Source organism: uncultured Maribacter sp. (assembly GCF_963977385.1).
Taxonomy (GTDB): Bacteria; Bacteroidota; Bacteroidia; order Flavobacteriales; family Flavobacteriaceae; genus Maribacter.
Genome location: NZ_CAXBOU010000011.1, coordinates 1 through 57671 on the forward strand (window position 1 = coordinate 1; position 57671 = coordinate 57671).

At 35.2% G+C, this 57671-nt stretch carries 46 protein-coding genes (1 of these 46 running past the window's edge); 22 read left to right on the forward strand and 24 right to left on the reverse strand.

The genetic code is table 11. The annotated features are described in order from the left end of the window. Positions 1-205 precede the first annotated feature (205 nt). From AAC084_RS12255 to AAC084_RS12270, 4 genes are all read left to right on the forward strand, one after another. Entirely contained in the window at positions 206-1036 is an 831-nt protein-coding gene (locus AAC084_RS12255) for a tyrosine-type recombinase/integrase (protein ID WP_339840494.1), read from the forward strand. Continuing rightward, positions 1036-2178, forward strand: a complete 1143-nt coding sequence (locus AAC084_RS12260) for an IS91 family transposase (RefSeq protein WP_339840495.1) — start codon at positions 1036-1038, stop codon at positions 2176-2178. Before AAC084_RS12255 ends, AAC084_RS12260 begins: the two co-directional genes overlap by 1 nt. A 416-nt stretch (positions 2179-2594) precedes the next feature. Continuing rightward, positions 2595-3425: a tyrosine-type recombinase/integrase gene (locus AAC084_RS12265; RefSeq protein WP_339840494.1), complete on the forward strand. Its 831-nt coding sequence runs from the start codon at positions 2595-2597 to the stop codon at positions 3423-3425. Then, the gene (locus AAC084_RS12270) at positions 3425-4567 is read left to right on the forward strand and encodes an IS91 family transposase (RefSeq protein WP_339840495.1); all 1143 of its coding nucleotides are present in this window, start codon (positions 3425-3427) and stop codon (positions 4565-4567) included. The genes AAC084_RS12265 and AAC084_RS12270 overlap by 1 nt, the downstream gene beginning before the upstream one ends. Before the next feature lie 278 nt (positions 4568-4845). On the opposite strand, the gene AAC084_RS12275 is transcribed toward AAC084_RS12270, so the two are convergent. The 6 genes from AAC084_RS12275 to AAC084_RS12300 all read right to left on the reverse strand — a co-directional run bounded on the left by AAC084_RS12275 (position 4846) and on the right by AAC084_RS12300 (position 10195). Next, positions 4846-5619 carry a DUF3800 domain-containing protein gene (locus AAC084_RS12275; protein ID WP_339840496.1) on the reverse strand — a complete coding sequence of 258 codons (774 nt, stop codon included), beginning with the start codon at positions 5617-5619 and terminating at the stop codon, positions 4846-4848. Positions 5620-6019: 400 nt separating this feature from the next. Beyond that, complete coding sequence (locus tag AAC084_RS12280) at positions 6020-6499, reverse strand: methylated-DNA--[protein]-cysteine S-methyltransferase (protein WP_339840497.1); 480 nt, start codon at positions 6497-6499, stop codon at positions 6020-6022. A 14-nt stretch (positions 6500-6513) separates the two neighbouring features. Continuing rightward, positions 6514-7638, reverse strand: coding sequence for a hemolysin family protein (locus tag AAC084_RS12285; protein ID WP_339840498.1), 1125 nt, complete (start codon positions 7636-7638; stop codon positions 6514-6516). A 37-nt stretch (positions 7639-7675) separates the two neighbouring features. After that, the gene (locus AAC084_RS12290; RefSeq protein ID WP_339840499.1) at positions 7676-9019 is read right to left on the reverse strand and encodes a serine hydrolase; all 1344 of its coding nucleotides are present in this window, start codon (positions 9017-9019) and stop codon (positions 7676-7678) included. 16 nt (positions 9020-9035) lie between these two features. Next, entirely contained in the window at positions 9036-10025 is a 990-nt protein-coding gene (gene hemB, locus AAC084_RS12295; RefSeq protein WP_339840500.1) for a porphobilinogen synthase, read from the reverse strand. Positions 10026-10045: 20 nt separating this feature from the next. Further along, positions 10046-10195 carry a hypothetical protein gene (locus AAC084_RS12300; RefSeq protein ID WP_339840501.1) on the reverse strand — a complete coding sequence of 50 codons (150 nt, stop codon included), beginning with the start codon at positions 10193-10195 and terminating at the stop codon, positions 10046-10048. Between the two features lie 667 nt (positions 10196-10862). Between AAC084_RS12300 and AAC084_RS12305 the strand changes: the two genes are divergently transcribed. Continuing rightward, positions 10863-11738 (forward strand): ABC transporter ATP-binding protein, encoded by an 876-nt coding sequence (locus AAC084_RS12305; RefSeq protein WP_339840502.1) that lies wholly within the window; start codon positions 10863-10865, stop codon positions 11736-11738. Position 11739: 1 nt separating this feature from the next. Further along, positions 11740-15342 carry a M1 family aminopeptidase gene (locus AAC084_RS12310; protein ID WP_339840503.1) on the forward strand — a complete coding sequence of 1201 codons (3603 nt, stop codon included), beginning with the start codon at positions 11740-11742 and terminating at the stop codon, positions 15340-15342. A 125-nt stretch (positions 15343-15467) separates the two neighbouring features. On the opposite strand, the gene AAC084_RS12315 is transcribed toward AAC084_RS12310, so the two are convergent. From AAC084_RS12315 to hemA, 7 genes are all read right to left on the reverse strand, one after another. Next, positions 15468-16256: a PhzF family phenazine biosynthesis protein gene (locus AAC084_RS12315; RefSeq protein WP_339840504.1), complete on the reverse strand. Its 789-nt coding sequence runs from the start codon at positions 16254-16256 to the stop codon at positions 15468-15470. A gap of 12 nt (positions 16257-16268) precedes the next feature. Next, a complete protein-coding gene (locus AAC084_RS12320; protein ID WP_339840505.1) occupies positions 16269-17213 on the reverse strand; it encodes a DUF4421 family protein in 945 nt (314 codons plus the stop codon). Then, entirely contained in the window at positions 17204-18106 is a 903-nt protein-coding gene (gene hemF, locus AAC084_RS12325) for an oxygen-dependent coproporphyrinogen oxidase (protein ID WP_339840506.1), read from the reverse strand. The genes AAC084_RS12320 and hemF overlap by 10 nt, the downstream gene beginning before the upstream one ends. Next, entirely contained in the window at positions 18096-18638 is a 543-nt protein-coding gene (locus tag AAC084_RS12330) for a GNAT family protein (RefSeq protein WP_339840507.1), read from the reverse strand. Before AAC084_RS12330 ends, hemF begins: the two co-directional genes overlap by 11 nt. A gap of 57 nt (positions 18639-18695) precedes the next feature. Continuing rightward, complete coding sequence (gene hemE, locus AAC084_RS12335; protein WP_339840508.1) at positions 18696-19727, reverse strand: uroporphyrinogen decarboxylase; 1032 nt, start codon at positions 19725-19727, stop codon at positions 18696-18698. A gap of 87 nt (positions 19728-19814) precedes the next feature. After that, complete coding sequence (gene hemC, locus AAC084_RS12340) at positions 19815-21395, reverse strand: hydroxymethylbilane synthase (RefSeq protein ID WP_339840510.1); 1581 nt, start codon at positions 21393-21395, stop codon at positions 19815-19817. Further along, positions 21392-22648, reverse strand: a complete 1257-nt coding sequence (gene hemA / locus AAC084_RS12345) for a glutamyl-tRNA reductase (RefSeq protein ID WP_339840511.1) — start codon at positions 22646-22648, stop codon at positions 21392-21394. Before hemA ends, hemC begins: the two co-directional genes overlap by 4 nt. Positions 22649-22839: 191 nt before the next feature. On the opposite strand from hemA, the gene AAC084_RS12350 reads away from it, so the two are divergent. After that, entirely contained in the window at positions 22840-23730 is an 891-nt protein-coding gene (locus AAC084_RS12350) for an AraC family transcriptional regulator (RefSeq protein ID WP_339840512.1), read from the forward strand. Positions 23731-23738: 8 nt separating this feature from the next. Here the strand turns inward: AAC084_RS12350 and AAC084_RS12355 are convergent, their stop codons facing one another. Both AAC084_RS12355 and AAC084_RS12360 read right to left on the reverse strand, forming a co-directional pair. Next, entirely contained in the window at positions 23739-24581 is an 843-nt protein-coding gene (locus AAC084_RS12355) for an N-acetylmuramoyl-L-alanine amidase-like domain-containing protein (protein WP_339840514.1), read from the reverse strand. Between the two features lie 9 nt (positions 24582-24590). Further along, positions 24591-25655 (reverse strand): mechanosensitive ion channel domain-containing protein, encoded by a 1065-nt coding sequence (locus AAC084_RS12360; RefSeq protein ID WP_339840515.1) that lies wholly within the window; start codon positions 25653-25655, stop codon positions 24591-24593. Positions 25656-25822: 167 nt separating this feature from the next. Between AAC084_RS12360 and hemH the strand changes: the two genes are divergently transcribed. Beyond that, positions 25823-26866 carry a ferrochelatase gene (gene hemH, locus AAC084_RS12365; RefSeq protein WP_339840516.1) on the forward strand — a complete coding sequence of 348 codons (1044 nt, stop codon included), beginning with the start codon at positions 25823-25825 and terminating at the stop codon, positions 26864-26866. 86 nt (positions 26867-26952) lie between these two features. Then, complete coding sequence (locus AAC084_RS12370; RefSeq protein WP_339840517.1) at positions 26953-28332, forward strand: MATE family efflux transporter; 1380 nt, start codon at positions 26953-26955, stop codon at positions 28330-28332. Between the two features lie 101 nt (positions 28333-28433). Here the strand turns inward: AAC084_RS12370 and AAC084_RS12375 are convergent, their stop codons facing one another. After that, positions 28434-29738, reverse strand: a complete 1305-nt coding sequence (locus AAC084_RS12375) for a dienelactone hydrolase (protein ID WP_339840518.1) — start codon at positions 29736-29738, stop codon at positions 28434-28436. 288 nt (positions 29739-30026) lie between these two features. Here AAC084_RS12375 and AAC084_RS12380 point away from each other — a divergent pair, with 288 nt between their 5' ends. The 4 genes from AAC084_RS12380 (at position 30027) to AAC084_RS12395 (ending at position 38956) form a co-directional block, all read left to right on the forward strand. Beyond that, entirely contained in the window at positions 30027-33170 is a 3144-nt protein-coding gene (locus AAC084_RS12380) for a glycosyl hydrolase (protein ID WP_339840519.1), read from the forward strand. Between the two features lie 310 nt (positions 33171-33480). Beyond that, complete coding sequence (locus AAC084_RS12385; protein WP_339840520.1) at positions 33481-36606, forward strand: glycosyl hydrolase; 3126 nt, start codon at positions 33481-33483, stop codon at positions 36604-36606. 49 nt (positions 36607-36655) lie between these two features. Then, a complete protein-coding gene (locus tag AAC084_RS12390; RefSeq protein ID WP_339840521.1) occupies positions 36656-37207 on the forward strand; it encodes a CopD family protein in 552 nt (183 codons plus the stop codon). Between the two features lie 135 nt (positions 37208-37342). Continuing rightward, on the forward strand, positions 37343-38956 hold the full coding sequence (locus AAC084_RS12395; protein WP_339840522.1) for a DNA mismatch repair protein MutS: 1614 nt from the start codon (positions 37343-37345) through the stop codon (positions 38954-38956). A gap of 148 nt (positions 38957-39104) precedes the next feature. On the opposite strand, the gene AAC084_RS12400 is transcribed toward AAC084_RS12395, so the two are convergent. After that, complete coding sequence (locus AAC084_RS12400; protein WP_339840523.1) at positions 39105-42248, reverse strand: two-component regulator propeller domain-containing protein; 3144 nt, start codon at positions 42246-42248, stop codon at positions 39105-39107. A 1464-nt stretch (positions 42249-43712) separates the two neighbouring features. Here AAC084_RS12400 and AAC084_RS12405 point away from each other — a divergent pair. The 3 genes from AAC084_RS12405 to AAC084_RS12415 are packed head-to-tail and all read left to right on the forward strand — an operon-like array spanning position 43713 to position 47508. Beyond that, a complete protein-coding gene (locus tag AAC084_RS12405) occupies positions 43713-45122 on the forward strand; it encodes an ATP-binding protein (protein WP_339840524.1) in 1410 nt (469 codons plus the stop codon). A 32-nt stretch (positions 45123-45154) separates the two neighbouring features. Then, a complete protein-coding gene (locus tag AAC084_RS12410; RefSeq protein WP_339840525.1) occupies positions 45155-45937 on the forward strand; it encodes an enoyl-CoA hydratase-related protein in 783 nt (260 codons plus the stop codon). Between the two features lie 17 nt (positions 45938-45954). Continuing rightward, positions 45955-47508 carry a hypothetical protein gene (locus AAC084_RS12415; RefSeq protein WP_339840526.1) on the forward strand — a complete coding sequence of 518 codons (1554 nt, stop codon included), beginning with the start codon at positions 45955-45957 and terminating at the stop codon, positions 47506-47508. Here AAC084_RS12415 and AAC084_RS12420 read toward each other — a convergent pair. Further along, positions 47501-48157 carry a hypothetical protein gene (locus AAC084_RS12420; RefSeq protein ID WP_339840528.1) on the reverse strand — a complete coding sequence of 219 codons (657 nt, stop codon included), beginning with the start codon at positions 48155-48157 and terminating at the stop codon, positions 47501-47503. The genes AAC084_RS12415 and AAC084_RS12420 overlap by 8 nt on opposite strands. A gap of 76 nt (positions 48158-48233) precedes the next feature. Here AAC084_RS12420 and AAC084_RS12425 point away from each other — a divergent pair, with 76 nt between their 5' ends. After that, positions 48234-49307 (forward strand): PA0069 family radical SAM protein, encoded by a 1074-nt coding sequence (locus AAC084_RS12425; protein WP_339840529.1) that lies wholly within the window; start codon positions 48234-48236, stop codon positions 49305-49307. Position 49308: 1 nt separating this feature from the next. On the opposite strand, the gene AAC084_RS12430 is transcribed toward AAC084_RS12425, so the two are convergent. After that, positions 49309-49743 (reverse strand): endo-arabinase, encoded by a 435-nt coding sequence (locus AAC084_RS12430; RefSeq protein ID WP_339840530.1) that lies wholly within the window; start codon positions 49741-49743, stop codon positions 49309-49311. 18 nt (positions 49744-49761) lie between these two features. Beyond that, positions 49762-50184 (reverse strand): VOC family protein, encoded by a 423-nt coding sequence (locus AAC084_RS12435; RefSeq protein WP_339840531.1) that lies wholly within the window; start codon positions 50182-50184, stop codon positions 49762-49764. A gap of 280 nt (positions 50185-50464) precedes the next feature. Between AAC084_RS12435 and AAC084_RS12440 the strand changes: the two genes are divergently transcribed. Continuing rightward, a complete protein-coding gene (locus AAC084_RS12440; RefSeq protein WP_339840532.1) occupies positions 50465-51901 on the forward strand; it encodes a glycosyltransferase family 2 protein in 1437 nt (478 codons plus the stop codon). Between the two features lie 97 nt (positions 51902-51998). Here AAC084_RS12440 and AAC084_RS12445 read toward each other — a convergent pair whose 3' ends face one another. The 3 genes from AAC084_RS12445 to AAC084_RS12455 all read right to left on the reverse strand — a co-directional run bounded on the left by AAC084_RS12445 (position 51999) and on the right by AAC084_RS12455 (position 53897). Beyond that, positions 51999-52682, reverse strand: coding sequence for an HD domain-containing protein (locus tag AAC084_RS12445; RefSeq protein ID WP_339840533.1), 684 nt, complete (start codon positions 52680-52682; stop codon positions 51999-52001). Beyond that, on the reverse strand, positions 52679-53416 hold the full coding sequence (locus AAC084_RS12450; RefSeq protein ID WP_339840534.1) for a lysophospholipid acyltransferase family protein: 738 nt from the start codon (positions 53414-53416) through the stop codon (positions 52679-52681). The genes AAC084_RS12445 and AAC084_RS12450 overlap by 4 nt, the downstream gene beginning before the upstream one ends. Before the next feature lie 70 nt (positions 53417-53486). Then, positions 53487-53897: a BrxA/BrxB family bacilliredoxin gene (locus tag AAC084_RS12455; RefSeq protein WP_339840535.1), complete on the reverse strand. Its 411-nt coding sequence runs from the start codon at positions 53895-53897 to the stop codon at positions 53487-53489. Between the two features lie 129 nt (positions 53898-54026). Here AAC084_RS12455 and AAC084_RS12460 point away from each other — a divergent pair, with 129 nt between their 5' ends. From AAC084_RS12460 to AAC084_RS12475, 4 genes are all read left to right on the forward strand, one after another. After that, positions 54027-54767, forward strand: a complete 741-nt coding sequence (locus tag AAC084_RS12460; protein ID WP_339840536.1) for a TerB family tellurite resistance protein — start codon at positions 54027-54029, stop codon at positions 54765-54767. Between the two features lie 25 nt (positions 54768-54792). After that, positions 54793-55377, forward strand: a complete 585-nt coding sequence (locus AAC084_RS12465; protein WP_339840537.1) for a HupE/UreJ family protein — start codon at positions 54793-54795, stop codon at positions 55375-55377. 84 nt (positions 55378-55461) lie between these two features. Beyond that, the gene (locus tag AAC084_RS12470) at positions 55462-55899 is read left to right on the forward strand and encodes a dCMP deaminase family protein (RefSeq protein ID WP_339840538.1); all 438 of its coding nucleotides are present in this window, start codon (positions 55462-55464) and stop codon (positions 55897-55899) included. Between the two features lie 14 nt (positions 55900-55913). Next, positions 55914-57539: a S41 family peptidase gene (locus AAC084_RS12475; protein WP_339840629.1), complete on the forward strand. Its 1626-nt coding sequence runs from the start codon at positions 55914-55916 to the stop codon at positions 57537-57539. Here the strand turns inward: AAC084_RS12475 and AAC084_RS12480 are convergent. After that, positions 57536-57671: the 3' portion of a hypothetical protein gene (locus AAC084_RS12480; protein ID WP_339840539.1), read on the reverse strand. Its footprint extends 68 nt past the window's final position; the window shows 136 of its 204 coding nt (coding positions 69-204); the start codon falls outside the window, past its right edge — the gene reads right to left on this strand; its stop codon occupies positions 57536-57538. The two genes, AAC084_RS12475 and AAC084_RS12480, sit on opposite strands and share 4 nt — an antisense overlap.

The window sequence follows — 57671 nt, forward strand, 5'->3', positions numbered from 1 at the left end:
AATATTGCCTCAGATTAAAGAAGAATTTGTTTGTTTTTTACCTCAGTTCTTTGTTGAACTAAACCTAAAGGTAGCTTCAAGAAAATACCCTTCACTACCTTTAAGTATTATTCAATCCTTAAAGTCTAAATTATGAAAAAAAAGTAGTACTCTGATTGAACGGGCCTGTAAAATGGTTCCTGGGTTCTCTATCAATTATCAAAAGTTGGAGCGCTCTGTTGAATTGTCGGGGAAGAGTAAAAGTACACTTACCAATTACGCTCGTTGTCTTTCACATATGGTTTTGTATTTTGGCTGTAGTCCTTTGGAATTGGACCGTGAGCAGGTTCTAGACTATTTACATTACCAAAAAAAGCAGCACAAAACCCCCTCAGATAGCTTCTTTAAGCATACCGTTTATGGCCTTCGGTATTTGTATCGAGTTTATGATCTGCCCGAGCATCGGGTAGCATTGCCCTCCATAGAACAGCCAAAGAAACTCCCCGTAGTACTGAGCAGGGAAGAAGTAAAGTTACTGTTAAAGACCCCCAAGTTACACAAGCACCGCTTGCTATTGGCGCTGCTCTATGGTTGCGGTCTTCGCAATGCAGAGCTTCGCGGACTACATATTAAAGATGTAGATACGGATAGGTTACAACTCCATATACGCCAGGGTAAAGGTCGTAAAGACCGCTATGTACCCTTATGTAGTTTACTGGTTCGGGGCATACGGATTTATCTTGCTGCAGAGCGTCCCAAGCAATGGCTTTTCAATGGGAATGATACATCCGGCAAGCCTGTAGGCCTGTCTCCCAACGGCGTACAATGGGTGGTAAAACAAGCTAGGCAACATAGCGGCATCTTAAAAGAAGTGACTACCCATAGCCTGCGCCATACCTATGCTACGCATTTATTGGAAATGGGAATGGATATTATGAGTCTAAAAGACCTTTTAGGTCATGTAGACATCCAGACCACCATGGTGTACCTGCACGTGTCACAACAGGCCAAGTGCGCTGTTTTTAGTCCCTTGGAGAAGTTATACAGTTCGCAGTAATGCAGCGGCCCTTATATCAAGTGGCCGATGTATTGGAGCGTAATGAAGAACTGTTAGCACAGTATACAAGCAATACGTGGCAATTACGAACCTTGCATGCCTTGCGTAAATGTAGAACGGCAGCACTTGGCGGTCATATAGACCGTTGCAATAATACTCAATGCAAGCAGCTGCATCTAAGCTATAATAGTTGTCGCAATCGGCATTGCCCTAAGTGTCAAGGCCACCAACGGGAACAATGGATACAGGCAAGAGAAGCGGAACTGCTCAACGTGCCTTATTTTCATATAGTGTTTACCTTGCCCGATACGCTGAACCGGTTATGCCTATATGCACCAAAAGCGGTATATACAATTTTGTTCAAGACCGCATGGGGTGTTGTTCAAGATTTCGGAGGCAACTCGAAGTTCCTTGGGGCCACTATGGGCATGGTATCCATACTACATACTTGGGGTCAGAACCTAAGTCTCCATCCGCATTTGCATTGTATTGTACCAGGAGGTGGTGTTAGTGCCAATGGAAAATGGAAATATGCCAAGAACAAGGGGAAATACCTGTTCCCGGTAAAGGCAATGAGTAAGGTGTTTAGAGCTCGTTTTATAGCCAACCTGAGAACTGAACTTGATGAGCCGCAGTCCTATTACGATACCCTCTTCGCCAAGGATTGGGTAGTGTATGCCAAACGTCCTTTTGCAAGTCCAAACTATGTTTTGGAATACTTAGGTAGGTATACCCATAAGATTGCCATTAGCAATCACAGAATACAATCCCTTGCTAATGGTCGGGTTGGTTTTACGGGTAAGGACTATAGAAAAGGGGGCGCTAAAACAACTCTTAGTCTAAGCGATGCAGAATTTATACGGCGTTTTGCCTTGCACATACTGCCCAAGGGTTTTGTGCGCATACGCCACTATGGTATTTTGAGCAGTACAAAAAAGAAAATAGTACTACCGCTACTTTTGGCAGAAATGGGTGCGCCACCCAAAAAACAAGAATCACGACCTATTTTACACCGCAGATGCCCTAGGTGCAAAGTAGGTACTTTGGTCACGGTGTTTATGTTCGACAGCAGAGGACCGCCCAAACATTGGATCAAGAAACTGAAACAACAACATAGAACACCAAAAATTAAAACAGCGTAATGGCTGTACAGGACACCTAGTGACTAAAGTGAACGTTTTTATCAAAAAAGAAGGTTATTGCTAGCAACTAAAGACTCTGGAGCGCAAAAATTACCTATAATGTGTAAAAGGATGCGAAAATTGCACCGCTGCCAAAGCAGAAGCGACTTTAGATTACACACCTAATTCATATCAATCACCATAGGAATCTATGAGACCAAGCAACCGGTGTAGTTCAACACCACATTCATGCTGGGTCGTACCGACCGCACGAATGCTTAGTTATTGAACTAAACCTAAAGGTAGCTTCAAGAAAATACCCTTCACTACCTTTAAGTATTATTCAATCCTTAAAGTCTAAATTATGAAAAAAAAGTAGTACTCTGATTGAACGGGCCTGTAAAATGGTTCCTGGGTTCTCTATCAATTATCAAAAGTTGGAGCGCTCTGTTGAATTGTCGGGGAAGAGTAAAAGTACACTTACCAATTACGCTCGTTGTCTTTCACATATGGTTTTGTATTTTGGCTGTAGTCCTTTGGAATTGGACCGTGAGCAGGTTCTAGACTATTTACATTACCAAAAAAAGCAGCACAAAACCCCCTCAGATAGCTTCTTTAAGCATACCGTTTATGGCCTTCGGTATTTGTATCGAGTTTATGATCTGCCCGAGCATCGGGTAGCATTGCCCTCCATAGAACAGCCAAAGAAACTCCCCGTAGTACTGAGCAGGGAAGAAGTAAAGTTACTGTTAAAGACCCCCAAGTTACACAAGCACCGCTTGCTATTGGCGCTGCTCTATGGTTGCGGTCTTCGCAATGCAGAGCTTCGCGGACTACATATTAAAGATGTAGATACGGATAGGTTACAACTCCATATACGCCAGGGTAAAGGTCGTAAAGACCGCTATGTACCCTTATGTAGTTTACTGGTTCGGGGCATACGGATTTATCTTGCTGCAGAGCGTCCCAAGCAATGGCTTTTCAATGGGAATGATACATCCGGCAAGCCTGTAGGCCTGTCTCCCAACGGCGTACAATGGGTGGTAAAACAAGCTAGGCAACATAGCGGCATCTTAAAAGAAGTGACTACCCATAGCCTGCGCCATACCTATGCTACGCATTTATTGGAAATGGGAATGGATATTATGAGTCTAAAAGACCTTTTAGGTCATGTAGACATCCAGACCACCATGGTGTACCTGCACGTGTCACAACAGGCCAAGTGCGCTGTTTTTAGTCCCTTGGAGAAGTTATACAGTTCGCAGTAATGCAGCGGCCCTTATATCAAGTGGCCGATGTATTGGAGCGTAATGAAGAACTGTTAGCACAGTATACAAGCAATACGTGGCAATTACGAACCTTGCATGCCTTGCGTAAATGTAGAACGGCAGCACTTGGCGGTCATATAGACCGTTGCAATAATACTCAATGCAAGCAGCTGCATCTAAGCTATAATAGTTGTCGCAATCGGCATTGCCCTAAGTGTCAAGGCCACCAACGGGAACAATGGATACAGGCAAGAGAAGCGGAACTGCTCAACGTGCCTTATTTTCATATAGTGTTTACCTTGCCCGATACGCTGAACCGGTTATGCCTATATGCACCAAAAGCGGTATATACAATTTTGTTCAAGACCGCATGGGGTGTTGTTCAAGATTTCGGAGGCAACTCGAAGTTCCTTGGGGCCACTATGGGCATGGTATCCATACTACATACTTGGGGTCAGAACCTAAGTCTCCATCCGCATTTGCATTGTATTGTACCAGGAGGTGGTGTTAGTGCCAATGGAAAATGGAAATATGCCAAGAACAAGGGGAAATACCTGTTCCCGGTAAAGGCAATGAGTAAGGTGTTTAGAGCTCGTTTTATAGCCAACCTGAGAACTGAACTTGATGAGCCGCAGTCCTATTACGATACCCTCTTCGCCAAGGATTGGGTAGTGTATGCCAAACGTCCTTTTGCAAGTCCAAACTATGTTTTGGAATACTTAGGTAGGTATACCCATAAGATTGCCATTAGCAATCACAGAATACAATCCCTTGCTAATGGTCGGGTTGGTTTTACGGGTAAGGACTATAGAAAAGGGGGCGCTAAAACAACTCTTAGTCTAAGCGATGCAGAATTTATACGGCGTTTTGCCTTGCACATACTGCCCAAGGGTTTTGTGCGCATACGCCACTATGGTATTTTGAGCAGTACAAAAAAGAAAATAGTACTACCGCTACTTTTGGCAGAAATGGGTGCGCCACCCAAAAAACAAGAATCACGACCTATTTTACACCGCAGATGCCCTAGGTGCAAAGTAGGTACTTTGGTCACGGTGTTTATGTTCGACAGCAGAGGACCGCCCAAACATTGGATCAAGAAACTGAAACAACAACATAGAACACCAAAAATTAAAACAGCGTAATGGCTGTACAGGACACCTAGTGACTAAAGTGAACGTTTTTATCAAAAAAGAAGGTTATTGCTAGCAACTAAAGACTCTGGAGCGCAAAAATTACCTATAATGTGTAAAAGGATGCGAAAATTGCACCGCTGCCAAAGCAGAAGCGACTTTAGATTACACACCTAATTCATATCAATCACCATAGGAATCTATGAGACCAAGCAACCGGTGTAGTTCAACACCACATTCATGCTGGGTCGTACCGACCGCACGAATGCTTAGTTATTGGCAACAGTTATTTAATGTATACATCCCATATAAATTTCTCCAAATCTTTCTTTTACATTTTCCTTTAGTTCATTGTCGCAAAATTCAGAAATATAAAGTCCATAAGGTTCTGTCATTTTCATAGGAAAACCATCTCCTGTTTCAAAACGTTCCATATCAATTTCTCCAAGAAGATTATATCTAATTCCAGCCCATAATTCAAAACCTAATTCTATATCTAAATCAGGTTCGTAACCAGAATTATCGCCTGCTTTTACTTTTTTGTCAATAATTTTTAATTGCTCAAGTAACATTGTAGAACAAGAATGAGCAACTAAATCAGCGAGTTGAATTCCTTTAAATTTTTTTGAATCTAATTCTAAATTTAATTCATAGGTTTTCAACCCAATTTCCCTTGCATATTCTTTTCCTGCATTTACGTTTCTAAAATAATTTTGGTCAACATAAATTTCAATATTCTTTCCAAATTCGTTTGAGTTGATTATTTTCTTAAGACCTTTAAAAGTCTCTATTCCAATATTTGGTCTTTCCTCAATTGGTAAAACAACAAGTCCAATTTTACATACTGAAGAAATGATATTTTTTAAATCATTTCTTACATTCAACATTTTAGGATGCTTTCTGTAGTTTAACCCGCTTTTGAATTCATAATTTTCAGGGTCGAATCCGTTATTTTTTAGACTTTCAGAAATTCGGTTTTCAATATTTTCTTTGGTTACAACTATTCCACTAACAACAAAATTACCTCTTTCGTGAACGGAATCATCAATGTATATTTTCGTCATTTTTGTCTTAATTGTTGCCAACGATTGTATATATGTACAATTACATATATACCCCAATATCTAGGAATATATGTAATTATCTATTTTGTCTGCTCACTAATATTGTACTAAAGAATAAACCTACAATTAACATCTCACATTCCATTACGGAAAACCATAATCGCTATAAAATCTATGGAGGTATTTGGTTATTCATAGAACTCAGAAGAAAATTTCCTTAAAAATAGAGAACCGACCAAGTAGTCGGTTTTTTACTTGTAGAATGCGTTTTTAATTGTTGATAGTAACGACGGCAATCGCAATTGTATCGATAAAATGCAAAGAGTAATAAGTTTAGAAGGTGTTTTTGATAATAAACAAACTAGGTGGTTTGTTTTTTGATCGGTTAAACCGAGCTGTTTTAGAACAAACTTTGCTGTTTAAACGGACTCTCATGGTTCAATAACCACTGTTTTCTGTGTAAGCCTCCTGCATAGCCTGTTAAAGAACCATCAAGACCAATAACCCTATGGCAAGGTATAACAATCCATAACGGATTACGAGCATTTGCCGAGGCGGCAGCTCTAATTGCCTTTGGATCTCCTAAAGATTTTGCAAGTTCTAAATAAGATGTAGATTTCCCGTATGGTATGTTTTGCAACGCTACCCAAACCTTCTTTTGAAATTTTGTTCCTTCAGGGTTCAGCTTTAGAACGAAGTTGGTCCTTATCCCTTCAAAATATTCGTTTAATTGATAAACGGCATCTTCTAAAGATTCAGGTATAACATCGGTAAGGGGTTCATCAGAATTAAGAACGGTTATAGAGGACAGACCATCAGCATCACCAATAATTTTGGCAACGCCTAGGGGAGTATTTATAAAAGCAATATCCTCTTCCATGGTATTCTTGAAGTTTATTCGTCTGGCGAAGTAGGCTTTTCGATCACTCCGGTTGCCTGAGCGCGTTTTTCCCAATTTTTACGAGCAAGACTCTGCAAATCGGCAATATTGTCGCTCTCGTCCATTATTTCGAGTCCTAGTAGCGTTTCTATGACATCTTCCATAGTTACTATTCCACTAACAGAACCATATTCATCTACAACCAATGCAATTGCTTCACGTTTTTCAATGAATATTTCGAATAGGGTAGGTATAGGAGTACTTCTACGGGTTACTAGAATTTCGCGCTTAATATCTTTCAACGGAATTTCTCCGTTCTGATCGATCATTTCTTCAAGAACATTATCCTTCAAAACAAAACCAGTAATATTATCGATGTTCTCAGTATAAACGGGAATTCTAGAAAATCGCAATTTGGGATTATCGGCGAAGAAATCTGCAATCGTTTTTTCGTCAGAAGCTACTTTCATTACAGCTCTAGGAGTCATAATATCTTTTACCAAAACTTCATCGAACTTTAATAAGTTTTTAATGATGGTAGATTCAGATTTTTCAAATACACCTTCTTCATGCGCCATATCGGTCATAGCATGAAAATCTTCTCTGCTTAAAACACTACCATGGTGTTTGCCGCCACCGACCATTTTGGTAAAAAGGCGTAATAACCACAACAAACCGGTATACTTCAAACCTAAAACCATAATTTTTAAGGTTTTGGTTGAAAAGTTGGCTAGTTGTTTCCAGTATGTAGCTCCAATAGTTTTTGGTATTATTTCAGAAGCTACAAGTATAAGAATGGTCATGATGGTAGAAACTACCCCAACCATTAAATCTTCAGAAAACGTTATACCAAGTATTGTTTTAGTTTCGCTACCGTATAGTTCGGCGTAAGCTACCTTCGCTTGTACACCTACCAAAATTGCACCAACAGTGTGGGCAATAGTATTTATGGTTAAAATAGCAATTAAAGGTTGATCTACATCTTTTTTAAGTGCCTCTAAGGTTTTAGCATAAGCATGACCTTCTTTCTTTTTTACATTTATGAAAGTTGGAGTTATACTCAATAATACCGCTTCTAATATAGAACACAGAAATGAGAAGAAAATAGAAATAAACGCGTAAAAAAGTAATAAGCCCATAGGGTTGATTTATAAATCGAAGATATTAATAAAATAACTAAGGTTTGTGCTGTTTTGACGTATCAAATGCCTGATATAATATTTGTTGGATGGATGAACGAATATTAAGTTCGTAAATATTGCGATTTTCACGAGTAGGATAGACTCTATTCGAGAGGAATATAAAAACCAATTGATTTTCTGGATCTGCCCATACAAATGTTCCTGTGAAACCACTGTGTCCAAAACTAGTTGCACTTACCTCTGGTGCAGGGTAAGCATCTGCCAAAGTAAATTGATCATTATTCAAATATGGCTTATCGAAACCTAAACCTCTTCTATTTTCATTATCCGGAAACTGTACATGGGTAAACTCTTTTAACGTCTTTTCTGAAATATATCGTTTTCCGGCATAAAGTCCGTTTTGCATAAACATTTGCATAATAATGGCTAAATCATCGGCAGTACCAAATAAACCTGCATTGCCTGAAATGCCTCCTAATAACGATGCATTTTCATCATGTACCCAACCTTGTGTTAGGGTATGTCTAAATATAGTATCCTCTTCAGTTGGGACAATCTTATTCGAGAAATCTTTAGTACTTGGTAAAAATCCAAAAGTTTTCATACCAAGTGGTTTATAAAATTCTTGGTCCATATATTCAGCATAGGGCATTCCTGTAATCTGAGAAATCAATTCGGGAAAAATGAGAAATGTTAAACCTGAATACTTGTATTTTTTATCTTCTGAAACTTCAGAACGATTAATTATTCTGTACATTTTTCTGTTGAATCTATTTTTAACATAAATACCTTCAAATGCTACATTGCTAAATTTATTATTAGCCCTCTTACGAAAAAATCTTTTTTTAAACCGACCGTTATTTTTCAAAGTTTCTCCAAGAAAAACAATATAGGGTTGTAAGCCAGCCTGATGTGCTAAAATTTCTCTAAGCGTTATATTTCTCTTGTCTTTTTGCCTTTTCCAAGGTTTCCAATAAGAGCTAAAAGGTTTGTCTACATCTAATCTACCTTCATCTACCAATTTCATTATTGCAGGTAACGGACCTAATATTTTGGTTACCGATGCTAAGTCGTAAATATCATTTAGAGCAACTGGCTGTATACTATCATAGGTGTGAAAACCGTAAGCATTATGAAAAATAATGTTCCCCTTTTTGGCAATCAAAACCTGTACTCCAGGAAATGCATTATTTTTTATACCGTTTGTTATTATGCTATCTACATTTTGATAAATGAGGACGGAGTCTAACTCAAAAGCAGCTAATGATGATGTTTGTAAACTAGAACCAACCGGAAGTAATAACTGACCAGTGTTCTCTTCTTGCGCAACAAGAACCCAGCTTAATAAACCAAATAGTATAAAAAATAATTTATTCATTATAGGGTGTAAAAAATTATCCTAGAATCCTTACAGCATCCTTAGCAAAGTAACTAGCAATTATATTTGCACCCGCACGTTTAATGGCGGTTAGTTGTTCCATTACTACAGCATCATGGTCTAGCCAACCCTTTTCTGCTGCTGCTTTTACCATGGCGTATTCACCAGAAACCTGATAAACGGCAACAGGAACATCCACTTCGTTTTTAATTTCACGTACAATATCTAAATAACAAAGTCCAGGTTTTACCATGACAATATCTGCTCCTTCTTCAATATCCAGTTGTGTTTCACGAATAGCTTCAAACCTGTTCGCGAAATCCATTTGATATGTTTTTTTATCCTTAGGCACATTTTTTATATCTACTGGTGCAGAATCTAAAGCATCCCTAAACGGACCGTAAAATGCACTGGCATATTTGGCGCTGTACGCCATAATACCGGTATTTAAATAACCTTCATCTTCTAAAGCTTCTCGAATACTAAGTATGCGACCGTCCATCATATCACTAGGAGCAACAAAATCGGCACCAGCTTTGGCATGAGAAACACTCATCTCTGTCAAAACTTCAACACTTTCATCATTTAGAATAAGACCGTCTGAAACTATACCATCATGGCCGTAAGAAGAATATGGGTCTAGGGCAACATCGGTCATTACTAACATTTCTGGACAAGCATTTTTAACCGTTTTAATAGCTAACTGCATTAATCCGTTTTCATTTAAAGCTTCTGAACCTTGATTATCCTTTAGGTTATCGGGCACTTTTACAAAAAGTAAAACAGAACGTAAACCCATTTTCCAAAGTTCTTTCACTTCTTTAGTTAAATTGTCCAAACTGAGACGGTAATAGTTAGGCATTGAAGCGATTTCCTCTTTAATACCTTTGCCTTCAACTACGAAAAGCGGGACTAAAAAATCATTCGGGGTAATGATAGTTTCTCTTACCAAACTACGAATAGCTTCTGAATTTCTAAGTCTTCTATTTCTAATTAGTGGGTACATAATTCTATTTTTTTCAATATTTATTCAGATTCTTTACTTTTTCTGATAATGTTTTTTAACCGTGCTTTTCTTAGCTCAGCTTCTTTTTTCAATTTGTTCTTCTTTCTATCCATTAGCTTGGCATGCTTTGCTTTGTTCAATGTATTTTTAGCCTTGCCTTTTTTTGCCATATCCGAATATTTATATGCAAACTCTTTCTTGCTTTTTCTCTGCAAAGTCTAGACTTTACTTAATCAAAGCATATGTATCTTGAAGTTTCTACAAAAATAGGTGAATTTGAATAATAGCTACAGTCGTTATTACTTATTTTTATGGGGGTAGCGGCTAAATGATTCTTGATGCAGAAATTCAGTGAAATTTTACAATTCAAATATACCTGGCGTAACTAACAACAAAAGTTTTTAGAAGGTTTTCAAGAACATATAAAATATGAGCACTTACATGTTATAGCGCCACCTGGTTTGTGGAAAACTATACTCGGACTTGAAATATTAATACGTAAAGGAAAGCCAACATTAGTACTTTCAACAACCTTAACCATTAGAAATCAATGGAGAAATAGGTCGTTGGAGTTGTTTACCCCAAATAGAAATTTCGATTTAATTTCTTATGAGTTGGTATATGCGTTAATCTGTTTTACAATAAATAAAGACAAGCCTGTGAAATTTGTCTAATTCAAATTTAAATGACTTAGACGATTTGAATAAGAATAATTACCGCTATTTTGTAAGTGAAGTTATATGAAATAATTAAAATTCTTATTCGCTGGTGTAACTTTTTGATAATTTTAAACACGTATTAGACATCTCAATACTAACCTTGAAAACCAATTAAACTATGCTTTCAATAACCAATTTAAACAAAACGTATCCGAACGGAACACAAGCCTTAAACAATGTTAATCTAGAAATAGGTAAAGGCATGTTTGGACTTTTAGGTCCAAATGGGGCAGGTAAATCTACCTTAATGAGAACTATTGCTACATTACAATTAGCAGATAGCGGACATATAAAATTCAACGACATTGATGTTTTTGAAGAACCAGATGAGGTTAGAAAATTATTGGGTTACTTACCTCAAGATTTTGGAGTCTATCCAAAAGTATCAGCAGAAATGATGTTAAACCATATTGCAAAAATTAAGGGTATACAAAGTAAAACTGACCGAAAAGGATATGTCGCAGATTTATTGAATAAGGTAAACCTCTACAAATTCCGTAAGCGTAATCTTGGTGATTATTCTGGTGGTATGAGACAGCGATTTGGTATAGCTCAGGCCTTGATCGGTAATCCTAAATTAATAATTGTAGATGAACCAACTGCAGGTCTGGATCCATTAGAACGTAACCGTTTTCATAATTTATTAAGTGAACTTGGTGAAGATGCCGTAGTAATATTATCAACACATATTGTCGACGATGTTATTAATCTTTGTACAAATATGGCAGTATTTAATGAGGGTAGTGTAGTGGTGCAGGGTCATCCGTTAGAACTCTCAAATACATTAAATAACAAAGTATTCCGTAAAAACATTGCTAAGGAAGAAGTTGAAAAATACCAGTCAGAATATAATGTATTATCCACTTATTTACGTAGTGGCAACCTATATGTAAATGTGTACGCAGAAGGCGTGCCAGGTGAAGGGTTTGAAGAAGTTGCCAATAATTTAGAAGACTTCTATTTCTATAGTATTAACCAACCTCAAACTGTTTAATATGAAAGAAATATTCTTATTTGAGCTAAAGTATAGGCTTCGACGACCGGTCACTTATATCTACATAATTATCATGTTTCTAATACCTTTCTTACTTGGGGTATTTGCAGAATCTGCTACTGCAGAATTCACCAATAGCCCTAGTGCTATTGTAAGTGTTCTTGGTGGATTAAGTACTATAGCGTTGTTCTTTTATGCTGCTATTATGGGTGTACCTGTGTATAGAGATGAAGAGCATAAAACTGCACAGACCTATTTTACTTTTCCTGTTTCTGAGAAAAGCTATATACTAGGTCGTTTTTGGGGTAGTTTTACTATTGTAACAATAATGAACATTGCAGCTATGTTTGGTGCTATGTTTGGCTTTGTACTTGGTGCTTTATTAGATAGGCCAGACTATGGTACCTATACTGATTTTAATTTTTGGTCTTACTTTTTTCCATTTTTATACTTATTGGTTTTTAATTCTTTTTTCATCGGTAGTCTTTTCTTCTGCCTGATGACATTTTTTAAAAGAATGTCAATTTTGTATTTAGGTGGTATTTTAATACTTATTGCAACCATATTATCGAGGCAATTATTATCTAGTTTAGATACCCAATGGCTTAGTATTTTTGTTGATCCTTTTGGGCAATCTGCTTATAGCTTTTTAACTAAATATTGGTCTGTAGACGAGTTAAATACCAACCAATTGGCTTTAACAGGTAAGTTTATGCTAAATCGTTTATTATGGTTGTCTTTAGGTATATTAATATTTGTCTTTACACTATTTAAATTTTCATATAAAGGGTTTTTATCCTCCAAGAAAAAGAAGAATGTAAAAGAAGATAATGATATAATAGCATCTTCAGAAACAATTAGTGTTGTTCAAGAATTCAGTAAAAAGGCAGAGCGACAAAGCTTATGGTCTTTAAGTAAAATAGAATTTTTATCTATAGTTAAAGAACCTGTATTTCTTGTATTGATTATTATTGGCATAATAGTAGCAGGTTTTATAACCTATCAAAATAATCAGTATAATGGTACACCATCCTTGCCGCTTACTAGATTTATGGTTTCTTATATAACTGGTGGTATAGCGATGCTTTCAACAGTTATTTTGATTATTTATTCTGGTGAAGCAGTGCATCGTACACGAAGTAATAAGACTTTTGAATTTTATGATGCGCTACCGGTAAGTAATACTACACTATATCTTTCAAAGATCATTTCGCTTATTGGTGTTGCCGTGTTGCTAACCTTAATCAATATACTAGTTGGTATTTTGTATCAAACAGGTAATGGGTATTTTGATTATGAATTGGGTATGTACCTGACTTATAATTTCACATCTCTTTTTCCGTCGTATGTTGCTATATTGTTATTGGCATTCTTTATTCATGTGCTGGTAAACAATAAATTTTTAGGCCATTTTATTGTAATTATAATTTATGCGGGTATACCAATGTTGGTAAGTTTAGTGTTGAAAACAAATAATCCACTTTTAGGTTTTGGAGAAACAACGCCTGATTTTATAAGTGACTTAAATGGATTCGGACATTACTTAACTGGTAAGTTTTGGTTGAACTTATATTGGATTCTTTTTACGTGCACATTGGCGGCTATTGGTAGTGTATTCTGGAGTAGAGGTTTCTATTCTTCGGCAAAAGAACGTTTAAAGTTAGCTAAGAGTAGGTTTAAAGGTAAAACAGTTGCATATACCTTGTTTTTCTTCTTTGCATTTATTTCTGTGGGTGCTTATAGCTTTTATAATTTAAAAGTTCTGAATCATTTAGAAGATGAAGATTACAGTGAGAAACTGATGGCAGATGCAGAAAAAGCTTATGGAAAGTATATAGATAAGCCTCATATACAAGTGTTGAGTATTAAGGCAGATATAGATATTTTTCCTAAAACACGTGGTGCTAATGCTAAAGGAGTTTTTAAAGTTGTAAACCCATCAAATCAGCCTATTGATACTATTTTAATGGAAATGGAATTTCCAATTAATGATAGTAAGATTACAAAGGTGCTTTATAATGATCAAGAGATTCAACCTTTTTTGAGTGACTCTTTATATAAATTGTTCATTTATAAATTACCTAATTCTTTACAGCCAAAAGATTCTGCCAATTTGGTAATTGAAACACAAGTTCGTACACACGGATTTGGAATGGATAGAGAAGTTGCAATTTTAAACAATGGCACATTTTTTAATAGTAGTATTTTTCCAACTTTTCACTTCGAAAGAAAATTAACAGAAAACGGAGTTCGAAAGAAATACGGTTTAGAAGAATTAGATTTTATTTATCCTCCTAGAACCGATAGCTTGGGGTTGAAAACAAATGGTATTAATGGGGATAGCAATTATGTTGATTTTGAAACTACAATTAGTACATCTAAAGGTCAAATAGCAGTAGCTCCAGGTGTTTTGATTGAAAAGTGGGATCATGACGACAGAAGCTATTTTAATTATAAAATGGAAAATAAATCTATTCAATTCTTCAATTTTGTATCTGCGGAATATGAAGTTAAAAAAGATGTTTGGATGGCGCCTAGTGGAAAGAAAGTGACTATTGAGATATACCACTCTCCTAAGCATGATAAGAATTTAGAATCTTTTGTCAAAGGAGTTAAAATTTCTTTAGCGTACAATTCTAAGAATTTTCATGAATATCCTTATTCTGTAATTAGAATTATCGAGTTTCCAGCTCATACCGTGTACGCACAGTCTTTTGCAACAACAATACCTTACTCAGAAGATTTCGGGTTTGTAGCTGATTTTTCTAATGAAGAAGATTTTAACTATGCTTTTAGTACTACATCCCATGAAATTGCACACCAATGGTGGGGGCATATTGTAACACCTAGTAATACTTCTGGAGCTAATATCATTTCAGAAACCTTAGCAGAGTATGTTTCGTTAATGACATTAAAGCAAGAATATGGTGAAAACGGTATTAAAGGGTTTTTAAAACCTTCATTAGATGCTTATCTATCTAGAAGATCATTCAGCTTTAAGCCTGAAAGACCATTAATAGATGTAGAGACCGCTCAGCATATTTGGTACCAAAAAGGATCAATGATTATGTATGATTTGCAAGATGTCATTGGTGAAGATGTTATAAATGCGGGACTTAAAACATTCTTGAATGAATACAAATATTTTGAAAAAGGAGTATATGCTACTTCCGAAGATTTGTATAAAGCTATTTATAATGTTACTCCAGATTCTTTAAAATATAAGGTTGATGATGGTTTTAAAGAGATTGTTCTTTATGAGAATCGTGTGATGGATGCTAAAACCAAAAAGCTAGATAATAGCAAATGGGAAACCACATTCACAGTCAACTCTAAGAAGATTTATTATGATGATACTGGTAAGGAAAAATTGGTAGACGAGAAAAAAAATCTTGTTGATATCGGTTTATTTGGAGAAGACATTACAGGTGACGATGGTGTTACTATCAAGAACCCGTTTTACTTTGAAATAAAGTGGCTTTCTGCAGGTGACAATACTTTTACTATAGTTACAGATGAAAAACCATTAAAAGCCGGTATAGACCCTTACAATAAATTAATTGATCGTAATTCTGATGATAATCTAGAGTCAGTAGAGGAGTAATTGATTTCTATTTAGTTAATAAAAACCTGTTCGTAAATGGCATTTGTCATGTAACGGACAGGTTTTCATGTTCAATATAAGTATCAAAAAAGGCGATTACTTGGATATAACACTAATTAGAAAATTTATATCTCTATTTCGCCAACCAAATAACAAACACCATATCCAGATATTTTTACTCTATCTCCGTGAAATTCACATTCTAATTCGCCACCACGTTCAGAAAGTTGTTTTGCCGATAATATTTTCTTGTTCAATTTCGCTGACCAATATGGTGTAAGTGTAGTATGTGCTGATCCGGTTACTGGATCTTCTGGAATGCCACATTGTGGTGCAAAAAAACGAGATACAAAATCTACATCGTTACCTTTTGCCGTAACAATAACTCCTCTACAATCCAATTTGTTTAATAGGTAGAAATCTGGTTGTATAGCTTCAATTTCTTCTTGAGAATTATAAATGAGTAGATAATCGGTTTTACCTTTAAAAGTTTCTGTTGGTTGTTTTCCTATCGCTTTTGAAATATTGATTTGTTCTGATACGGGAATTAAATCATCCGTAGGGAAGTCCAATGTTAAAAGTCCTGCGTGATTCTTTTGAACTAATAACTCTCCACTTCTAGGAGAAAAAAACCGAAGTGTATTTTCTGTAAAACCGTAATAGTTAAAGATAACAAAGGCTGTTGCTAGGGTAGCATGACCACATAGGTCAACTTCAATTTCTGGCGTAAACCAACGAAGTTCATAATGGTCATTTTTATGTACTGCAAAAGCGGTTTCAGCTAAGTTATTTTCTGCCGCTATTGTTTGCATCAATTCAGTATCTAACCAGTTGTCAAGTATGCAAACTGCTGCCGGATTTCCGCCGTATAATTTGGTAGTAAAGGCGTCTATTTGATATATTTTCTGTTTCATGGATAGATGATATTATTCTATCCCGAATTTACGACTTATCTCATCGGCCTTATTAATCCATTTCTTGGGTGCGTCAAAGCGATACCCTATATAGAATTCAAGAAAACTAATGGAGTCATCTAGTATAAGATTGTCTGCTGAAGTATGAGTTAATAATTGTGTATTGATATTAACGCCACTGAAGAAGGATTCTGAGTTGTATCCCCCGGTCATTCTAAAAATTAATTGTGCTAGTCCTGTCAAGGAAGTTTCGCCATGTGATTTTGATAAATTAAAACCTAAACCTCCAGTACCACCTGCAGAAATGAGAAAATTTTCGTCGAAAACCCAATTGTAATAGTACCCAGGGCCAACTGCTAGTTTGAAGGAATGTTCTAGCTGGTTTTCTAATACAGGATCTTCTAGTTTAAACTTGGTATAGTAATAAGAAATACCGGGAATAAAACTACCGGCACTTTCTTTCTGCCATTCATTTTGAAATCCAATCGCCCGAAAAGAAAAGTCTCGGTTAAATATATAGCTTGATGTGCCGCCAATCTTTATTGTTTTTAAATCATCTATAGGCAATGTTAAATCTTGTGTGCGGATGAAGAATCCCTTTTGCTTATAGAAATCTACGGTTTGCATAAATTGGCCAAAAAAGGTTCTAATATTGAACGTAATCAATTTCGAATCTTCATTGTCTTTATTCTCCGACAAAAAATTAGGTGCATAACCAAAATCGACCTCTAAAAACCGAAAGAGTACAGATAGTCCTAAATAACTTTTATCATTAGGAATGAACTCAGTTTTAGCACGTGTAATCTTATCTCTAAGCGTGAAATTATTAGAAGTGGACTGTAAGGACAATCTAAAGGTGATTTTATCAGGAAAGGCCTCTTTATAAGCTGAATCTTGTGCATTGGCTAGTTGGGAAATACATAGCATGCTGAAAAATAGTACTATTTTTATACCCATTCTTTAGGTTGCATTAATACATCTAACAATTTTTCTTCTTCACTTCCTTTTTCTGGTTGATGGTCATATACCCATTGTACATGTGGAGGTAGGCTCATTAGAATACTTTCTATTCTTCCGTTTGTCTTTAATCCGAATAAGGTCCCTTTGTCATGAACTAAATTAAATTCTACGTATCTACCTCTTCTAATTTCTTGCCAATCCCTTTGTTCTTTAGTGTATTCAAGGTCTTTTCTTTTTATAACAATCGGTACATAACTGTTTAAAAAGCTATTGCCGACTTCGGTTACAAAATTATACCAGTCTGGTATACCTGTAGTTTCTGTAGCCTTGCAATAATCGAAAAATAAACCTCCAATACCACGTGCTTCATTTCTATGCGTATTCCAAAAATACTCATCGCAACGTTTTTTATAGGAGTTGTAAAAAGTATCGTTGTGTTTATCGCAAGCAGATTTACAAACCTCATGAAAATGTTTGGCATCTTCATCAAAAAGGTAATACGGAGTTAAATCTTGACCACCTCCAAACCATTGATCTACGATTTCACCATTTTTTCCGTACAGTTCAAAATAACGCCAGTTCGCATGAACTGTTGGAACCATTGGGTTTTTTGGATGTAGCACTAAACTAAGTCCGCAGGCGAAAAAATTAGCATCTTCAACTTTAAAATAAGCTTTCATGCTATCTGGAAGTTCTCCATGTACACCAGAAATATTTACGCCTCCTTTTTCAAAAACAGCACCATTTTCAATTACACGGGTACGGCCGCCACCGCCTTCTGGGCGAACCCAAATGTCTTCTTTAAAAATGGCTTTACCATCTACCTCTTCTAATTTAGCGGTTATAGTATCTTGAAGTTGTTCTATATATGCGTAAAATTTATCTTTCATTTTTTAAGACGTAAAGTTCCATATCTAACGGGTCTTCATTAGGCGGAGTATGTTCTTTTAATAAGGTTTCTTTCCAAATATAACCACAATTTTCTGCTACCTTAATACTACCAATATTAGATTTGTGAACTATAATTCTAAGTTGCTTTAAATGCTGATCTGTAAGTCCCCATTCAGAAATGGCTTTAACAGCTAGTGACGCGAAACCTTTGCTTTTATATGGATATGATATGCAGTAAGCAAGTTCTGCTTCTTTGGTCGCCCTTTTTAATTCTTTAAGGTAAACCAAACCTATAATTTTTCTGTGCTCAGGTTCTTTAAGCGTGAATAAATACTCTTTTCCAGACAGAAATTCTGATACCTTATCTAAAACAAAAATGTTAGATAAGGTCGGATTTAGATTTGCAGCAACGGTCTTTGGAAAGTACCTTTTTATATAATCGGCATTTGATGATATAAAATCGCATAAGCGCCAACCATCTCTTTCAGAAATAGGATTTATCTCGAAATGGGGCAAATGGAAAGAATTCATACGTATACTATAAGTTAGTCTACTCCTTAAATATTCCCTTAATTTAAAACAAAACTATTAAGCCTGCTTGTATTCCTTAACAGCATCAATAAATGCCTTAGCATTCTCTACAGGAATGTTAGGTAAGATACCATGACCTAAATTAACAATATAGCTATCCTTACCAAATTCGTTTATCATTTGGTGTACCATCTTTTTAATTTCGGATGGAGGAGATAATAATCGTGCAGGATCAAAGTTACCTTGTAGGGTTATTTTGCCACCACTTAAATAACGTGCATTTTTAGCAGAACAAGTCCAATCTACACCTAATGCAGCAGCACCTGATTTTGCCATATCGCCTAGCGCAAACCAACATCCTTTACCGAAAACAATAACCGGGGTTTCGTCTTTTAATGCATCGATGATTTGTTGTATATATTTCCATGAAAACTCTTGATAATCGGTAGGTGATAACATGCCACCCCAAGAATCAAATACTTGGACAGCATTGACACCTGCAGCTACTTTTGCTTTTAAATACGCTATAGTAGTATCGGTAATTTTCTGTAAAAGCTCATGTGCTACCAAAGGTTGTGTAAAGCATAATTCTTTGGCTTTATCAAAAGTTTTGCTTCCTTGACCTTGTACGCAGTAACATAAGATTGTCCAAGGGGAACCGGCAAAACCAATTAAAGGAACTTCATCATTCAATTTTTCCTTTGTAGCTTTTATAGCCTCCATCACATAACCTAATGTTTCATGAACATCTGGTACTATAACACTATCTAAATCTTTTTGAGAACGGATAGGGTTTGGTAAATACGGACCAAAATTCGGTTTCATTTCCACATGAATATTCATTGCTTGTGGAATAACCAAAATATCGCTGAACAAAATAGCGGCATCCATACCATATCTACGAATTGGTTGTACCGTAATTTCTGATGCCAATTCTGGAGTCTGACAGCGGGTAAAGAAATCATATTTCTCTTTGATTGCCATAAATTCTGGCAAATATCTACCTGCCTGGCGCATCATCCATACTGGTGGTCTTTCTACCGTTTCACCTTTTAAGGCTTTTAAGAATAAATCGTTTTTTAAACTCATAGGTTCTCTTTGTTGTCTTTGCGAGAAGCTTTTTTAATTAGCTAAACTCGTAAAGTCGGTAATTTTATATTATATCACAGCCAAAGGCTAATCTTTAAAATCTTTGTTCACTAGTTCAATAACACTTTCTACTGTGGGTATTTTAGCAACCTTAACTACTTTGAAGTATTCTCTGGCTGCTTTTGCGGTGGTTTCACCAATGCAGTAAGCTACTTTGTCTGCTGAATTCTCTTTAAGGTAACTTTCAACGTTAGACGGACTATAAAACATAATACCTTTTACTGTTTCTGGAATAGATTTACCAGATAGTTTTGTTCTATACGCCTCAATTGCATTGACCGTAATATTGTTTTCCTCTAAAATGCTTGGTAATTCATCTAAACTTAAATTGCCATGAAAATAGGTGATCTCAGAACCATCAATAAATTCTACCAAGTGGTTCGCTAAATCTTTGGCGTTGTTTTCAAAGTGCGTAATTTTACCAAACTTGTTTTTAATAAATCGACGTGTTTTTCTACCAACACAGTAGATATTTTCAAAGTCTAATTCAGCAGCACTTCTACTTGCTAACACCGCTTCTACTGCATTTTTACTAGTAAAAACAACATTTTTATGTGCCTTTTTAAGAATTATAGGCGAAATACGGTTCGGATTAATTTTTATAAAATCATCTGAATCGGCATTCACTGAAATATTAAGAAGCAGTTGTTGTGGCGGAGTCAGCTTTTTAGTAGAAAAGATATTTATTACTAGGTTAGCGTTCGCCAACTCGGTCATAAGTCTTTTGCCGCCTCTTGCTAAAATACTTTTAGCACAATCAATTCCTAAGTTTTGATGTTTGCCTAAAGGTGCTGTTAATTCAGCCTCTAGCTTTTTGGTTCCATCAACATTAAGTAAGACACCTTTAAGGGTTACAATGTTTTCTTTATTGATATATGATAACGCTCCGATCGGTGCGCTACATCCACCTTCCAATTCTCTAAGAAATTCTCTTTCTAAGGTAACACAGGTATCTGTTTCTTCATGGTTTAGTTGGGCACATGCCTCACGAACTTCTTCGTCATCCTCCATTGCAACTACCATAATGGCACCTTGAGCAGGAGCAGGTAACATCCAAGTTAAACCAATAGTATTTTCAGGCTCTAATCCAATACGTTCTAAACCGACAGCAGCGAAAATAGCACCGTTCCAGTCGTTGTTGTATAATTTTTCTAAACGGCTATTTATATTCCCCCTTAGATCAACAATAGTATGTGTTGGGTATCTGTTAAGCCATTGTGCTTGTCTTCGTAAACTACCGGTTGCAATAACAGCGTCACGGGAGCCCAAAAACTCCTCGTTATCATTAAACGCCATGATGTCCATATAGTTACCTCGCTTTAATACAGCGGCTTTTACAATACCTTGTGGTAAGGCAGTAGGTACATCCTTCATGGAGTGTACCGCAATATCTATATCGCCATTGATCATGGCAACATCCAATGTTTTTGTAAATACGCCTGTAATGCCTAGTTCATATAGTGGTTTGTCTAGAATTAAGTCTCCAGTAGATTTTACAGGAACTAATTTAACAGTGTGTCCTAAAGCTTGAAGTTGTTTTTTAACGGTATTCGCCTGCCATAGCGCTAATTCGCTATCGCGTGTGCCTAATCGTATTACTTTACTCATTTTTCGTCCAATTCTAATTGAAATACTTTTTGGATAAATTCTAAACTTGAATTTGAATCTACCGTGTCATCTTTAAGATGGTTTGCAAATTGTGTAGTTATTTTTTGAATGATGCGATTTGTAATTACATCGGCCTGATCGGCATTGAAATTGACTGTTTTCTTAGATTGATAGTCAAGTTCCTCGTCTTTCATTGTCTTTAACTTCTTCTTCAATGCTTTAATAACAGGGGCAAATTTTCTAGTCTCTAACCACTGGTTAAAATCGTGCATTACCTCCTGGTTAATAGCTTCTGCTTCTGGAATAAATTGTTTTCTACGCTCTAATGTTTCATCGGTCATTTGTGATAAATGATCTAAATGAATGACAGTAACATTTTCTAGGTCTGAAATAGAAGCGTCCACATTTTTAGGAACCGAAAGGTCTAAAATTAATAGTGGCTTGTTTGTATATATTAATTCTTTTGTTATAGTAGGTTTCTGTGCTCCTGTTGCTACAACCAATATATCAGATTTTCTAATTTCTGATTGTAGGTCACCGTAATCTTTTACCATTAGGTTAAACTTCCCAGCTATTTGCTCAGCTTTTCCTTTAGTTCTATTGATTAGGGTAATATGCGGATTTTTAGTATGCTTAATTAAATTCTCGCATGTATTACGACCTATTTTCCCTGTACCGAATAATAAAATATTTTTCTCGGAAACATTTTCAACATTTCGCATGATGTATTGAACAGAAGCGAAAGCAACAGAAGTTGCTCCTGATGAAATTTCCGTTTCATTTTTTATTCGCTTACTGGCTTGTATAATACAATTACACAATCGTTCTATAAAATGATTTGCAAGACCGAGTTCTTTAGAACGTTTGAAGCTTTGTCTAAGTTGACTTATGATTTCAAAATCTCCAAGAATTTGACTGTCAAGTCCAGTACCTACACGAAATAGGTGATTGATAGCCTCCTTGTTTTTATAAACATAGGCTACTTCTTGAAAAGCTTCAACAGTACCATTAGAATGATCACATAATAATTTGATAAGTTGAAATGGGTGTTGGGCAAAACCATGAAGTTCGGTACGGTTACAGGTCGATGTAACTAAGAGACCGTCAATCCCCTGATTCTTAGCTTCTGCCAGAAGTGATTTTACAGCTACTTCGTCTAAACTGAATTTGCCACGCGCTTCTGCATCAGCCTTTTTATAATTAAGGCCGATAGTATAAAAAGAGTTGTGTTTAGAAATATGGTAGTCTTTCATAAAGCGGATACAAAAGTATGGGCATCAATCTTATAAAAATAACGCTTGCGGTACAATAAGTGTCGTCTGCAGAATTTTTGGATGAAAAATGATATTTATCAGTTAAATAGCCATAATTTTATAGGGTTATCGGCTAAATATGAATTATCTATTTAGATGCTTTCTAAATAGATAAAATAATTCTTAAGAAGATGGAAGTTAAAAATAACGCTCAAAGGTCATATGATGAAGTTCTAATAGAAGACGGATTTTACGTTCTTAAATTTCAGAATGAAGAAGATGGAAGTGTAAATTATTCTCGCGAGATTAATAAACGATTTATCCAGTTTTATTTTTGTTTAAAGGGTAGTGGTACATTTTCTTTTAATCAAGGTAGTTATAGTTTGAATGTTACAGAAGAGAACTCTTTACTGCTGTATAATACACAATTAGACCTTCCGCTTAATTTAAAATTGGAACCAAAATCTTCTATGGTTTCGGTGGTGATGACCTTGCGAAAATTTCATTCCCTTTTTACTGCAGAAGCTGATTATATTCCGTTTTTGAGTACTGATAATAAAGAGAAAAAATATTATGCTCAGGAACCATTTTCACCTTCCATTGCGGTTATTTTGAGTCAGATTATAAACTACAACTTACACCCTTCTATAAAGGCGTTATATGTAAAAGGCAAGATTTACGAATTAATTGCCTTGTATTTTAATAAGAGCCCGAATGCAGATATAGAGCAGTGTCCTTATTTAGCAGACGAGGAGAATGTGAAGAAAATAAAAAGGGCAAAAGAAATCATTCTTGCCAATATGGCTGAGCCCCCTACGTTGACAGAGCTTGCGAGCGAAATCGGACTAAGCCTAAAGCGTTTAAAAGAAGGATTTAAGCAAATTTATGGAGATTCTGTTTACAGCTTTTTATTCGACCATAAAATGGATTATGCAAAAAGTTTATTGGAAACAGGACAGTATAATGTCAATGAAATAGGTTTAAAGGTTGGTTACAGTACTGCAAGTCATTTTATAGCAGCTTTCAAGAAAAAATACAATACCACTCCGAAAAAATATTTAATGGCGTTGGCAGGGAGTTAATAGAAAAGTTAGAGAGGTCTAGCCACCATGATACCTATATTGCTTTTAATATTTTTCAGGTAATCGGCTAAGGGTAATTTGGATACTTCGACTTCCATAGAACCTGTTGAAGCATGCAGTAAATGAATTCTGCCATCTATTTCTCTAGTGGCAATACCGGTATGGGTAACATCTAAACCATTAATCGATGTGGCTAATGCAATAATATCACCCGATTGAATAAGGTGTTCGTTTTCGGCAATTTTATTTTGTGCCAAGACACAAATAATTTGATTTTTCAAATAGTCTTCTGAATCTTTTATTTTCGCGAAATTCAGGTCATCTGCTAAATATGGATATAAATTTCTATGGGTGCTCATAAAGTCAATATCCTTGGTAATTTCTATACCACCGATTTCACCAGTTATATCTTTTACAAGTGTTTTCTCTGCATTATTGGCAATCCATTCTGAGAAGTAGTGCAAGCGTGAAGCATACCCATCAAGAACCCCATCTTTATAGCGTATAATTTCAAGATTATTGATGAAGGCATCAAAAGAATATTCTTGTTGCCTAAGAAGCATAGAGAATGCCAGTACGTTTTCTACAAAGGTGGTGCAATCTAATCCTTGCAGATTTACCACTAAAGTTTCAGTATCCCCAATTTCCAAAGTTTTGGCTACGTAGGGAGTTGTCACAAAGGTTTTACCAACAGATACCAATGTATTTCCATAATTGGACTGTAGCATTCTTTCAATGGTATTAATTTTTTCTTCAACTGCTGCCTTGTCTTTTGGGGAGCAGGTGATTTGTTGTGTGAAACCCAACTGTGAGTTTGTAAGTAATATTAGAAGTAGTAAAAACTGTCGCATTGTATAAAATTATGAATTATCACTTTCTTCTATCTTGTTTTCTAATAATATTCTCGTTCGCACTATACTCTCCGGATAATTTTCCTGTAAAAAAGTTATGAGTTTTTCGCGAACAAAAACGCGTAAATCCCAAAGAGTAGAAGCATCTTTGGCGCTTACCATTGCTCTTATTTCAACACATGTGGGCTTGGAATCTGTTACTTGAATATTTTGGGTTAAACCATCCCATAGATCGGTAGTTTTTAAAATTCGTTCTAGTTCTTTTCTAAGAGCATCAAAAGAAACCCTATAATCGGTATATAAATATATGGTTCCTAAAAGATCGGCCGATTTCTTCGTCCAGTTTTGAAAGGGTTTTTCAATAAAATAAGGGGTAGGTACAATCAATCTTCGTTTATCCCAAATATTAACAACCACGTAAGTCAGTGTGATTTCCTCGATTCTGCCCCATTCACTTTCAACAATGACTACATCGTCAATTTTTATGGGTTGAGCAATAGCAATTTGTATACCTGCCAAAATACTGGCAATCATTTTTTGAGCCGATAGACCTACAATGATACCCGCAACACCTGCAGAAGCAAATATACTTACTCCAATTTCTCGTATACTTTCAAAACTCATAAGAGCAATACTTAGCCCTATAATAATAATGACAACGATAATAATTCGCTCTAAAATATTGAATTGGGTATAAACCTTACGTGCCCTATAATTATCGATTGCATTTACATCGTAATTATTAATGATTTTTCGTTTCGCAATTTTTAACCCTATAATTAACAGCCAAGTAAAGGCAAAAATTATTGAGATGGTGCTGATTTTACTTAATAAGTAGGTGATTTCTTCAAATCCTAGAAGGCTATGAAATGGTTTAATGCGTATGGCAATGGCCATAAAAATTATAAATATGGGCTTTGCTATATTTTTAATATCCTCCTTATCAAGTAAATATTTAGGATTCTTACCTAATCGTTTTAATAATTGAACAGTAACTAATTGAAGTAATAGTAAAATTAATATTGCTCCAACAATGTAGGCTAGCAGTATAGGGTTTTGTGTTAGTTTCTGCATTTGGAATTCGCTTTCGTGAATTAGTAACAAATCTAGACAATTAAATATCCAAAAGAGAAAGGTTAAACACTATCAACTTTACTTATACATTAATTTGAAAGTTTTTTTAGTTCGCAAATGTAGCTAGTATTACAAGTGTTATTTTTGCAATTGGAAAATCAAACGCTATGAAAGGAGTATTATTGGTCAATTTGGGTTCACCGGAAAGTCCTACCGCAAAAGATGTAAAGCCTTATTTAGATGAATTTTTAATGGATGAAAGGGTAATCGATGCCCCTAAATGGTTACGCGCTTTTCTTGTAAAAGGGATTATTTTGCAAACCAGACCAAAAAAATCTGCTAAGGCCTACGCTAAAATTTGGTGGGAAGAAGGTTCGCCGCTAATAGTGCTTTCTGAACGTTTTGCTAATAAAGTACAACAACATACAAAAATGCCGGTTGCGCTAGGTATGCGCTATGGCACTATGACTATTAAAAATGCGTTGCAGGAACTAAAGGATAAAGGAGTTGATGAGGTTCTATTAGTTCCCTTATATCCACATTATGCCATGTCTAGTTTTGAAACAGTGGTGGTAAAGGTTTTAGAGGAACAGCAACAATATTTTCCTGAAATGGAAGTAACGACATTACCCGCTTTTTATAAAAATGCAGATTATATTCAAGCCCTTTCAGAAAGCATTAAAGACGGATTAAAAGATTTCGATTATGACCACATATTGTTTTCATATCACGGTATTCCTGAACGTCATATTCGTAAAAGCGACCCAACAAGTTTTCATTGTAAAATAGATGGTAGTTGTTGTAAGATTAACTCAGTAGCACATAATACGTGTTACAGACATCAAGTTTATGATACTACAGAAATGGTTAAGGCGTATTTAGGATTACCTGAAGAACAAGTTAGTTCTTCTTTTCAATCTCGTTTAGCTGGTGACCCATGGTTAAAACCGTATACTGATTTTGAATTCGAACGTTTGGCCAAAGAAGGTAAAAAACGCTTAGCTGTTATTACTCCCGCTTTTGTTAGTGATTGTCTAGAGACTTTAGAAGAAATTGCTATGGAAGGTAAAGATCAATTTATGGAAGCTGGCGGTGAAAACTATAAGCACATACCTTGTATGAATGATAATGAAGCATGGGTGAAGGTGATGGCTAAATGGGTGAACGAATGGGAAACTACAGGGGTTTTGGCTGTCACGCCAAGTACTTAATTCACTAGAAATATAAAATACTTCAAAGTTTTTGGAGTATAGATAATATCCTGTCAAGGAATATAAATGCCAAACAATAAACTTTAATGGCAAATGTATCCGCTGAGCAATTAGGTTCAGAATCTATATCGAGTTTGCTTGTTAAACAGGCTTTACCTGCCAGTGTTGGCATTTTGGTAATGTCTCTTAATGTTTTGGTAGATTCAATTTTCGTAGGTAATTGGATTGGCTCCATTGCTATTGCGGCAATAAACGTAGTATTACCAATTTCTTTTTTCATAGGTGCTTTGGGTATGTCGATTGGTATTGGCGGCGCAAGCATTATATCACGTGCATTAGGGGCTAATAATAAAGAAAAGGCCTTACAAACGTTTGGCAACCAAATAAGCTTTACACTTTTAGTCACCATAATAATGGTGGTCTTGGGCCTCACCTATGTAGATAGTCTTATTCCTGCTTTTGGCGGTAAAGGTTCCATTTTTGAAATGGCGAAAATCTACTACGTAATCGTTTTGTATGGTGTACCACTTTTGGCTTTGAATATGATGGGTAACGCTGTTATACGTGCAGAAGGGAAACCCAAGTTCGCCATGATTGCGATGATTATCCCATCCATAGGAAATTTAGTGATGGATTACCTTTTTATTAATGTATTGGATTATGGTATGGAGGGTGCTGCATGGGCTACCACCATCAGCTATTTTTTATGTTTCAGTTATATTCTGTATTTCTTTCTTTCCAAACATTCTGAACTTAAACTGAACCTGCAGTATTTGAAAATTAGGTTTAATATATTAAAAGAAATTAGCTCTTTAGGCTTTGTAACCCTTTCTAGACAAGCGGTTGTAAGCGTCATTTATCTTCTGATGAATAACATTCTTTTTAACCTTGGAGGAGAGGCAATGGTGGCAGTTTATGCTATTATTGGTAGAATACTGATGTTTGCCTTATTTCCTGTTTTTGGCGTAACTCAAGGATTTTTACCTATTGCCGGATTCAATTACGGAGCTGGAAAATATGATAGGGTAAAAGAGTCTATTTACACCGCAATAAAATATGCCGCACTATTGGCCACTATTGTTTTTACCGGATTGATGATTTTCCCAGAAGAAATCGCCGGATTTTTCCTTAGCAACAAACCAGGCATGAGTGCTGTAGAACTTGCTACGAATAAATTCGTTCTTGAAAACACCCCTTCGGCCATGCGCTGGGTATTCGCAGCAACTCCGATTATTGCTTTACAACTTATAGGAGCAGCTTATTTTCAAGCAATTGGCAAGGCAGTGCCTGCGTTGTTATTAACGTTATGTAGGCAAGGATTTTTCTTTATCCCCTTAATTCTTATTTTGCCAAATTATCTAGGTGAATTAGGGGTTTGGATTTCATTTCCCATTGCCGATGTTTTAGCAACCATCGTAACTGGATACTATTTGCGTAAGGAGATTAATAGAACGTTGGTTGCTTGAAAAAATCTAACAAAACCGAATCTCACAAAACTATTTCTGTAAGTAGCTTTTGAATTACTAAAAGATAAAGCTATTCAGCCTTCAGATTTCAGACAAAGAAATTAGTTGGCTGGGTTAGCGTGCAGTAATTCCATTCCGGTGGAAGATCTTGGCTTAAACCCTATCCAATCTTTTTCGTTTGAATTTTCTTGTAATTCTAAATACTTAGCATTTTCCTGTTTTTTAAGATGTAGGCCAAGAAATGCAGTTATAAAATGTTGATTTACATTATTTAATTTTCTCTGGTCCCAAGATGGTTCTGCGTACCTGTAATATTCATCTATATGTAATCCTGGAGCCAATGCTTCTGCTGGTGGAGGATTTGGTGCCACGTTGTGACGTGCATTAATATAGGTTAATAAAAATCTGTCGGCATTAACGGCTCCATCATATATAGCTTTTATTCCTTTTTCATAACCGGAAATATCATCTTGGTTACCTGCAACAAAGAATGTCGGGGTTTTTAATCCCTTTAACCCTTCACCATCCCAAACTCCACGTTCCATTCCCCATGGGGCAAAAGCAACAATAGCTTTTATTCTGTCATCAGCTAGTTTCTTGTACTCTTCGTTATTAGCTGTATTGACTGCTATTGATGTGCTACCACCGGTCATTCCTGTAAAGAACTCGGCTAGTGCTTCACTATAACCTGCTCCACCAACATTAAGTACTCCATAACCTCCCATAGAATATCCGATTATGCCTGTGTTATTGGCATCGACTAAACCTTCTAATTTGTTTTTTGAACCTTGAGCTCCTAATTTTTCCATTTCGTTTATGATAAAGCGAATATCTTTTGGTCTGTTTAAAAGAGTGCTTTGAAATGCATTGGCATCTTTAAAAGTAGAATCGGTATGGTCTATGGCTACCACGATATAACCTTTTGATGCTAAATTTTCAGTTAAATAGGTCATTAAATAACGAGAACCCACATAGCCATGCGATACAACTATTAAAGGGAATTTACTACCTGTAGAGGGCGTTGCATCTCTATAGGCTCTACCCTTAAATGTAAAAGGTGTTAATGGTCTAAGGGTGTCATTTGCGGTGCCCATTACTTCGTCATAAACAACGGTTTTAGTATTATCACTAATAGATGCTGGGTACCAAACTTCAATTGTTAAGGGGCGGTCATATAATGGGTCTTTACCATCTTTTGAATTTATAATATCTACCTGATTATTATTTACCAAGTTAATGGTTTGTACGCCTACGTTGTATTCTCCTCTTGCACTTAATTCTGGTGCATCTGGCAATGGATCACCGTATAAAAAGGCACCTGATTGAGCATGAACAGATGGAATGAGTAATCCGTTTAAAAGAATGAGAAATAAGGATAAAGAAAATAATAGCGATCTAAATTTCATAATTGTTAATTTGTTCGCTTAAATATAGGAATACTTTAAATATTCCGTTCGTTTTAACATTATTATGAACTCTCTTTTAGAGGCAAATAATTAATAAGATTATTTATATAAACATGAATTAAGCGCGGAAGGTATACCGTGATGTTCATTATTAAATAATTATTGAAATAGCCTTGTAAATCATAATTTGATAAATGTGCTTCTACATGAATGCCAATAAAATCTTAAAATCAACATTTTAACAACAATTTGTTTAATTTTAGGGAAGACTAATCCAAACTCAAAAGAATGAAAACGCTTTTTACCAAGGCTAGCATCTTTATGCTGGCATTATTTTTATTACCATTATCCTTACTATCTCAAAGAAGGAATAAATCACAAAATATTTCACCAACATATCCCGAAGAATTATACTCTAGTTTAGAGTATCGTTCAATAGGTCCGTATCGGGGTGGTCGTTCTGCCGCAGTTACCGGTGTGCCTGGCGAACCAAATTTGTTTTATTTTGGTGCTGCGGGTGGTGGTGTCTGGAAAACGCTTGATGGTGGCCGTACATGGGATAATATTTCCGATGGATATTTCGGAGGAAGTATCGGTGCTGTTGAGGTTGCCAAAAGTGATCCTAATGTAATTTATGTTGGCGGTGGTGAAAAAACCTTAAGAGGAAATGTTTCTTCAGGATATGGCGTTTGGAAAACTGAAGATGGAGGTAAAACCTGGGCTTCGGCAGGTTTAGAAAAAAGTAGACATGTGCCACGACTACGTGTACACCCTACAGATTATAATACTGTATATGCAGCTGTTTTAGGAGATATCTATAAACCAACAAAAGAACGTGGTGTATATAAAAGTACCGATGGCGGTAAAAACTGGAAACAGGTTTTATTTGTAAATGAGCAAGCGGGTGCTGTTGATTTAACTTTCGATCCTAATAACCCAAGAATTTTATATGCTTCTACATGGCATGCACAACGTACACCTTATAGTTTAATTAGTGGTGGAGACGGTTCAGCATTATGGAAAAGTATGGATAGCGGTGAAACTTGGACAGAAATTTCTAAGAACGAAGGATTTCCAAAAGATACTCTGGGAATTATTGGTGTAGCTGTTTCTCCTAAAAATTCTGAACGTGTTTGGGCAATTGTTGAAAATAAAGATAAGGGAGGTTTATATCGTTCAGAAGATGGTGGTAAAACTTGGTCTGTTGTTAATGAAGAACGTAAAATTAGACAACGTGCTTGGTATTATACCAGAGTATATGCCGATACACAAGATGAAGATGTGGTTTATGTGCTGAACGTAAATTATCACAAGTCTACCGATGGTGGTAAAACATTCAATACGTTTAATGCTCCACACGGGGATCATCATGATTTATGGGTTTCGCCAGAAGATTCGCAACGTATGATTATTGGTGATGATGGTGGTGCTCAAATTTCTTATGATGGTGGTGAAACATGGAGTACCTATAATAATCAGCCTACGGCACAGTTTTACCGTGTAACTACGGATAATTCTTTTCCGTATAGAATTTATGTTGCCCAACAGGATAACTCTACATTGCGTATAGATCATAGAAGTGATGAAAATTCTATAGGTAATGGTAATTGGGAAGAAACTGCAGGCGGTGAATCAGCTTGGATAGCTGTTGATCCTAAAAACGACGACATCGTTTATGGCGGTAGTTATGACGGATTCTTAACTCGAGTAAATCATAAAACAGGTACGGTTAGAGGTATAAATGTATGGCCAGATAACCCTATGGGTGCTGGTGCAGAATCCATGAAATATCGTTTCCAGTGGAATTTTCCTATCCTATTCAGTAGACATAATCCAAAGAAATTGTATACGTTTTCTAACTATGTTCATGTGACTGAAAATGAAGGTCAGAGTTGGGAAGTGTTAAGTGGCGATTTAACTCGAAATGATCCTACAAAATTAGGTTCTAGTGGAGGTCCGATAACTCAAGATAATACCAGTGTAGAATACTACTGTACTATTTTCGCAGCGAATGAAAGTCCGTTGAAAGAAGGTCTTCTTTGGGTAGGAAGTGATGACGGATTAATTCATGTCTCTAAAGATTCTGGCGCAACATGGGATAATGTGACCCCACCAAATATGCCTGAATGGAATATGATTAATAGTATAGAGCCTTCTTATTTTGATGAAGGTACTTGCTACGTAGCTGCTACAAGATATAAGTTGGGCGATTTTCAGCCGTACTTGTACAAAACAACCGATTACGGTAAAAGCTGGACGAAAATCACCGATGGTATACCATCTGAACATTTTACCAGAGTGGTTCGTGAAGACCCTAAAAAGAAAGGATTATTATATGCAGGTACCGAAACAGGTATGTATGTTTCTTTTAATGACGGTACAAGTTGGAGTCTTTTTCAGATGAATTTACCAATAGTCCCTATTACTGATTTGGCTATTAAAGATGATAATTTGATCGTTGCAACACAAGGGCGTAGCTTATGGATTATTGATGATTTAACAGTGCTACATCAATTAGATGAAAGTAAGAAGAATCAAAGCACAATTCTTTTTAAGCCAAGAGATTCATACCGTACAAAAGGAAGAGCGTCTAAAAAGCCTTCTAAAACATCGGGACAGAATTTAGAAAATGGTGTAATCACACATTTTCTACTTAAGAATTATACCGAAAAAGATACGGTTCAGTTGACGTACACTAGCATGGCTGGCGATACTTTGGCTAACTACAATTCGTCTGCTAAGAAAAAAGATAAAAAGTTAAAAGTAAAAAAGGGCGGTAACACTTTTGTATGGGATACCCGTGGTAAAGGAGCTGAGAAGTTAGAAGGCATGATTTTTTGGTGGGCCAATTTCGACGGTGCTAAAGCAGTACCGGGTAATTACAAAGTTCATCTAAATGTTAATGGCAGTACTAGTTCTGAAACTTTTACCATTTTGCCAGACCCAAGGGCAGAAAGCTCGGTAGCCGAAATGCAAAAGCAATTCGATTTTATTACCGATATAAATGCTACCATTGAAAAAGCACATCAATCTATAAAGAAGATTAGAAATGTAACCGAACAACTTAATGCGTTTACTGAACAGTATAAAGATGATGAACGAACTAAGGATCTAGTAGAAAAGGCTAAGACAATGAAAGATAAGTTGGGTGAGGTAGAAAAGGCGTTGTATCAGACTCAGAATAGAAGTGGTCAAGATCCATTGAACTTCCCAATTAAATTGACCAACAAATTAGGTCATTTAAATAGCCTAGTGTCTATTGACGATTTCCCACCTACTGAGCAAGATATTGCCGTAAAGAATGAGTTGACTGCTAAAATAAATAAGGAGCTTAAAATTTTCGATGATGTAGTTTCCTCAGAGCTACTGGAATTTAACGCGGCTTTCAATACATTAGAATTGAATTACTTATTTATCGACGACAGTAAATAATAGAAGAATTTAGTATTTATTTTAAATAAATGATTTATAAATTTTAAAAGGTAAAGTATGAATAATTTAGGTGAGGCAATTGAAAAAATAGTTTGGTTGGAAGGTGAAGTTTCTGATTTAAAAAGGCAGCTTGAGGAACTTAAAATTTATGTTGATCAAGTGACTTCTTGAAATAGTTATTTCGATTGAATTTTTTAAGTATGAAAAAATTTGTATCGAGAAACTTTTTATGTTCCAAATGGTTCTCGATACAATTTTTCTTTACGTTTTACAACAAGAATAACCACTCTAACTACCTAATAATCCATTAATGAAAAAACAACTACTCTTTCTTATGGCGGTACTCGTAACCACCATAACTTTTGCCCAGAATGCAAATGATTATTTTCAACCTTTAAAATTTCGAAATATTGGTCCGTTTAGAGGAGGGCGTTCGGTAACTGCAATGGGTGTTATTGGAGATCCAATGACGTATTATATGGGGACTACGGGTGGCGGACTATGGAAAACAGAATCTGCCGGTCAACGTTGGGAAAATGTTTCCGATGGTTTTTTTGAATTAGGTTCGGTAGGGGCAGTTTCTGTTTCCGCTTCTAATCCGAATATAGTCTATGTGGGTATGGGTGAGCATGCACCCAGGGGTGTTATGACCTCGTATGGTGACGGAGTTTATAAATCTACAGATGCTGGACATACATGGAAAAAAATGGGCCTTGAAAAAACCCAACATATTTCCCGAATAATCATTCATCCAACAAATCCAGATATTGTGTATGTCGCTGCACAAGGAGCTCTTTTTGAAGGTAACCCTGAACGTGGTGTTTACAAATCAATCGATGGAGGTAACACTTGGACGAATACCCTTTTTGTAAATAATTTAACGGGTGCCTCTGAGCTTTCTATGGATGCAAATTATCCTGAAATTATGTATGCGGCTATGTGGGAGCATCAACGAAAGCCAAATATGGTTGTTAGTGGTGGTGTCGGCAGCGGACTGTATAAATCTACCGATAGCGGAGATACTTGGAAGAAAATACACAAAGGCCTTCCAGAGGAAAAAGGAAAAATGGCAATTGCCGTAAGTGCATCTAACTCCAATAAAGTATATGCTTTGATTGAAAGTGATTCTGATGCCGATAAAGGAGGTTTATTCGTCTCGAATGATGCTGGTGAATCTTGGTCTATGATAAGTGGTGATAATCGTTTGGTGCAACGTGCCTGGTACTATATTGAAGTTTTTGTTGACCCTAACGATGAAGATACTGTGTACGTGTTAAGCGCACCGGCACTTCGTTCTGAAGATGGAGGTAAAACTTGGGAAAATGTAGAAGTTGCTCATGGCGATACGCATGATTTATGGATAAACCCTAACAATTCAAATAATATGGTCTTAGCAGATGACGGCGGTGCATCTGTATCTTTTGATTATGGTAAAACATGGTCTACCCAAAGTAATATGCCAACTGCTCAGTTTTATCGTATTAACGTAGATAATTTGTTTCCTTATAATATTTATGGCGGCCAACAGGATAATACATCCGTAAAAATTGCAAGTATGTCTACAGGTAGCAGTAGTATAACTACTAGAGATTGGACAGATTCTGCAGGTGGTGAAAGTGCGTTTTTGGCTTTTGATCCTGATAATCCTAGATATGTAATGGGAGGTCAATATTTGGGTACTGTTGAGATTATGGATATGGAATCTAAAGCTTCAACCCAAATTATGCAAGCGCCTATTCAATATTTAGGTAGAGAGGCTAGAAATATGAAATACTTATTTAATTGGAATGCTCCAATTATAGCTTCTATACATGAATTGGGGATTTTTTATCACGGTGCGCAATATGTATTTAGAACAAGAGACATGGGAGTAACTTGGGATAAGATATCTCCAGATTTAACTCGTGATATAGATGCAAAACAAGGTAATGGTGGTGGGCCATATACCAATGAAGCGGTAGGTGCTGAAAATTATGGAACACTTGCGTACATCTTAGAATCTCCACATGAAAAAGGGCATATCTGGACAGGTAGTGATGATGGTTTAGTTCATCTTACTAAAAATGGTGGTGAATCATGGGAAAACGTTACTCCGAAAGGATTAAAAGAATGTTTGATTAATGCTATTGAGGTATCTCCACACGACCCAGCAACGGCTTATGTTGCTACAACAAGATATAAGTTCAATGACTACACACCAGGACTGTATAAAACAACGGACTATGGAAAAACTTGGACTGCGATAAATTCTGGAATACCTTATGGGGCTTTTACACGTGTAGTACGTGAAGATGAATTCAAAAAGGACCTATTGTATGCAGGTACTGAAAAGGGAATTTATGCTTCTTGGAATGGAGGTAAATCTTGGGAACCGTTTCAATTGAATTTGCCAAAGACTCCAATAACAGATTTAAAGGTTCACAAAGGTGATTTAGTTGTAGCGACTTCTGGTCGTTCATTTTGGATTTTAGATGATGTTGCTGCTTTAGGGCAATATCAACCCTCGAAAAAAGGACTTCAGCTATTGAAACCTAAAGATGCCTATAATGGTTCTTGGGGCAGCCCATTAAATGGTAATTCAGATAAGTTTACCGGCAGTGATGCTTTTGAAGGAATAAACCCTGCAAACGGAGTAGTGTTATATTATGAACTTCCGAAGCTAAAAGATAGTACGGCAATTACCTTAGAGATTTTAGATGCTAAAGGAAAATTGATTCGGACCATCACTTCAGAAAAGGACCCGACCTATACCCCCCATAATGGTGGTGGTGCACCACCAGCACCAGTTCTGAGTAAAGAAGAAGGTCTAAACAGATTTGTTTGGGATATGAAATACCCTATTATGCCAGGGATACCTGGGGTTTATATTGAAGCAGGATTTGGGGGGCACAAGGTTTCACCAGATACCTACACGTTTAAATTAATGGTAGATGGGCAATCAGTATCAACTACAGGTACAATTAAAGAAGTACCTACATATGAAACGAAGCCTGGTCAATATGATGAATATGATGCTTTTATGACAGTTGCGGAGCAAGAGTTAACTAAAATGCATAACATGATTAATCAATTGCATGCAGTTCAAGATAATTTGAAGGAGATGTTGAAAGAGGTTTCAGATCCTGCTGTTAAAAAAGAAGGCGAAAAATTACTTGCCGATATGAAAGCGTGGGATGAAGAAATGATTCAACGTAAATCTCAGGCGTATGATGATGTGGAAAATTTTCCAAATAAATTTTCAGCAGAATACATATTCATGATTAATCAAACGAGTAGTACAATACCAAGATTGAACAAGTCGAGCAAAGACCGCAAGTTAGAATTAGATGCGGAATGGGCAGGCTTAAAATCAAGAGGTAATCAATTTATCAATACCGCTATTCCTGCATATAATAAAGTATTGTGGGAAGCTGGTATTGGCGCTTTAAGATTATAACATAGAATCTTTACGCTTTTGCTAACTTTGAGCTTGAACTTAGCATATTATGAGCGAATATTACAATTATATAAAGTCCCTGCATCTCATCTTCGTAATTACGTGGTTTGCAGGGCTTTTTTATATCCCGAGGTTATTTATTTATCATATTGAAGCCAATCAAAAACCATCTCCGGAGCGAGAAATACTTTCCAAACAATTAAAAGTGATGGCCAAACGACTTTGGTTTATCATCACATGGCCCTCTGCTGTACTTGCAACTTTCTTTGCAGCCTGGTTGCTATTTATGTATCCAGCATGGCTTACACAGCCTTGGATGCACGTTAAACTAGGTTTCGTATTATTATTAATTCTCTATCATTTAAAAAACCATCAAATTTTCAAGAAATTTCAACGGGATGAGATTAACTACACCTCTAATTATATGCGTATTTGGAACGAAGGTGCTACGCTTATTCTCTTTTCAGTAGTATTTCTTGTTATTTTAAAGGGAACTTTTAATTGGATTTTTGGGGTAGTTGGTATAATAGTCGTAGGTATTCTATTAATGCTAGGCATTAAACTTTACAAAAGAATCCGGAATAGGAATCCGGAGGCTTAATGGAATCAGGTTTCAAACCTAGGAGCCCTATAAAGAAGGTGATTCTCAATAACTTAATAGCTATAAAACCCAATTTTGTAACATAACTACTTGTTATAATACTTATAGTTAGCAACCTATTCAGTTTTTATAAAAATGATGTTCAACCTAGGTAAAAAAGAAAGGGAAAAATTAAAAATAGCATTTGGAGAAATTAAAGATGGTCCTTTTGATTTTGAAATGATTGAGAAATACTTCCGGGATAAGGATAATTTTGAAGTATTTCAAATTTTATCAGATAAGACCTGTGATGATTTAGATTTTGACGAAATGTTCTGTTTTCTTGATAGAACAAACTCAAGAATTGGCCAACAATTTCTGTATAATAGGCTTAGAACTATTTCTTCAAATAGAATAAATATTGAACGAAATGAAGAAATTATTTCGCGACTTGCACAGGATGAAGATTTTAGAGTTAAAATCCAAAAAGAGTTGACACAGTTAAATGACTTCAAAGCCTACTATGTGTCCTCTCTTTTTCAAGAGGAACATATAAGCCCGCCTAAATATTTTTTCATTTTCAGATTATTATCATTTACTAGCATATTGCTTTTGGCATTATTACCGTTTAATCCTCAAATCATTTTCGCCCTAATAGGGGTTTTTGTAATTAATCTTGGAATTCATTTTTGGAATAAGAAAAATTTATTCAAATACTTGCAATCAATTCCGCAGTTGTTGCGTTTGAATCGTATTGCTTCTTCCCTACATAAAGAGGGGTTATTCAAAAAAATTAACCCCAACTTAAATAGATCAATCAAGATAATAAATCAGCTAAGAAATAGGATGTTGTTCTTTCAACTTGAAGGAAAACTGCAAGGGGATTTAGCAGTTATATTCTGGAGTACTTTTGAATTAATTAAAACACTCTTTCTTTTAGAACCAATTCTGCTATTTGCAGTCTTAAAACGACTTAACACAAAACGTAATGAAATTGAAGCCGTATTCACATTTATTGGAGAAGTCGATTCGTTAATTTCTATTGCTTCTTTAAGAAAAGGGAGTGAATTGTTTTGCATGCCCAAGATCAGTGAAGAAGATAATACGATTATTGCGGAGGAACTATACCATCCTTTAATTCAAAATTGTGTAACCAATAATATTTCGGTTTTAAATAAATCAGTACTTCTGACAGGTTCTAATATGTCTGGAAAAACAACTTTTATTCGATCTATTGGTTTAAATCTGATAACGGGATTAACAATTAATACCTGCTTCGCAAAAGCAATTAATTTACCAATTATTAGAATATACTCTGCAATTCGGATAAGTGACGATTTAATGAACGATAAAAGTTATTATTTCGAAGAAGTACTAACTATTAAAGAGATGCTTGAAAAAAGCAGGGATGGCAAACCAAGCCTTTTTCTACTCGATGAGATTTTTAAAGGTACAAATACGATAGAGAGAATTGCCGGAGGTAAAGCGACACTATCTTATTTAGCACAAAATAATAATGTAGTCTTTGTATCTACGCATGATACTGAACTAACGGATATGTTAATAGATTCATACGAATTATATCATTTTAGTGAATTGATAGATTCGAAAAGTGTCGATTTCGATTTTAAACTTAAGACAGGGAAGCTAAAGAACAGGAACGCTATTAAAATATTACAAATCAACCAATACCCTGAAGAAGTGATTAGTGAAGCTTTGGAGATTTCAATAAAACTTGATATGAAAAAGGATAACAAAGAATTGAATTGAATTGAAATAAAGAAGAGTTATAGGTTCAAATAAGGAATTAATTCTTCTTCAACCTATTAGTTTTTAGAACTTAATTGAATCTATAGTGATTGAATTGGTGAATTCGATGTTGACTACCAAATGAAGTTAGTATTTTTTGCTTAAATAGTTACAATTGAAAATTCATTGTCATTTTAGCTTTTTGTGCTGCAATTTCAGCCCTTGGTAGAATAAGTTTAAAAGTTGTTCCTTTTCCCTCGCCTTCTGATTCTGCAGTTATGGTCCCACCATGTGAAACAGCGATTTGTTTTACCATATAAAGCCCCAAGCCGGTTCCCTTTACATTGGCGTGAAAACGTTCAAAGGGTGTAAATAGTTTTTTTAAGGCTCGCTCATCCATTCCTAATCCATTATCGCGGATTAAAAAACTATTTGTATCGCCATTAACCTCGCACTCCACAGATATTATAGGGTTTGGTTGGTCTCCCATATATTTGATAGCATTATCTAAGAAGTTGCCAAAAATTTGGATTATTCTTTTACGGTCTCCAAATATATAGGGTAGGTGTTCGGCTATATTAAGTTCAATATTGTCCATACTAAGTTTCCCCTTGATAAGGTCTCTCGATAAATTCAATATTTCATTGGTTTTCAATAACTCATTTTTATTCTCGATTTTACCTAATCGTGCAATTTCGATGATGTCCGCAATTAATTCGTCCATATTATTACATGAAACATCTATCAAACTCAAATACTCCTCTATATTCGGAAAATCTTTCAACTTCATTTCCATTGGTATAAGACTTGAAATTCCTCTAATATTGTTTAAGGGGCCTTTTAAATCATGGGAAACTGCAAATGTAAATCGCTGAATTTCCTCATTTTTTGATTCTAAATTGTTTGCAGCGTCTAGAAGTTTGTTTTTTTGATACTGTAATTCTTTTGTTCGTTCCGCTACTTTTAGCTCTAGTCTTCGTTGGTTTTTTTTAATAGTTCTTACCTTAATATAATGGGCAATATAGAGGACAAGGAAAATTAGTGCTAACATTAATGAACGGAACCACCAAGTTTGCCAATATGGAGGAGAAATGGTAATATGAAGGTCCAATTCGTTATCGACCCAAACACCGTCAGAGTTGGTAGATTTAATCCTTAGCGTATATTCTCCAGGATGTAGATTCGTATATGTTCCACTAGGATTGTTCCCTACATAATTCCAGTCCTTTTCAAAACCATCTAGAAAAAAAGCATAATTCACACTTTCTGGATGTCGAAAGGTAAGGGCCTTAAAATCAATGTTGATTACAGATTGATCATAGTTAAAGGTCAGTGAATCTACTTGACTAATATCTTTTTCTAATACCCCAAAATCGTCATTGGGTAAAACCGGTTTATTGAATATTTTAAGACCTGAAATAAACAAAGTAAGTTTATCTTTTTGTTTTTCTACTGCACTGGCAGTAAATAGGTTAAAACCGTTTATACCACCAAATATATACTCGCCTTTACGGGTGGTCAAAAATGAATTTGCAATATATTCCTTAGACTGTAGACCATCACCTACATCATAATCAATTGTTTTTCCAGTACTAGTATTATACCTGCTAATACCATCTTCTGTACTTAACCATAAGTGCTTGTTCGTATCATCTATAATTCCTTTAATGGCATCATTTTTAAGGCCATCTAATTTTGTGATAGCTTGAAAGGAATCACTTTCAGGTATATATTTGTTAAGACCTCCTTGAGTGCCTACCCAAATAGTATTCTCGCTATCCTGGGCAATCGTATTGATAAAATCATTGCTTAATGAGTTTTTACTATGGTAATGAACACTTTTCCAAATACCATCACTTTTCGTCAACTTAAATAATCCTGAATTTAGACTACCAATCCAAATACGCCCTTTATTATCTTCAAATATTCTATGTAACAAATTAACCTCTGTACCATCCAATTCGGATGTAAGACTAATATTTTCATGACTATTTGTTTGTGGATTAAATACTTGTACCCCTGCAAAATAATTAACAACCCAAATATTGCCTTTTTTATCCTTTAAGAGGTCAATTATAATATTCGATTTTAAAAACGAATTTTCAGTGTTCAATTCTTTAAATTTCTTACTTTTTGTATTGAAAATGGTAATGCCATTCGTCCATGTACCAGCCCAAAGCTCATCTTTTTTTGTTCGCAGTAATGTAAGTACCACGTTACTATTAAAAGTTTTATCATTTAATGTATAATGTTCAAACGTATCTAAAGCCCTGTTCCAATAATTTAAACCGCCGCCATCGGTTCCGATCCATAGATTCCCTTCAGTATCTTCACTAAAACTATTTACTAATTTATTGCTCAAGGATTGAGCATTAAATGGGTCCGAATTAATGTGTTTGAATTTATAGAATTCCGGATCATAAAAATTAAGTCCGCTTTTATAGGGAGCTACCCACATAACTCCATTCCGGGTACTTAAAAGTGCCCAAATAGAGTTTCCCGAAATGGAATTTGGCCGAGTTACACTATATTCTATGTGTCGTATACGGTCTAAAGTTTCGGTATAGATATATAACCCGTTATTTTCCGTGCCTATCCACAATTCATTATTGTTGTTCTTTGCTAAAGAACGTATGCTATAGTTAGGGCTTACAACTGTTTTTTTGGAAAGTAGGTCTGAAGCAGCACTTACGTTCAATTCAATTAATGCTCCGTTAATGGTGCCCAATAAAAAGTTATTTTGATTTAATAGTATTGCAGTATTAATTTCCTCAGTTTCCTTAAACTCACTCAGGATTTCCATATCCTTAGTCATAACAAAAATGTTATAAGTGGAAATAACTAGAATACGTTCATCATCTAAAGGCAGTATTTTAATAATTTTGTTGATTCTCCGGTTTTCAATTTTTATATGGTCACTAGGAGGTAAGAAGTGTTTTAAATCTCCAGTTTCTGCTTGGTATCTATACAGGCCTTGCGATTCCGTACCCAGCCATAGCATTCCATCTATTTTACATATCGATTCAAACCTTATGGATTCAATCTTCTTAGCCTCATTCTTGAACGTATAAGGTATTACAAGATTTAAACTACGGTCATATACACTTAAGCCATGGTTCGTACCAATTAATAAGTTTTCATTATCCTCATAGAACGAGACTATATAGTCATGAGTAAGGCCTGTTTTGCCATCTAAACTTTTATTAAATATTTCAAAGTCTTTTCCATCGTATCTATTCAGACCATTTCGGGTTCCAATCCATATAAAACCAAAACTGTCCTCAAAAAGAATAGTACTCGTACTCTGTGACATTCCATTTTTAATCTGATGAAAAGTAAGAGGCTTTTTATGTTGTGATTGTAAAGTGCTAAGGGAAAGAAAAAGAATGAAAAAGGTTAAAATCTTAAAAAAATAATTTGACATCATGCCAGACTTTTTGGATATACTTAGTTTAAACGTAATTGAAAGTAAGAAATTACTTATAAATATAATTTAATTTGAAATTTCACATTTTTTTCGAAAAGTATTGTCCATAAAAACAAATCGTTAAATTAATTTTTTCAGCCTGCAGGTATAATTTATTAAAAAAGATTTACATCATAAACCCAAAAAAACATTTTAAAAATATACCAATGTTACTTATTGAGTATATGTATGAAGAGTTGTTTTTTTAAATTAAAATTTAGTTTGGTAAGAACTGTGTTTAAAAATCATTCTTAAGAAGTATATGATTTAATTTAACCAATTTCCATTTATTGGAACTTTTAGTACTAAAACTCACCTTCAGTTCAGGAACATCGCGTTTTTATTCTCATCACTATTACGTATCAAAAAAAATCTGTTCAGCTCTAACAAGTTGTTCTGTCGGGTATACTAGCGGACCATATTGATTGAAAATGGTAGCATCCTTAGTATCACGGTCGAAACCAAGAACAACTTATCCTCTTGTTGAATATATTTGAGTTGCATCAAATGTGTACCATCGAACCCCAAAATAAGCTTCGAACTAAGCATGCATGTCCATTGTGGCTCTAAACGATAAAGATAACCAACAACAATACGAACTGGAATGTTTTAATATCGACATAAGTTAATACCCAAATGAGCAAAATCTCTGCATATACCTAACCTTCGCATACTAACCTGACTGGTAGATAATGTTTGATTATTACTTCCAGGTAGAGAGCTAATGTTCTAACGCAACCAATTTTAATTGTTGAAACTGGTTGTACCCAAATAAATGGCGGGGTTCAGAAATCTCAATTATATATAACAGCTTAAATATAAACACAGATATCAGATTATTTAAGACTTTAATTATAGAGCAAATGACAAACCAAATTTTCAAGATAGAATATCAAGTAAACACCTTACTTGAATTTCGGTTATTTTGGATAATTAGCACCGATAAAGCGCAATAGTACATGGAAGGTGAGAAGTATAATGACGTAATGATTTCCTAAGATTAAAGTGAAAATGTTAACTAGGTAAATAGCACTTTCTGAAATTATGTCGATGCTTATGATAGTCGTAAACTGAGTATAAACAAAAGAAGTTTATTAAAGCGGGTAAAATCTTATTTTTTACAAACTTCCATAGAATACATGTTTTAAGCGACCATAATTTTCTATTCTTTTTAAAATTGATACCTCCAATTCTGAATTTTTGTTTGAACTTGATATTTGAACTTTTTTTGGTTCGATATTTGCTAACTTTAGAGGAAATAATAGAATCTTGTTAACGAGAGTATCTTTACGGTCCCGTATTTTTTTATCCATGATATTTTTGGTGCTGATTGCATCGGTATTGATTGCAGGGGTTACGGTATATCAGTACGGTGAGCAAGCGAAAGACTACCATGAAGATAGAATGGAACGCAAAGAGGAGCAAATACGCCAAAGTATCGACCTCGCCATTCAAAAAACTACATATCCGGTTACGACCGAAAATTTAGATCTTATTTTTAAAAACGAGATTTATGAGATTGCCGTTGTTCAAAATATGAATTTTAATATTTATAGTTTAGACGGGCAACTTATAAAAAGTTCAAGACCCAAGTTCGCCAACGATTCTATTTCTATGTGTTTAGATGCTGAGGTATTAAACAAATTAGAGATAAGCCCCGATAAAAGATATGTACGCGAAAATGCTTTAGCAGGTGATAAATACCAAGCATCGTTCACCTATATAGCTGACCAAAAATTTAAACCAATAGGCATTCTCAACTTGCCTTATTTTGAAGATAATTCTTTTAATGATTATGAGTTGAAAGAGTTTTTATTGCGATTGTCTGGGGTGTATTTACTTATGCTTCTGATGGCTATTTTATTCGCATTTTTCATTTCTAAATATATCACTCGTTCTTTAGAAACTATTTCTAATATGATGGAACGAACGGAGCTTAGCAAACAGAACGAAAAGATATTTATTGAAAGTCCGGGAGAGGAAATAGAAAAGCTAATTTCCGCTTATAACGGCATGATCGATGAGCTAGGCCATAGTGCTGTAAAATTGGCTAAAAGCGAACGAGAACAGGCTTGGCGCGAAATGGCAAAACAAGTTGCCCATGAGATTAAAAATCCATTAACACCTATGCGTTTGAGTGTGCAGAGCTTTGAGCGTAAGTTTGATCCAAACGACCCTAATATTCACGAGAAGGTAAAAGAGTACTCTAACACCTTAATACAACAAATAGATACGATGAGTAGTATCGCATCAGCGTTTTCTAATTTTGCGGAAATGCCAGCCCAACAGAACGAGACCCTAAATGTGGTAAAAATCGTTAAGTTGGCCATTGATATTTTCAATGAGGATTATATTCACTTCATAGCGGACGAAGAGGAAATTATTGCGAAATTAGATCGCACACAATTAATACGGGTTGTTACCAATTTGGTTAAAAATGCAATACAGGCTGTGCCAGATGTAAAATCGCCAAGAGTTCTAGTTTCAGTAGCTTCTGAAGGTGATATGGTCAAAATTTCAGTAGCGGATAATGGCTTTGGTATCGAAAAAGAAAATGAAGAAAAGATATTTGAACCTAAATTCACCACTAAATCTAGTGGTATGGGATTAGGTTTAGGTATGGTTAAAAATATTGTGGAAACCTATAAAGGGACTATTAAATTTACCTCACAATTGGGCAAGGGAACGGTGTTCTGTGTAAAGTTTCCAAAGGAAAATTGAATTAGAAAATTAATTGATTAAAAACAAAGAATATGTCTTTCAAAACAATACTTATTCAAAGAGAAACATCAACGGCGATAGTAACTATTAACCGTCCTAATAAGTTAAATGCATTGAACAAAGAAACCATCGGTGAACTTCAAGATGCTTTTAAGGAATTACAAAAGGATAAAAAGGTAAAAGCCATAATCTTAACCGGTAGTGGTGAAAAAGCATTTGTTGCTGGAGCAGATATTTCAGAATTTTCGGATTACTCTGTGAAGGAAGGAAAAAAATTGGCAGAAAAAGGGCAAAAGAAATTGTTCGATTTTATTGAAAGTTTATCTACCCCTGTAATTGCTGCAATAAATGGTTTTGCTCTTGGCGGTGGCTTAGAGTTGGCAATGGCATGTCATTTTAGAGTGGCAAGTGATAATGCCAAAATGGGACTTCCAGAAGTGTCACTTGGTTTAATACCAGGGTATGGGGGTACGCAACGTTTGCCTCAATTAGTCGGCAAGGGTAGGGCGATGGAAATGATTATGACCGCAGGTATGATTACTGCTGAACAAGCGCATTCATACGGGTTAGTGAATCATGTAACTACTCAAGAAGAATTATTACCATTGTGCCATAAAATTATATCAAAGATTACCAATAACTCATCTGTAGCTATATCTCATGCAATAAAAGCAGTAAATGCTGGTTTTAAGAATACTGTAAATGGTTATGAACAGGAAATTGAGGCTTTTGGTGCCTGTTTCGGAACTGATGATTTTACCGAAGGTACTACCGCTTTTTTAGAGAAAAGAAAAGCAGATTTTCCGGGTTCATGACATAAACCAAACTGGTTATGTTGAAACGTGGTATATTTTTAATTCTATTTTTTATTGGTGCATTAAGTGCTTTCGCGCAAGAAGAACCTGTTGCGTATACCATTGGTGAAAAATTCAACGATAAATACAGATATTCGAATATGCTGGCCATTGCAGATGATGGTAATGAAGGTACTGTAGTCGTTAGAGCATATTTTACGGGAATTATATTACGGCCTAAAGGATATTTCATTGAACATTACAATAAAGATTTAGAGCTTGTTTCTGAATATAATTATAAACTAAAGGACTCCAATTTTATAGATGCCTACGTGCGTAACGGGCAAGTGTATCTTTTGTTTTTAGAGTATAGCTATAGAAATAAGAGTTACCAATACGAAGTACACAGAAGTCCGTTTGCTCAATTTCAATTTACAAAAGAAACAATCCTGTCTATTGAGTCCGATCCTGTGGAACAGCCTTTGGATAGAAATTTTTATAACAGAAATTTCTCTTCAGGGTTTACTACCTCGGTATTATTTAATGATGAAAAATCGGCGTTCGCCATAACTACACATTACAAAAAAAGAAAGGTAGACCAGCACACCATTCATGTGTTTAATTCGAACTTGACAAAATTGATGGAGCACGATTTCTCTGATGAGGTTGAGGAAAAGAACTATGCCTTTGAAAATATCGTATTCTCGAAAGATTTACAGAACGTTTATTTAGTTGGCAAGGCGTACTTTAAAAAGAAACGTTTTAATGCAACAGAACGTAAATTTCAATATGAAATGGTTCGTATATCGAAAGACAGCCGTAACATTCAATCTTTCTATACTCCAAACAAGTTTCCGGAAGCCTTGAAGCCAATATTTAAAGGTAATGAATTGCTTTGTATTGGTTTTTATGCGGATAGAAAAGATAATCGTTACAACGGTATTTCGTACTTTAAATTGAATCCGATTACTTTAGAAATGGAAACCAATAAATTCAATCCTTTTTCAGAACAATTTATGTTAGATAAATTTGGAAGGGAAGATGATAAAGCCATAAAAGATTTAGTTTTTAAAGGGATGGATGTTACCATCGATGGAAACATTCTTTTTAATGCAGAAGAATATTTTACAAGTTCAAGTGTACAGTCTAATACAAGCGGTGGTCGTGTTATGGTCACTAGATATCATCATAATGATATTATTAGCGCAAAATTAAGTACCACTGGAGATTTGATATGGGCCCGTAATATCAATAAAACGGAAGTTACCCAAGGTGATGGAGCCTATGCTTCATATAGTGCTTACACAAAAGATGATATTACCTATTTTTTTATAAGTACATCTTCAGAGAATCCTCAGCAATTAGGTGATGATCGTATCATGTTCAAGCAAGGCTTGAGTAGAAATAGAAATGTGTTTCTTATTCGTTTAGATGAACAAGGGCACATGAAATATAGTAAGGTTATAGATGATACCGAAGCGCGTTTACCGCTCATGGTTTCTGAACCTTGCATAGATCGTGTGAATAATGAATTAATTTTCTACGCAAAAAGAGGGACTAAAAAACAATTAGTTCAGGTGACTGTTAAATAATCTGGTTTCGTGTTTTGAAATCATAAGAGATTCTTATACCAAGACCTATTGTTCTAGTATTGTAATTATCTTTTGAAAATTGCTGTGCATTAAAATTTAGTTGATTGAGAGACTTACCCGCATTCAGACCATTATAAATAAGATAAAAACCATAGGTGGCATTAGCTGACCACTTAGATTCTTCAATGCCTAAAGCAAAAGACCAATAATACATTTTCGTTTTAACTTCTTTTTCTAGTGCAAGATTGTCAGAATCTAAAAAATTACCTTTTGCATGTATTTTTCCAAAGTGATACTTTGGTATTAAAACAACACGAGTGCCTTCTTCTTCATAAAAAAGCTTTGGTGAAAACCCCCAAATGAATCCTTCAAAATGTTCGTTTAAATAGGCATCATATGTAGAAGGTCCAGTTTGTTCGGCGAAGTGTTTTTCTTGTGAATTTATACCATAATAGTAAGAGACATCAACTTCAGGAGCAATAAATTTAAAAGAAGTTAATTCTGAACCAAAAGTTATTTTATGAAAAATATTGCCGTTAAATTCCGGATCAATAAATACACTGTATTCCCCATATAGACTTGGAGAGGCTAATTGGCTAAAGCAATAATAGTTCAGGAAAAAAAGGACTAAAACAGGTAAAATTTTCATTTATCGAATTTAGATAATAATTTATTACAAGACTAATATTAGGATTATTTCCATAATTTTGGAATAAATCCTAAAAATGAATTCTAATTCTTTTCTGAAAGGTAGAGGTGCCCAACAGAATAACACTAACAAGTTCTCTACCTATAGTTACGAAACTCGTGATGATTTTTTGGAGTTTTGTAGATTGGAAGGCGAATCTGCAGACGGCAACAAGACTCAATACATTCCTATATTTCCTAAAACGATAGTTAATAAGGTTACAAGTCCAGATGTAGGCATGAGCTACTCCATGAACATGTACCAAGGTTGTGAGCATGGTTGTATTTATTGTTATGCCAGAAATGCCCATGAATTTTGGGGCTATAGTGCAGGTCTCGATTTTGAGCGTAAAATTTTGATAAAGCATGATGCGCCAAAACTCCTTGAAGCCAAGTTAAAGAATAAAAGTTGGAAGGCGTGTACCATTGTTTTATCAGGAAATACAGATTGTTACCAACCTGCAGAACAAGAATTTCAATTAACAAGAAAATGCTTGCAGGTATTTTTAAAATACAGACATCCGGTGGGTATTATTACCAAAAACGCTTTAATTTTAAGGGATTTGGATATTCTTAAAAAATTGAATGAACACGGGTTAATCGGAGTGAATATTTCAGTTACTTCCCTATCAGAAAAAACAAGAAGAATATTAGAACCACGAACCACCACGATTAAAAAACGATTAGAGGCTATACGTGTTTTATCTGAAGCTGGTATTCCTGTAAATGCGATGTTAGCTCCCATCATACCCGGCATCAATAGTCATGAAATTTTAAATTTAGCAAAGGCAGTGTCTGAGAATGGAGCAGTATCAATGGCTTTTACCATGGTACGTTTAAATGGGGCAATAGGAGAAATTTTTACCGATTGGATTAAAAAGACCTTGCCAGATAAGGCTGATAAAGTTTTACATCAAATTCAAGAATGCCATGGCGGTAATCTAAATGATAGTCGATTTGGTATTCGCAGTAAAGGAGAGGGTGTAATTGCCACCCAGATTCATGATATGGTATCTTTAGCTAAACATCTGTATTTTAAAGACAAAAAATTCCCTAAACTTAATACTCAATTACACGAACCATTTAAAGATGGCCAAATGAGATTGTTTTAAACTATTCGCTTTTACGAGGGTGAATAGACTGGCCTACCAACTTCCATTCACCTTTAATTTTTTCTAGTATACGAATTTCGTATGTATAATTGGTACTGCCTTCTTTTGATGTAGATTCTTCATCATGGCTTACCCAAGCATTGTTTTCACTAATATTCATCTTGTAATTTGAATTTTTTGAAGTGCCGCCATTACCCATCATGTTTTCAGGAGGATTAATCATCATGGCTGGTGGTACGTCAATGCTATTTCCATCCGAAGTAGATACAAATATTCTACTATATGGTTTTATCGCCCAGCAGTTTGCATGGCCTTTTACATCACCAGAACGCCAAGTAGCAGATTCTTTTTCGAGAAGCGATATGATTAATTCTTCGTCGGTTTGACTATAACCTACGGAAATACTAAATACTAGAAAGAGAAGTGTGAATTTCATACTGAAAGTAGTTTAAGATTATTTATAAAAGTCTTTTGAATTGACCATGAGTGTTGTCAACTCAACATTGTGACCATCAGGATCTTTCGTGTACATAGAATGATAGTAATAATGATCTTTTATGGTGAAATTGAGACCTAAACTTAGATATCGATTTTTTGCAATTTCGAAATTCTCATTGGTTACATTAAATGCAAAGTGATCAATACCTATGTTTTTAGAGTTTTTATCTAATTTTTCATCAGCTAATTCAGCAGGGAAAAGGGCTACACCCGAGGTATTTGACATCATGAAAATAGGGTATTTTCCCCATTTAGGGAGTTGGTACTTCTTAAGGCCTAATACTCTTTCATACCAATCTGCAGATACTTCTATAGATTTTACCCGTATCGCCACATGGTCTAAAAACTCTATTTCAAAATTATCCGATTGTTTTTTCATCTATCATAAAAATAAGTACAACTACGAAATTAAAAGTGTTTCATAACTGTTAATGTTTATATGCAGTTTCAACTAAAAATAAGTAAATCTAAAGGTAAAACCATTACTGTATCTTAATATAACCCAGTGTACTAAGGCTAAGCTGGAATGTTATTTCCTGTACTTTACCGGGGTAGAAGAAGCTACGTATAAATTAGTTTTAAAAACTTTTGTTAAAATTAAATCCAAAGAAGATATATGAACGTATCTGTAGGGAATGTAATAAATATTAGAACCATTTATGAAAACCAAGAACACTACCAAAAACGAAATGAATAATTTAAAAAAGGATACTACCAAGAATGAGAAGAAATCTTTTTTCTCTAGAATCAAACACCTTATAGAAAACGCCAACGCATGGGGTATTTTTGTAATGGGGAGCACATTTGTGCTAATGTTCGGTTCAGCCTATTTGGCATATATTTTACAAAATGATTTTACCCAGCTACATCTAGAGAGACGTAGTACTTTAATTGGCTTGATTTTTATGATTGTGGCCGCCGCTTTTTTCGTGTTTAAATTGAGCTTTTTCATTTACACTTTTGTAAGATTTTTAAAATACAAAGCAATACCATCAGTGTCGAACGAAGAATTACCAACAGTTACCGTAATTGTACCGGCTTATAATGAAGGTAAGCAAGTATGGGCTACTTTGAAGAGTTTAGCTGAAAGTGATTATCCAGAACATAAAGTACAATTATTGGCTATTGATGATGGTAGTAAAGACGACACCTGGAAATGGATGTTAGAGGCTAAGGAAGAATTAGGTGATCGAGTTTCTATTTGTCAGCAACCAAAGAACATGGGTAAACGTCATGCGCTATACAGAGGATTTAATGAAGGTACAGGTGAAATTTTTGTTACCGTTGATAGTGATTCAATAGTTGATAAAGATACGTTGAGAAATTTGGTAAGTCCGTTTATCGTAGATGAGAATTGTGGTGCCGTTGCAGGGAATATTCGTGTTCTAAATAATAAGGATGCCCTTTTACCTAAGATGTTAGATGTAAGTTTTGCTCTTAGTTTTGAATTTGTACGTTCTTCGGAAAGTACTTTGAATTCAGTTTTGTGCACACCTGGGGCATTAGCAGCATATAGAGCTACAGCGGTATTTGCTTGTCTTGATCAGTGGATTAATCAAACCTTTATGGGTCAACCTTCAGATATAGGCGAAGATAGAGCGATGACCAATATGATCTTGAAACAAGGATTTCATGTTTTGTTCCAAAGAAATGCATATGCTTATACAAATGTGCCAGAGAAGTATCAAGGATTATATAAGATGTTTATTAGATGGGGTAGAAGTAATGTTCGGGAGAATATACAAATGTCTAAATACGTTTTCACAAACTTTAGAAAAGGACCAAAAGCAGGAACAAGATTATTATTCTTTAGTCAATTTTCTAGAATTGTACTATGTTACCCATTCGTATTATTCATGCTAGTATTTGTTCTTACTCATCCGTTGTTATTTTTAAGTTCAACATTTGTAAGTATACTAGTCTTATCAACTTTTCCTGTATTGTTTTACGCTAAACGTTATACGCTTATAGAATCTTTCTGGGCATATTCATACAGTGTACTATATACCTTCGGTTTATTCTGGATTACGCCTTATGCAATTGCTACAGCAAGTAGAAGAGGTTGGTTAACGAGAGACTTATCTCAGAAGGAATAAGTGTTGAAAAAAAGTTTAAAAAGGGTATCAATATTTTATTATTGATACCCTTTTTTATGAATTTAAATAGAATTACTTGAGCGTGAAAAGTAAAGTTTTACTTACTTTTTTTAAATGTTAAGGGGTTCCACTCTTGATAAAACTGCTCTAAATAGTCAATCATATATTGATGTCTTTCTTCTGCCAGACGCTTACCGGTTTCGGTATTCATTTTATCTTTTAATAACAGTAACTTTTCATAGAAATGATTTATCGTAGGTGCTGTAGATTTTTTATACTCCTCTTTTGTCATTTCCAGATTTGGAGGGGTGTTTGGATCATAAAGCATTCGGTTTTTGAATCCGCCATAATTAAAAGCACGTGCAATTCCTATGGCGCCAATAGCATCTAGTCGGTCTGCATCTTGTACCACTTGCAATTCTTTAGAGGTAAATGGTTTCTTTTTAATTATACCATCAGACAATCCTGCTTTAAAAGAACTGAACTTTATAATTTTTACGACATGGTTTATAGTCGTTTTAGGCACACCTAAAGAGAGTAGAAAATTTTCAGCCATTTTAGGACCAAGTGCTTCATCACCATCATTAAATTTTGCGTCTGCAATGTCATGAAGAAGTGCACCAAGACTAACCACTAAGATATTGACATCCTCTTCTTTAGAAATAAGGATGGTGTTATTGAAGACCCTTTGTATATGAAACCAGTCATGGCCCCCTTCTGCATTTTGCAAGGTTTCTTTAACAAAGGTGATAGTTTCTTCTACAATCTCAGAATTGGTCATTTAAAGCTATTTATACCCTTAGTTACTTCAGACTCTATTTGAGCGATTAGTTGGTCTAAATCTCCCTTGTTCTCTATGGGTTTCTGTACATCGAAACTGACTTTGGCACCTAAACCCATGGGAAATTGCCCGAATCGCACCAATTTCCAAGAATTATTTATACTTATAGGAACTATTAGTGCCGATGGGGCTTTTTTAAGGAGCATTTTTAGACCCATAGGTTTAAAGGGTTTTGGATGGCCATCCCTACTTCTTGTTCCTTCAGGAAAAATAACAGCACTTCTTTTATGTTTTTCTATATAACTACCTAGTTTACCAATTTCCATCAAGGCAGATTTACCATCATTTCTATCAATTAATACAGAACCACCATGCACAAGATTAAAGGAGACACTTGGTATACCTTTTCCCAATTCTTTTTTACTTACAAATTTAGGGTGGTGTTTTCGCATATACCAAATTAAAGGAGATATGTCGTACATGCTTTGATGATTGGTTACGATAATCAAAGGTCTATTCGTAGGTAAATCATAATTGTTGGTAAACCTGTAGGTGGTTCCTAAAATGTTAGTACACCGCATTAAGCAAAAGTTGAGCTTGCTAACCACTGGCTTTAGTCCAGAATATCCAAATAAATTGAAACCCAGCCATTGAAGAGGGTGAAATATGAGTAGGCAGAGGCCAAATGCCAAGAAAAATATAGGTGTTATAATATAGGAAATCAACTTCTGCATGGTACAAAAATAAAAAACCGCTCTGTTTAGAGCGGTTTTTTTAAGACTATTATTTTATACTAAATAAACTTTAGCAAAACTCGTCGTAAGCTTGTGCCAAGTTTTGAGCTATCATTTCAGCTGGTCTACCTTCAATATGGTGACGCTCTATCATATGAACTAACTCACCATCTTTGAATAATGCCATGGACGGAGATGATGGAGGAAAAGGAACCATAAGGTTTCTTGCCGCATCTACAGCCTCTTTATCTACGCCGGCAAATACAGTAACTGCATAATCTGGCTTCTTCTCATTTTGCAAGCTCATTTTGGCCGCAGGTCTTGCGTTTGCTGCTGCACAACCACAAACAGAATTTACTACTACCAAAGTAGTTCCTTCTTTTTTGATGGCATTTGCTACTGCATCTGCTGTATATAATTCTTCAAATCCGGCAGAAGCCAGATCATCTCTCATTGGTTTTACTAATTCTGCAGGGTACATATTCTTATATTTAAATTAATCTTTTACAAAGATAACCAATTAGTCGTAGAGGTACTTCACACCTTAACTTTTCATTGACCTTACTTTCTATTTGTAATATTTTATCTTTGGCGAAATTGAGAATACGAAATGATAAAATGGTTGGGAGCCTTAGTAGGTTTTTTTTTGAGAGGATTGTCTGGAGCAGTGTTAGGATTTTTCGCAGGGAGTATCATAGATGGATTTTTTGGCAATAATAAAGGTAATGCACGTTCAGTGTTTCAAGATTATACAAGACCTAATGTATCACCTGCAGATTTTGAACTGAATTTACTTTCACTATGCTCTATAGTTATAAAAGCAGACGGACAAGTAAGTCAGTCTGAAATGGATTATGTGCGCCAGTATTTTGTAAGTACATATGGTAAAGACAAGGCGAATGCTATTTTTAGAAGTTTCAATGAAATCAATAAAAAAGGGGAAATATCAGCGCAACGCGTTGGTACTTTTTTAGCACAACGAACTCGATATGAAGTGAGATTACAATTACTGCACTTTTTATTTGGTATCGCTCAAGCAGATGGTAGTATTAGTAATCCAGAAATTCAAAAAATCAGAGAAATTGCTGGCTACTTAAGAGTGTCGTTAAATGAGTTTGATAGCATTAAAGCAATGTTCGTTAAATCAGCCAATAACTCTTATAAAATATTGGATGTTGAAAAATCAGCTACAGATATGGAAGTTAAAAAGGCCTATAGGGAAATGGCTAAGAAATATCATCCAGATCGTGTGAATACTAAAGATGAAGCTATAAAAAGAGGGGCGGAAGAGAAATTTAAACAGGTTCAGGCAGCATATGAGACTATTCAAAAAGAACGTGGTATAAATTAATTAGAAATATTTAACAATTCATATAATGCAAGAATTTTGGTTTTATATACAATTGGGTTTACAGCATGTGTTGGATATAAATGCATATGATCATATTTTATTTTTATCTGCATTAGTATTACCATTTACATTTAAAAGTTGGAAGAATGTGTTGCTTTTGGCAACGGTATTCACATTCACGCATTGTTTGGCCTTAGTTTTATCAGTTTATGAAACAGTGGTTATTGAAGCAAGTTGGATAGAGTTTTTGATTCCGGTTACCATTTTATGTACAGCCATTTATAATTTAATAGACAAGGAAGTACAAAAAGGAACTAAAACTATTTGGTTTCATGCATTGGCAACAGGATTTTTCGGGTTAATACACGGCTTCGGGTTCTCTAATTATTTTAAAATGATGATAATGGGTTCAGATGATAAGATAGGGCCGCTATTTGGTTTTGCCGTTGGTATAGAAATTTCACAAGTAGTCATTGTTTTGTTGGTTCTAATGTTTGCCTACTTGGTTCAGACAATGTTTAAAGTAAAACAAAGTTTATTTGTTATCGTAGGTAGCATATTAATTATGTTAATAACACTGCCATTATTATATCAAACTTTTCCATTTTAAGGTTGTTAAATTATAGCCTAAGATATTGCCCTTGCATAACAAAGCGGGTACCTTAGTGAAATAAGCTTGTGAAAAGCTACTAGAATGAAGAAAGAGAAGCAATTAAAATACGATAGGGCTTATTTAAGAATGGCAAAGGAGTGGGGAAAGCTATCTTCTTGTAAGAGAAAACAGGTTGGCGCTATTATTGTAAAAAATAGGATGATTATTTCTGATGGGTATAATGGTACACCCTCCGGTTTTGAGAATTTTTGTGAAGATGATGAGGGTTATACCAAATGGTATGTTTTACATGCTGAAGCCAATGCTATTCTTAAAGTAGCGAGCTCTACACAATCTTGTCAAGGTGCTACGCTTTACATAACATTATCTCCATGTAGAGAATGTAGTAAGTTAATTCATCAGTCTGGCATTAAACGTGTAGTGTACCAGGTGGGATATAAGGATGACTCAGGATTAAAATTTTTGGAGAAAGCTGGAGTTGAATTAGAACATATGCCAGAAATAAATGTTACTATCTAACGTTTGAACTAATGATGAATAAAAAAAATAGTTTTCTATTACCGTTAATAATCGCCTCAGCTATCGCTATAGGGTTTTTTATAGGTGGAAAACTTAATTTTAATGATTCACCAGAAAGACTTTTTTCAACCAATTCTAAAAAAGATAAACTCAACAGACTTATTGATTACATAGATTATGAATATGTTGATGATGTAAACACAGACAGTATTGTTGATGTTACTGTAAATAGTATTCTTGAAAAACTAGACCCACATTCAGTCTATATTTCAGAAAAGGAAATGGACCGTGTTTCAGAAAATATGAAAGGCGATTTTGTGGGTATCGGAGTAAATTTCTATGCTTATAAAGATACGATCACTGTCATTAAAACGGTGAAAGATGGGCCAAGTTTCTTAAAAGGAATTTTACCCGGCGATCGTATTTTAATGGCAGATAATGATACGTTGTTCGGTAAAGATTTTCCGAGTGAGGTTATTGTTGAAAAGTTGAAAGGTAAAGAAGGTACAACAGTAAACCTTAAAGTGTTTAGAAAGGCCGAAAACAAAACGTTTAATGTTAAGGTAAAACGAGGTGTAGTACCATTAAAAAGCGTTGAAGCTTTTTATATGCTTACTAAGGACATTGGTTATATCAAGGTAAATCGTTTTGCCGAATCGACATATAAGGAATTTAAAAATTCATTGATTGATTTGCAAAAAAGAGGTGCTAAAAAATTAGTTCTTGATTTACGCGATAACCCAGGTGGTTACTTAGGTATGGCAGAAGAAATGGCCGATGAGTTTCTAGAAGATGGTAAGCTTATCTTATTTACCAAGAACAAGAAAGGTAAGATTAATAAGAGCTTTGCCACTGATGAAGGTAGTTTTGAAGATAAACCTATCTATGTGCTTATTAATGAAAGGTCTGCTTCTGCGAGTGAAATTGTGGCAGGTGCATTGCAAGACAATGATATAGGAACCATTGTAGGTCGTCGTTCATTTGGGAAAGGATTGGTACAACGTGAAATGTCGTTAGGTGATGGTTCTGCTGTTCGCTTAACCGTATCTAGATATTATACACCTACCGGTCGTAGTATTCAAAAAACGTATGCGAACGGAACTAAAGATTATTATCAGCGCTTTACAGATAGATTTCATAGTGGTGAGATGGTTTCGGTAGATAGCATCAAAGTAGCAGATTCTTTAAAATTTAAAACTCCGAAAGGTAAGGTTGTCTATGGTGGTGGTGGTATTATTCCTGATGTATTTGTACCGATAGGTAGTAACGAGGAAGAGGCTGTTGAGAGTATGGACAACTTGGGCTTTCTATCCTTTTTTGTTTTTGAACACTTAGAAGAAGACCGTGAAAGATATGCTCAGTATTCTCAAGAAGAATATGTGAACGACTTTAAGGTTGATGATATACTATTCGAAAGATTTGTGGAATATTCTGTAAATAGAAATTTGAGAATGAATTTCTATGACCACGAACAAAGCATTAAAAGATTTTTAAAGGCAAGTATTGCTGAGCAATTATTTAATACTAATATTCATGCGAAGATTAAGGCCGATGAAGACCCTATGCTTCAAAAAGTATTAGAATTGGATAGTAAGGTAATAAAACAACAAGAACCTAGCTTAAATAAGGCTAATAATTAATCCTTATTCATCTTATCCTGAATCCTTTTACTGGTTACAAAAACTAAAAGTAATATTATAGCGCATAAAGAGGCCATAATGCCGATAAGCGCAATAGTGCTATCCTTTTCGAACGGATTAGCAAAATTGACC

Coding starts and splice junctions, on each gene's coding strand:
- AAC084_RS12415 (WP_339840526.1), top strand. CDS start 45,955: ATGTTGAAACGTGGTATATTTTTAATTCTATTTTTTATTGGTGCATTA.
- AAC084_RS12420 (WP_339840528.1), bottom strand. CDS start 48,157: ATGAAAATTTTACCTGTTTTAGTCCTTTTTTTCCTGAACTATTATTGC.
- AAC084_RS12280 (WP_339840497.1), bottom strand. CDS start 6,499: ATGGAAGAGGATATTGCTTTTATAAATACTCCCCTAGGCGTTGCCAAA.
- AAC084_RS12360 (WP_339840515.1), bottom strand. CDS start 25,655: ATGCAGAAACTAACACAAAACCCTATACTGCTAGCCTACATTGTTGGA.
- AAC084_RS12370 (WP_339840517.1), top strand. CDS start 26,953: ATGGCAAATGTATCCGCTGAGCAATTAGGTTCAGAATCTATATCGAGT.
- AAC084_RS12390 (WP_339840521.1), top strand. CDS start 36,656: ATGAGCGAATATTACAATTATATAAAGTCCCTGCATCTCATCTTCGTA.
- AAC084_RS12380 (WP_339840519.1), top strand. CDS start 30,027: ATGAAAACGCTTTTTACCAAGGCTAGCATCTTTATGCTGGCATTATTT.
- hemA (WP_339840511.1), bottom strand. CDS start 22,648: ATGAAAGACTACCATATTTCTAAACACAACTCTTTTTATACTATCGGC.
- hemB (WP_339840500.1), bottom strand. CDS start 10,025: ATGTACCCACTAATTAGAAATAGAAGACTTAGAAATTCAGAAGCTATT.
- hemH (WP_339840516.1), top strand. CDS start 25,823: ATGAAAGGAGTATTATTGGTCAATTTGGGTTCACCGGAAAGTCCTACC.
- AAC084_RS12470 (WP_339840538.1), top strand. CDS start 55,462: ATGAAGAAAGAGAAGCAATTAAAATACGATAGGGCTTATTTAAGAATG.
- AAC084_RS12385 (WP_339840520.1), top strand. CDS start 33,481: ATGAAAAAACAACTACTCTTTCTTATGGCGGTACTCGTAACCACCATA.
- AAC084_RS12285 (WP_339840498.1), bottom strand. CDS start 7,638: ATGGGCTTATTACTTTTTTACGCGTTTATTTCTATTTTCTTCTCATTT.
- AAC084_RS12440 (WP_339840532.1), top strand. CDS start 50,465: ATGAAAACCAAGAACACTACCAAAAACGAAATGAATAATTTAAAAAAG.
- hemF (WP_339840506.1), bottom strand. CDS start 18,106: ATGAAAGATAAATTTTACGCATATATAGAACAACTTCAAGATACTATA.
- AAC084_RS12310 (WP_339840503.1), top strand. CDS start 11,740: ATGAAAGAAATATTCTTATTTGAGCTAAAGTATAGGCTTCGACGACCG.
- AAC084_RS12445 (WP_339840533.1), bottom strand. CDS start 52,682: ATGACCAATTCTGAGATTGTAGAAGAAACTATCACCTTTGTTAAAGAA.
- AAC084_RS12465 (WP_339840537.1), top strand. CDS start 54,793: ATGCAAGAATTTTGGTTTTATATACAATTGGGTTTACAGCATGTGTTG.
- AAC084_RS12430 (WP_339840530.1), bottom strand. CDS start 49,743: ATGAAATTCACACTTCTCTTTCTAGTATTTAGTATTTCCGTAGGTTAT.
- AAC084_RS12305 (WP_339840502.1), top strand. CDS start 10,863: ATGCTTTCAATAACCAATTTAAACAAAACGTATCCGAACGGAACACAA.
- AAC084_RS12375 (WP_339840518.1), bottom strand. CDS start 29,738: ATGAAATTTAGATCGCTATTATTTTCTTTATCCTTATTTCTCATTCTT.
- AAC084_RS12290 (WP_339840499.1), bottom strand. CDS start 9,019: ATGAATAAATTATTTTTTATACTATTTGGTTTATTAAGCTGGGTTCTT.
- AAC084_RS12405 (WP_339840524.1), top strand. CDS start 43,713: ATGATATTTTTGGTGCTGATTGCATCGGTATTGATTGCAGGGGTTACG.
- AAC084_RS12395 (WP_339840522.1), top strand. CDS start 37,343: ATGATGTTCAACCTAGGTAAAAAAGAAAGGGAAAAATTAAAAATAGCA.
- AAC084_RS12410 (WP_339840525.1), top strand. CDS start 45,155: ATGTCTTTCAAAACAATACTTATTCAAAGAGAAACATCAACGGCGATA.
- AAC084_RS12350 (WP_339840512.1), top strand. CDS start 22,840: ATGGAAGTTAAAAATAACGCTCAAAGGTCATATGATGAAGTTCTAATA.
- AAC084_RS12300 (WP_339840501.1), bottom strand. CDS start 10,195: ATGGCAAAAAAAGGCAAGGCTAAAAATACATTGAACAAAGCAAAGCAT.
- AAC084_RS12270 (WP_339840495.1), top strand. CDS start 3,425: ATGCAGCGGCCCTTATATCAAGTGGCCGATGTATTGGAGCGTAATGAA.
- AAC084_RS12275 (WP_339840496.1), bottom strand. CDS start 5,619: ATGACGAAAATATACATTGATGATTCCGTTCACGAAAGAGGTAATTTT.
- AAC084_RS12330 (WP_339840507.1), bottom strand. CDS start 18,638: ATGAATTCTTTCCATTTGCCCCATTTCGAGATAAATCCTATTTCTGAA.
- hemC (WP_339840510.1), bottom strand. CDS start 21,395: ATGAGTAAAGTAATACGATTAGGCACACGCGATAGCGAATTAGCGCTA.
- hemE (WP_339840508.1), bottom strand. CDS start 19,727: ATGAGTTTAAAAAACGATTTATTCTTAAAAGCCTTAAAAGGTGAAACG.
- AAC084_RS12320 (WP_339840505.1), bottom strand. CDS start 17,213: ATGGGTATAAAAATAGTACTATTTTTCAGCATGCTATGTATTTCCCAA.
- AAC084_RS12315 (WP_339840504.1), bottom strand. CDS start 16,256: ATGAAACAGAAAATATATCAAATAGACGCCTTTACTACCAAATTATAC.
- AAC084_RS12455 (WP_339840535.1), bottom strand. CDS start 53,897: ATGTACCCTGCAGAATTAGTAAAACCAATGAGAGATGATCTGGCTTCT.
- AAC084_RS12355 (WP_339840514.1), bottom strand. CDS start 24,581: ATGCGACAGTTTTTACTACTTCTAATATTACTTACAAACTCACAGTTG.
- AAC084_RS12425 (WP_339840529.1), top strand. CDS start 48,234: ATGAATTCTAATTCTTTTCTGAAAGGTAGAGGTGCCCAACAGAATAAC.
- AAC084_RS12435 (WP_339840531.1), bottom strand. CDS start 50,184: ATGAAAAAACAATCGGATAATTTTGAAATAGAGTTTTTAGACCATGTG.
- AAC084_RS12260 (WP_339840495.1), top strand. CDS start 1,036: ATGCAGCGGCCCTTATATCAAGTGGCCGATGTATTGGAGCGTAATGAA.
- AAC084_RS12460 (WP_339840536.1), top strand. CDS start 54,027: ATGATAAAATGGTTGGGAGCCTTAGTAGGTTTTTTTTTGAGAGGATTG.
- AAC084_RS12475 (WP_339840629.1), top strand. CDS start 55,914: ATGAATAAAAAAAATAGTTTTCTATTACCGTTAATAATCGCCTCAGCT.
- AAC084_RS12450 (WP_339840534.1), bottom strand. CDS start 53,416: ATGCAGAAGTTGATTTCCTATATTATAACACCTATATTTTTCTTGGCA.
- AAC084_RS12400 (WP_339840523.1), bottom strand. CDS start 42,248: ATGTCACAGAGTACGAGTACTATTCTTTTTGAGGACAGTTTTGGTTTT.